Source organism: Mesorhizobium sp. NZP2077, assembly GCF_013170805.1.
Lineage (GTDB): Bacteria > Pseudomonadota > Alphaproteobacteria > Rhizobiales > Rhizobiaceae > Mesorhizobium.
Genome location: NZ_CP051293.1, coordinates 3937282 through 3991416, shown reverse-complemented (window position 1 = coordinate 3991416; position 54135 = coordinate 3937282). Strand labels below are relative to the sequence as shown.

64 protein-coding genes and 4 pseudogenes (2 of these 68 cut by a window edge) are annotated in these 54135 nt (G+C 60.0%); 30 read left to right on the top strand and 38 right to left on the bottom strand.

What is annotated here, in order from left to right; all coding sequences use genetic code 11:
* Window positions 1-550 carry the 3' end of a site-specific integrase gene (locus HGP13_RS19825; protein ID WP_172234785.1) on the top strand. It extends 692 nt beyond the left edge of the window, so only the last 550 of its 1242 coding nucleotides appear in the window; the start codon falls outside the window, past its left edge; its stop codon occupies window positions 548-550.
* Between the two features lie 224 nt (window positions 551-774).
* Here HGP13_RS19825 and HGP13_RS19820 read toward each other — a convergent pair whose 3' ends face one another.
* From HGP13_RS19820 to HGP13_RS19765, 12 genes are read right to left on the bottom strand one after another with little or no spacing between them, the layout of a single operon-like run.
* Window positions 775-1029, bottom strand: a complete 255-nt coding sequence (locus HGP13_RS19820) for a cytochrome C oxidase subunit IV family protein (protein WP_172228373.1) — start codon at window positions 1027-1029, stop codon at window positions 775-777.
* Window positions 1026-1664 (bottom strand): cytochrome c oxidase subunit 3, encoded by a 639-nt coding sequence (locus tag HGP13_RS19815; protein ID WP_172228371.1) that lies wholly within the window; start codon window positions 1662-1664, stop codon window positions 1026-1028. The genes HGP13_RS19820 and HGP13_RS19815 overlap by 4 nt, the downstream gene beginning before the upstream one ends.
* Window positions 1664-3304: a cytochrome c oxidase subunit I gene (gene ctaD / locus HGP13_RS19810; RefSeq protein WP_172228369.1), complete on the bottom strand. Its 1641-nt coding sequence runs from the start codon at window positions 3302-3304 to the stop codon at window positions 1664-1666. The genes HGP13_RS19815 and ctaD overlap by 1 nt, the downstream gene beginning before the upstream one ends.
* Complete coding sequence (coxB, locus tag HGP13_RS19805) at window positions 3301-4260, bottom strand: cytochrome c oxidase subunit II (RefSeq protein WP_172228367.1); 960 nt, start codon at window positions 4258-4260, stop codon at window positions 3301-3303. Before coxB ends, ctaD begins: the two co-directional genes overlap by 4 nt.
* Complete coding sequence (locus HGP13_RS19800) at window positions 4257-5012, bottom strand: SCO family protein (protein WP_172228365.1); 756 nt, start codon at window positions 5010-5012, stop codon at window positions 4257-4259. The genes coxB and HGP13_RS19800 overlap by 4 nt, the downstream gene beginning before the upstream one ends.
* Window positions 5009-5497 carry a hypothetical protein gene (locus tag HGP13_RS19795; protein ID WP_172228363.1) on the bottom strand — a complete coding sequence of 163 codons (489 nt, stop codon included), beginning with the start codon at window positions 5495-5497 and terminating at the stop codon, window positions 5009-5011. Before HGP13_RS19795 ends, HGP13_RS19800 begins: the two co-directional genes overlap by 4 nt.
* Window positions 5490-6623 (bottom strand): hypothetical protein, encoded by a 1134-nt coding sequence (locus HGP13_RS19790; RefSeq protein ID WP_172228361.1) that lies wholly within the window; start codon window positions 6621-6623, stop codon window positions 5490-5492. The genes HGP13_RS19795 and HGP13_RS19790 overlap by 8 nt, the downstream gene beginning before the upstream one ends.
* Window positions 6620-7159, bottom strand: a complete 540-nt coding sequence (locus tag HGP13_RS19785; RefSeq protein ID WP_172228359.1) for a cytochrome c — start codon at window positions 7157-7159, stop codon at window positions 6620-6622. The genes HGP13_RS19790 and HGP13_RS19785 overlap by 4 nt, the downstream gene beginning before the upstream one ends.
* Entirely contained in the window at window positions 7156-7683 is a 528-nt protein-coding gene (locus HGP13_RS19780; protein WP_172228357.1) for a DUF3341 domain-containing protein, read from the bottom strand. Before HGP13_RS19780 ends, HGP13_RS19785 begins: the two co-directional genes overlap by 4 nt.
* Entirely contained in the window at window positions 7680-9059 is a 1380-nt protein-coding gene (gene nrfD / locus HGP13_RS19775; RefSeq protein WP_172228355.1) for an NrfD/PsrC family molybdoenzyme membrane anchor subunit, read from the bottom strand. Before nrfD ends, HGP13_RS19780 begins: the two co-directional genes overlap by 4 nt.
* Window positions 9052-12036, bottom strand: coding sequence for a TAT-variant-translocated molybdopterin oxidoreductase (locus HGP13_RS19770; RefSeq protein WP_172228353.1), 2985 nt, complete (start codon window positions 12034-12036; stop codon window positions 9052-9054). The genes nrfD and HGP13_RS19770 overlap by 8 nt, the downstream gene beginning before the upstream one ends.
* A complete protein-coding gene (locus HGP13_RS19765) occupies window positions 12020-12676 on the bottom strand; it encodes a cytochrome c3 family protein (RefSeq protein WP_172234784.1) in 657 nt (218 codons plus the stop codon). The genes HGP13_RS19770 and HGP13_RS19765 overlap by 17 nt, the downstream gene beginning before the upstream one ends.
* A 196-nt stretch (window positions 12677-12872) precedes the next feature.
* On the opposite strand from HGP13_RS19765, the gene HGP13_RS19760 reads away from it, so the two are divergent.
* Window positions 12873-15323: a membrane-bound PQQ-dependent dehydrogenase, glucose/quinate/shikimate family gene (locus HGP13_RS19760; RefSeq protein ID WP_172228351.1), complete on the top strand. Its 2451-nt coding sequence runs from the start codon at window positions 12873-12875 to the stop codon at window positions 15321-15323.
* Window positions 15324-15886: 563 nt separating this feature from the next.
* Here the strand turns inward: HGP13_RS19760 and HGP13_RS19755 are convergent.
* Window positions 15887-16849: an NAD(P)-dependent oxidoreductase gene (locus HGP13_RS19755; RefSeq protein ID WP_172228349.1), complete on the bottom strand. Its 963-nt coding sequence runs from the start codon at window positions 16847-16849 to the stop codon at window positions 15887-15889.
* Window positions 16850-16903: 54 nt separating this feature from the next.
* On the opposite strand from HGP13_RS19755, the gene HGP13_RS19750 reads away from it, so the two are divergent.
* The 7 genes and pseudogenes from HGP13_RS19750 (at window position 16904) to HGP13_RS19720 (ending at window position 21183) form a co-directional block, all read left to right on the top strand.
* Window positions 16904-17500 (top strand): TetR/AcrR family transcriptional regulator, encoded by a 597-nt coding sequence (locus HGP13_RS19750; protein ID WP_281411002.1) that lies wholly within the window; start codon window positions 16904-16906, stop codon window positions 17498-17500.
* A 76-nt stretch (window positions 17501-17576) separates the two neighbouring features.
* Window positions 17577-17915 carry a hypothetical protein gene (locus tag HGP13_RS19745; RefSeq protein WP_172228345.1) on the top strand — a complete coding sequence of 113 codons (339 nt, stop codon included), beginning with the start codon at window positions 17577-17579 and terminating at the stop codon, window positions 17913-17915.
* Entirely contained in the window at window positions 17902-18486 is a 585-nt protein-coding gene (locus HGP13_RS19740) for a hypothetical protein (protein WP_210266315.1), read from the top strand. The genes HGP13_RS19745 and HGP13_RS19740 overlap by 14 nt, the downstream gene beginning before the upstream one ends.
* Before the next feature lie 24 nt (window positions 18487-18510).
* Complete coding sequence (locus tag HGP13_RS19735; RefSeq protein ID WP_172228343.1) at window positions 18511-18861, top strand: hypothetical protein; 351 nt, start codon at window positions 18511-18513, stop codon at window positions 18859-18861.
* Between the two features lie 15 nt (window positions 18862-18876).
* Window positions 18877-19554, top strand: coding sequence for an isoprenylcysteine carboxylmethyltransferase family protein (locus HGP13_RS19730; RefSeq protein ID WP_246707067.1), 678 nt, complete (start codon window positions 18877-18879; stop codon window positions 19552-19554).
* Between the two features lie 275 nt (window positions 19555-19829).
* A pseudogene (locus HGP13_RS38000) lies at window positions 19830-19880 on the top strand (hypothetical protein); the annotation flags it as partial.
* A gap of 331 nt (window positions 19881-20211) precedes the next feature.
* Window positions 20212-21183: an SDR family oxidoreductase gene (locus tag HGP13_RS19720; protein ID WP_172228341.1), complete on the top strand. Its 972-nt coding sequence runs from the start codon at window positions 20212-20214 to the stop codon at window positions 21181-21183.
* A 227-nt stretch (window positions 21184-21410) separates the two neighbouring features.
* On the opposite strand, the gene HGP13_RS19715 is transcribed toward HGP13_RS19720, so the two are convergent.
* A complete protein-coding gene (locus tag HGP13_RS19715; RefSeq protein WP_172228339.1) occupies window positions 21411-21917 on the bottom strand; it encodes a ferritin-like domain-containing protein in 507 nt (168 codons plus the stop codon).
* A gap of 237 nt (window positions 21918-22154) precedes the next feature.
* Between HGP13_RS19715 and HGP13_RS19710 the strand changes: the two genes are divergently transcribed.
* Entirely contained in the window at window positions 22155-23864 is a 1710-nt protein-coding gene (locus HGP13_RS19710; protein ID WP_172228337.1) for an HAD-IIB family hydrolase, read from the top strand.
* Between the two features lie 53 nt (window positions 23865-23917).
* Here HGP13_RS19710 and HGP13_RS37995 read toward each other — a convergent pair whose 3' ends face one another.
* The 5 genes from HGP13_RS37995 to HGP13_RS19690 form a co-directional block, all read right to left on the bottom strand.
* Window positions 23918-24061 carry a hypothetical protein gene (locus tag HGP13_RS37995; protein WP_246707066.1) on the bottom strand — a complete coding sequence of 48 codons (144 nt, stop codon included), beginning with the start codon at window positions 24059-24061 and terminating at the stop codon, window positions 23918-23920.
* 141 nt (window positions 24062-24202) lie between these two features.
* Window positions 24203-24379, bottom strand: a complete 177-nt coding sequence (locus HGP13_RS37990; RefSeq protein ID WP_246707065.1) for a hypothetical protein — start codon at window positions 24377-24379, stop codon at window positions 24203-24205.
* 22 nt (window positions 24380-24401) lie between these two features.
* Complete coding sequence (locus tag HGP13_RS19700; protein ID WP_172228335.1) at window positions 24402-26681, bottom strand: xanthine dehydrogenase family protein molybdopterin-binding subunit; 2280 nt, start codon at window positions 26679-26681, stop codon at window positions 24402-24404.
* Between the two features lie 3 nt (window positions 26682-26684).
* Entirely contained in the window at window positions 26685-27707 is a 1023-nt protein-coding gene (locus tag HGP13_RS19695; RefSeq protein ID WP_172228333.1) for a xanthine dehydrogenase family protein subunit M, read from the bottom strand.
* Window positions 27708-28325 (bottom strand): (2Fe-2S)-binding protein, encoded by a 618-nt coding sequence (locus tag HGP13_RS19690; RefSeq protein ID WP_172228331.1) that lies wholly within the window; start codon window positions 28323-28325, stop codon window positions 27708-27710.
* Window positions 28326-28492: 167 nt separating this feature from the next.
* On the opposite strand from HGP13_RS19690, the gene HGP13_RS19685 reads away from it, so the two are divergent.
* From HGP13_RS19685 to HGP13_RS19665, 5 genes are all read left to right on the top strand, one after another.
* Window positions 28493-28663 (top strand): hypothetical protein, encoded by a 171-nt coding sequence (locus HGP13_RS19685; protein ID WP_172228329.1) that lies wholly within the window; start codon window positions 28493-28495, stop codon window positions 28661-28663.
* Window positions 28664-28774: 111 nt separating this feature from the next.
* The gene (locus HGP13_RS19680) at window positions 28775-29968 is read left to right on the top strand and encodes an HlyD family secretion protein (protein ID WP_172228327.1); all 1194 of its coding nucleotides are present in this window, start codon (window positions 28775-28777) and stop codon (window positions 29966-29968) included.
* Complete coding sequence (locus tag HGP13_RS19675) at window positions 29965-31560, top strand: DHA2 family efflux MFS transporter permease subunit (RefSeq protein ID WP_246707064.1); 1596 nt, start codon at window positions 29965-29967, stop codon at window positions 31558-31560. Before HGP13_RS19680 ends, HGP13_RS19675 begins: the two co-directional genes overlap by 4 nt.
* A gap of 75 nt (window positions 31561-31635) precedes the next feature.
* The gene (locus HGP13_RS19670) at window positions 31636-31953 is read left to right on the top strand and encodes a plasmid stabilization protein (RefSeq protein ID WP_127262154.1); all 318 of its coding nucleotides are present in this window, start codon (window positions 31636-31638) and stop codon (window positions 31951-31953) included.
* Window positions 31954-31976: 23 nt separating this feature from the next.
* Window positions 31977-32414 (top strand): PPC domain-containing DNA-binding protein, encoded by a 438-nt coding sequence (locus HGP13_RS19665; RefSeq protein WP_172228325.1) that lies wholly within the window; start codon window positions 31977-31979, stop codon window positions 32412-32414.
* A gap of 27 nt (window positions 32415-32441) precedes the next feature.
* Here HGP13_RS19665 and HGP13_RS19660 read toward each other — a convergent pair whose 3' ends face one another.
* Window positions 32442-33050 carry an isochorismatase family cysteine hydrolase gene (locus HGP13_RS19660; RefSeq protein ID WP_172228323.1) on the bottom strand — a complete coding sequence of 203 codons (609 nt, stop codon included), beginning with the start codon at window positions 33048-33050 and terminating at the stop codon, window positions 32442-32444.
* A 189-nt stretch (window positions 33051-33239) separates the two neighbouring features.
* Here HGP13_RS19660 and HGP13_RS19655 point away from each other — a divergent pair, with 189 nt between their 5' ends.
* Together HGP13_RS19655 and HGP13_RS19650 are read left to right on the top strand one after the other, a co-directional pair.
* Entirely contained in the window at window positions 33240-33635 is a 396-nt protein-coding gene (locus HGP13_RS19655) for a GFA family protein (protein ID WP_172228321.1), read from the top strand.
* A 24-nt stretch (window positions 33636-33659) separates the two neighbouring features.
* Window positions 33660-34079: an HD domain-containing protein gene (locus HGP13_RS19650; protein ID WP_172228319.1), complete on the top strand. Its 420-nt coding sequence runs from the start codon at window positions 33660-33662 to the stop codon at window positions 34077-34079.
* A gap of 42 nt (window positions 34080-34121) precedes the next feature.
* On the opposite strand, the gene HGP13_RS19645 is transcribed toward HGP13_RS19650, so the two are convergent.
* The 3 genes from HGP13_RS19645 to HGP13_RS19635 all read right to left on the bottom strand — a co-directional run bounded on the left by HGP13_RS19645 (window position 34122) and on the right by HGP13_RS19635 (window position 35009).
* Window positions 34122-34532, bottom strand: coding sequence for a DUF427 domain-containing protein (locus HGP13_RS19645; RefSeq protein WP_172228317.1), 411 nt, complete (start codon window positions 34530-34532; stop codon window positions 34122-34124).
* A 38-nt stretch (window positions 34533-34570) separates the two neighbouring features.
* Window positions 34571-34753 (bottom strand): hypothetical protein, encoded by a 183-nt coding sequence (locus HGP13_RS19640; protein ID WP_172228315.1) that lies wholly within the window; start codon window positions 34751-34753, stop codon window positions 34571-34573.
* A gap of 67 nt (window positions 34754-34820) precedes the next feature.
* Entirely contained in the window at window positions 34821-35009 is a 189-nt protein-coding gene (locus HGP13_RS19635; protein ID WP_172228313.1) for a DUF2934 domain-containing protein, read from the bottom strand.
* A 295-nt stretch (window positions 35010-35304) separates the two neighbouring features.
* Here HGP13_RS19635 and HGP13_RS19630 point away from each other — a divergent pair, with 295 nt between their 5' ends.
* Both HGP13_RS19630 and HGP13_RS19625 read left to right on the top strand, forming a co-directional pair.
* Window positions 35305-35565, top strand: a complete 261-nt coding sequence (locus HGP13_RS19630; protein WP_172228311.1) for a hypothetical protein — start codon at window positions 35305-35307, stop codon at window positions 35563-35565.
* A 116-nt stretch (window positions 35566-35681) separates the two neighbouring features.
* Window positions 35682-36382: pseudogene (locus HGP13_RS19625) on the top strand (MgtC/SapB family protein).
* Window positions 36383-36468: 86 nt separating this feature from the next.
* Here the strand turns inward: HGP13_RS19625 and HGP13_RS19620 are convergent.
* Window positions 36469-36921, bottom strand: a complete 453-nt coding sequence (locus HGP13_RS19620) for a hypothetical protein (RefSeq protein WP_172228309.1) — start codon at window positions 36919-36921, stop codon at window positions 36469-36471.
* A 197-nt stretch (window positions 36922-37118) separates the two neighbouring features.
* On the opposite strand from HGP13_RS19620, the pseudogene HGP13_RS19615 reads away from it, so the two are divergent.
* Window positions 37119-37710 (top strand): annotated as a pseudogene (locus HGP13_RS19615) (DUF1236 domain-containing protein).
* 102 nt (window positions 37711-37812) lie between these two features.
* On the opposite strand, the gene HGP13_RS19610 reads toward HGP13_RS19615, so the two are convergent.
* Both HGP13_RS19610 and HGP13_RS19605 read right to left on the bottom strand, forming a co-directional pair.
* Window positions 37813-38430 (bottom strand): NAD(P)H-dependent oxidoreductase, encoded by a 618-nt coding sequence (locus HGP13_RS19610; protein ID WP_172234780.1) that lies wholly within the window; start codon window positions 38428-38430, stop codon window positions 37813-37815.
* Between the two features lie 252 nt (window positions 38431-38682).
* Window positions 38683-38919 carry a hypothetical protein gene (locus HGP13_RS19605; protein WP_172228307.1) on the bottom strand — a complete coding sequence of 79 codons (237 nt, stop codon included), beginning with the start codon at window positions 38917-38919 and terminating at the stop codon, window positions 38683-38685.
* A 191-nt stretch (window positions 38920-39110) separates the two neighbouring features.
* Here HGP13_RS19605 and HGP13_RS19600 point away from each other — a divergent pair, with 191 nt between their 5' ends.
* The gene (locus HGP13_RS19600; RefSeq protein WP_172228305.1) at window positions 39111-39830 is read left to right on the top strand and encodes a Crp/Fnr family transcriptional regulator; all 720 of its coding nucleotides are present in this window, start codon (window positions 39111-39113) and stop codon (window positions 39828-39830) included.
* A 3-nt stretch (window positions 39831-39833) separates the two neighbouring features.
* Here the strand turns inward: HGP13_RS19600 and HGP13_RS19595 are convergent, their stop codons facing one another.
* Entirely contained in the window at window positions 39834-40055 is a 222-nt protein-coding gene (locus HGP13_RS19595; RefSeq protein ID WP_172228303.1) for a hypothetical protein, read from the bottom strand.
* Between the two features lie 81 nt (window positions 40056-40136).
* Between HGP13_RS19595 and HGP13_RS19590 the strand changes: the two genes are divergently transcribed.
* Window positions 40137-40412, top strand: coding sequence for a hypothetical protein (locus HGP13_RS19590; protein WP_172228301.1), 276 nt, complete (start codon window positions 40137-40139; stop codon window positions 40410-40412).
* 59 nt (window positions 40413-40471) lie between these two features.
* On the opposite strand, the gene HGP13_RS19585 is transcribed toward HGP13_RS19590, so the two are convergent.
* Window positions 40472-41821 (bottom strand): sorbosone dehydrogenase family protein, encoded by a 1350-nt coding sequence (locus tag HGP13_RS19585; RefSeq protein ID WP_172228299.1) that lies wholly within the window; start codon window positions 41819-41821, stop codon window positions 40472-40474.
* Window positions 41818-42258, bottom strand: coding sequence for a DUF2231 domain-containing protein (locus HGP13_RS19580; protein WP_172228297.1), 441 nt, complete (start codon window positions 42256-42258; stop codon window positions 41818-41820). Before HGP13_RS19580 ends, HGP13_RS19585 begins: the two co-directional genes overlap by 4 nt.
* Window positions 42259-42480: 222 nt before the next feature.
* Between HGP13_RS19580 and HGP13_RS19575 the strand changes: the two genes are divergently transcribed.
* The 3 genes from HGP13_RS19575 to HGP13_RS19565 all read left to right on the top strand — a co-directional run bounded on the left by HGP13_RS19575 (window position 42481) and on the right by HGP13_RS19565 (window position 43911).
* Window positions 42481-42942, top strand: coding sequence for an SRPBCC domain-containing protein (locus HGP13_RS19575; RefSeq protein ID WP_172228295.1), 462 nt, complete (start codon window positions 42481-42483; stop codon window positions 42940-42942).
* 6 nt (window positions 42943-42948) lie between these two features.
* Window positions 42949-43419, top strand: a complete 471-nt coding sequence (locus HGP13_RS19570; protein WP_172228293.1) for an SRPBCC family protein — start codon at window positions 42949-42951, stop codon at window positions 43417-43419.
* A 324-nt stretch (window positions 43420-43743) separates the two neighbouring features.
* A complete protein-coding gene (locus tag HGP13_RS19565) occupies window positions 43744-43911 on the top strand; it encodes a hypothetical protein (RefSeq protein ID WP_172228291.1) in 168 nt (55 codons plus the stop codon).
* 3 nt (window positions 43912-43914) lie between these two features.
* On the opposite strand, the gene HGP13_RS19560 is transcribed toward HGP13_RS19565, so the two are convergent.
* Window positions 43915-44103: a hypothetical protein gene (locus HGP13_RS19560; protein ID WP_172228289.1), complete on the bottom strand. Its 189-nt coding sequence runs from the start codon at window positions 44101-44103 to the stop codon at window positions 43915-43917.
* Window positions 44104-44416: 313 nt separating this feature from the next.
* Complete coding sequence (locus HGP13_RS19555) at window positions 44417-45166, bottom strand: Crp/Fnr family transcriptional regulator (protein ID WP_172228288.1); 750 nt, start codon at window positions 45164-45166, stop codon at window positions 44417-44419.
* Window positions 45167-45731: 565 nt separating this feature from the next.
* Here HGP13_RS19555 and HGP13_RS19550 point away from each other — a divergent pair.
* Both HGP13_RS19550 and HGP13_RS19545 read left to right on the top strand, forming a co-directional pair.
* Complete coding sequence (locus HGP13_RS19550; protein WP_172228287.1) at window positions 45732-46031, top strand: PRC-barrel domain-containing protein; 300 nt, start codon at window positions 45732-45734, stop codon at window positions 46029-46031.
* 250 nt (window positions 46032-46281) lie between these two features.
* Window positions 46282-46446: a hypothetical protein gene (locus HGP13_RS19545; RefSeq protein WP_172228286.1), complete on the top strand. Its 165-nt coding sequence runs from the start codon at window positions 46282-46284 to the stop codon at window positions 46444-46446.
* 26 nt (window positions 46447-46472) lie between these two features.
* On the opposite strand, the gene HGP13_RS19540 is transcribed toward HGP13_RS19545, so the two are convergent.
* The 6 genes and pseudogenes from HGP13_RS19540 to HGP13_RS19515 all read right to left on the bottom strand — a co-directional run bounded on the left by HGP13_RS19540 (window position 46473) and on the right by HGP13_RS19515 (window position 50911).
* Window positions 46473-46799 (bottom strand): hypothetical protein, encoded by a 327-nt coding sequence (locus HGP13_RS19540; RefSeq protein ID WP_172228285.1) that lies wholly within the window; start codon window positions 46797-46799, stop codon window positions 46473-46475.
* 537 nt (window positions 46800-47336) lie between these two features.
* A pseudogene (locus tag HGP13_RS19535) lies at window positions 47337-47747 on the bottom strand (hypothetical protein); the annotation flags it as partial.
* A 184-nt stretch (window positions 47748-47931) separates the two neighbouring features.
* Entirely contained in the window at window positions 47932-48204 is a 273-nt protein-coding gene (locus HGP13_RS19530) for a hypothetical protein (protein WP_172219740.1), read from the bottom strand.
* Window positions 48205-48233: 29 nt separating this feature from the next.
* Window positions 48234-48461 carry a hypothetical protein gene (locus tag HGP13_RS19525; protein ID WP_172228284.1) on the bottom strand — a complete coding sequence of 76 codons (228 nt, stop codon included), beginning with the start codon at window positions 48459-48461 and terminating at the stop codon, window positions 48234-48236.
* A gap of 300 nt (window positions 48462-48761) precedes the next feature.
* The gene (locus tag HGP13_RS19520; RefSeq protein ID WP_172228283.1) at window positions 48762-49928 is read right to left on the bottom strand and encodes a branched-chain amino acid ABC transporter substrate-binding protein; all 1167 of its coding nucleotides are present in this window, start codon (window positions 49926-49928) and stop codon (window positions 48762-48764) included.
* Window positions 49886-50911 carry an EamA family transporter gene (locus HGP13_RS19515; protein WP_246707063.1) on the bottom strand — a complete coding sequence of 342 codons (1026 nt, stop codon included), beginning with the start codon at window positions 50909-50911 and terminating at the stop codon, window positions 49886-49888. The genes HGP13_RS19520 and HGP13_RS19515 overlap by 43 nt, the downstream gene beginning before the upstream one ends.
* Between HGP13_RS19515 and HGP13_RS19510 the strand changes: the two genes are divergently transcribed.
* Both HGP13_RS19510 and HGP13_RS19505 read left to right on the top strand, forming a co-directional pair.
* Window positions 50910-51566, top strand: a complete 657-nt coding sequence (locus HGP13_RS19510) for an ABATE domain-containing protein (RefSeq protein WP_172228282.1) — start codon at window positions 50910-50912, stop codon at window positions 51564-51566. The two genes, HGP13_RS19515 and HGP13_RS19510, sit on opposite strands and share 2 nt — an antisense overlap.
* A gap of 197 nt (window positions 51567-51763) precedes the next feature.
* Complete coding sequence (locus tag HGP13_RS19505; RefSeq protein WP_172228281.1) at window positions 51764-52624, top strand: alpha/beta hydrolase; 861 nt, start codon at window positions 51764-51766, stop codon at window positions 52622-52624.
* Window positions 52625-53407: 783 nt separating this feature from the next.
* Here HGP13_RS19505 and HGP13_RS37595 read toward each other — a convergent pair.
* Entirely contained in the window at window positions 53408-53647 is a 240-nt protein-coding gene (locus HGP13_RS37595; RefSeq protein WP_210266314.1) for a hypothetical protein, read from the bottom strand.
* A 335-nt stretch (window positions 53648-53982) separates the two neighbouring features.
* Between HGP13_RS37595 and HGP13_RS19495 the strand changes: the two genes are divergently transcribed.
* Window positions 53983-54135: the start of an NADP-dependent oxidoreductase gene (locus tag HGP13_RS19495; RefSeq protein WP_172228279.1), read on the top strand. 765 nt of this gene lie beyond the right edge of the window; the window shows 153 of its 918 coding nt (coding positions 1-153); the start codon lies at window positions 53983-53985; the stop codon falls past the right edge of the window.

Here is a 54135-nt window from a genome sequence, read left to right as displayed (position 1 = left end):
GCTCGAATGCCCCGACACTCCCGTGCATCCGCCGTACCCCCGCGCCATCCGCATCCTCATGCTGACTGGACAACGTGTCGAGGAGATTGCCCGACTGCACGTCGATCAGTGGGATGCCGCCGAAGAAATCATCGACTGGTCGAAGACGAAGAACAGCCGGCCGCACGCGATACCCGTTCCCGCGCTGGCCGCCGAGTTGATCAATTCCCTCAAGCCGAACAAATTTGGGTGGTTCTTTCCATCAGCGAACGACCCGTCCGTACCGGTCAGCCACAACACCCTATACAGCTTCATCTGGAGGCAGCGCGAGCGTGGCGTTATCCCGGTGGTGACCAATCGGGATTTGCGGCGAACTTGGAAGACACTCGCCGGCAAAGCCGGGGTGACGAAGGAAATCCGCGACCGCATCCAGAACCATGCCCTGCATGATGTCAGCTCGAAGAATTACGACAGATGGAACTACATGCCGGAAAAGCGCGCCGGCATGAAGAAGTGGGACAAGTTCATCACCGCGTTGCTTACCAAGGGGCAGAACCGCAAAGCCGCCTGACCTAACGGTGCAACATGAAGTTGCGTGTCGTGAATTTGCCGGGTGCGTCAATCGAAGAAAGTTCACGAATGGCCGCAGTTGGGCCGATGAACGAACCCGCTCGGCGGGAGGATTTCTGCGGTTGCGGTAAGATCAACAACGGTTGTCGCGCCCGCCTTGAGTTAGGTTCGGCAGTTGCGGAGCATCACAGGCTTCTTCAACAAGAAGCCTACTATGTCCCATCCTCATCGTCCGATCAACGTCAGTCCGAACAGAACGGCCAACCACAAGCCTGTCGCCGCAACCGCCAGCCGCGGCAAGATGCCCTCACCGGTCAGTTGCATGAACAGAACGGCGATAATCGCGGCCTTGCCAGCAGCGATCACCAAGTTGAGCGCGGAGTTCAAACCACCAAGGTCGAGGAATGATGAGCCGACCGTCAGACCCAGCAAGGCCAGGAGTCCGGAATAGGCGATGGTGAGCTTGCGAATGTCGCTCATCGGTTGCTCAGGTAGAGAACGGGGAACAGGAACACCCAGACGATGTCGACGAAATGCCAGTAAAGGCCGATCGCCCGCACGCGGCGAAGCCGACTGGACTGCGTCGCGCTCGACCACATCACCAGCATGCCTGCGATGACGACGATGCCGCCAATGAGATGCACTGCATGCAGCGACGTCATCGCGAAATAGAGGCCGAAGAAGAATTCGGCATGCACAGGATCGGGTCCATCATAGGTGAACGGGGCGCCAAGCACCGGAGCGACGCCCTCGCGAAACTCCATCGTGTATTCCGCTGCCTTGATGCCGAGGAACACCAGGCCCAGCAGCGCCGTCGCAGCGAGCGACCAGGTCGATGCACGCCAACGGCCTCTGCTGGCGAAGAGATGCGCTAGCGCCATGCTGAAACTGGACGTGATCAGCACGACGGTGTTCAGCGTGCCGAGTGGAAGCGAAAGGTGGTGTGATGCGGCGGCGAAGGCTGGCCCGTAGCTGATCCTCGCGATCAGGAACACCAGCAGGATCGCGCCGAACAGCATCGCTTCCGAGCCGATGAAGACCCACATGGCAAACGTATCAGCGGCCTGTTCGCGGGCCGGCGTATCGAAGGCGACGCTTTCGGTCGACGCGCCCATCAGGCCTCGTCCTTGTGCGGACTGAACTTCTCGTGTTGCAGCCCCTTCATGTCGTAGTCGTAGGCAGGTCGGTTGACCCTGGGCATGGTGTCGAAATTGTGTGGTGGCGGCGGCGAAGCAGTCTGCCATTCAAGCCCGGTCGCCCCCCAAGGATTTGCGGGTGCGCGGGCGCCGCGAAACATCGACCAGCCGAGGTAGAACAACGGCATCAGGTAACCCACCGCCAGCACGACGGCGCCGGCCGACGACAGGATGTGCCAGAACTGGAATTCTGGTGGATAGGTGTGATAGCGCCTCGGCATGCCGAGGAAGCCGAGCACGAATTGCGGAAAGAAGGTGAGGTTGAACCCGAGGAAGGTGACGGTCGCGGCAATGCGCCCCCAGGTCTCGGAGTACATCCGGCCGGTCAGTTTGGGCCACCAGAAGTGCAGTCCGGCCATATAGGCCGTCACCATGCCGCCGACCATGATGTAATGGAAATGCGCGACGACAAAGTAGGTGTCGTGGACGTGAACGTCGATGGCAAGCGCTGCCAGGAAGAGGCCTGCCAGCCCGCCAAAGGTGAACAACCCCAGGAAGAACAGCGCGTAGAGCATCGGCGTCTCAAAAGAGATCTCGCCCTTGCGCAGAGTCAGGCTCCAGTTGAAGACCTTGATCGCCGAGGGAATGGCGACGCAGAACGACAGGAACGAGAACAGCACGCCGGCATAGGCTGACTGGCCGGAGACGAACATGTGGTGGCCCCATACCAGGAAGCCGAACACGGCGATCGCCATCGAGGACAGGGCGACGGCCTTGTAGCCGAACAGCGGCCGCCGGCTGAAGCAGGGCAGCACCTCCGAGACCACTCCCATGCCGGGCAGGATCATGATGTAGACGGCGGGGTGCGAATAGAACCAGAACAGATGCTGGAACAGCAGCGGGTCGCCACCCAGCGCCGGGTTGAAGATGCCGATGCCGAACACGCGCTCCAGCACGATCAGGATCAGCGAGGCGGCGAGCACCGGCGTCGCCAGCACCATGACCAGCGCGGTCGCATACATGGTCCAGACGAAGATCGGCAGCCGGAACCAGGTCAGGCCTGGCGCCCGCAGCGTGTGAATGGTGACGATGAAATTGATGCCCGTCATGATCGTCGAAAACCCGACGATGAAGACGCCAAGGGCTGCCATCGAGACGAAGCCGTTGGCGTAGAGGGTGGAGAGCGGTGTGTAGAAAGTCCAGCCGGTATCGACGCCACCGAAGACCACCGAAGCCAGGGCAAACAGGCTACCCAGCATGAAGACATACCAGCTCGCCAGATTGAGCCTTGGAAAGGCGAGATCTCGTGCACCGATCATCAGCGGCAAAAGGAAGTTGCCGAGCGTGGCGGGGATGGATGGAACCAGGAAGAACCAGACCATGATAATGCCGTGCAGCGAAAACAGCCGGTTGTAGGTGTCATCCGAGACGAGGTCGCCGGCGGGCGTCGCGAGCTCGATCCGTATCAGGACGGCAAAGGCGCCGCCGAGGAAGAAAAAGGCAGTAAGCGAAATCAGATAGAGCCAGGCGACCCGCTTATGGTCGGTGGTGAGTAGCCACGCGGCTGGACCGGCACCCTCCCCCAGATAGCTCGATGGCCTCAATGCGTCGGTGCTCATTGAACTGGCTCGCTCTTGGCCGCCGCGCGCGGCGAAAGGGATTTGAGATAGGCAAGCAGCATCTGCATCTCCCCCTCATCGACCAGGCCGTCGAAACTTGGCATCACCGGATCGTAGCCGGCAGCGATTTCCTTTTTCGGATTGAGGATGGAATCGCGGAGATAGCGGTCGTCGGCAATCACCGTCTGCTGATTGTCCAACGCCACCGGCCGTCCGAAGATACCGGCCAGATTTGGTGCCCTGACCTTGCTGGCATTGCCGTGGCAGCCCGAGCAGCCCAGCGCGCGAAACAGCTTTTCACCGTCGGCGGCGAGCGTGTCGCCCTGCCCCTGGACGCCAAGCCACGCGGCGTAGGCCTCCGGCTGCATCACCGTCACCCAGCCACCCATTTCGGAATGTTGTGTCCCGCAATACTGCGCGCAGAACAGATGATAACGACCGGGCTCGTCGGCGATGAACCAGACATGCGTCGTGCGCCCCGGCACGGCATCCTGCTTGACCCGGAAGGCCGGGACGAAGAAGGAGTGGATGACGTCCTGCGACGCCAGCGACACGATCACGGCCTTGCCGACCGGCACATGCAGTTCGTTGATTTCACGCTGGCCGCCGGGATGGCGAAACTCCCACATCCATTGCTTGCCAAGGCCAGCGATTTCGAGCGCGTCGATGGGCGGATGCTCGCGACGCAGGAACAGCACGGCGCCCCAACCGAAGATGACGAATGCGATCAGCAAGCTGACGACTGTCCAGGCCACTTCCAAGGGCAGGCTTCGCGTCCGTTCGCCGGTCCGGTCGGCCTTCGAACCGGCACGGTATTTGATGGCGTAGAAGACGACGAGGCTGGCCAAGAAGAGACCTAGTGCGAAGGTGAAGGCCAGCAAGGTGTAGAACAGCGTGTCGACGCTGCTGGCGATCGACGACGCTTCGGGCGGTGTGAAGGGGATGCCCAAACTCAAACCCGCCTCCGTCGCGTAAGTATGAAGAGGCTGACGCCAAGACCCAAGAGTGTCGCTGCACCTGCCATCTTCACAGCCGCCTCTATCGCGGACGTGTATTGCCCTTTCGACGTATCGAAGCCGGCGCAGAGCAGGAAGATATGGTCCGCGATCGAGCCCAGCCGGCCGGCCGATGCTTCGACGAGAGCAAGCTTGAGATCGCGCGGTTCGAAGTTCAGCGCCGGCAGCACCTGTGCGATCCTGCCCTGCGGCGTCAGTGCGATAACGGCGATCGGATGGACATATTGGGCGATCCGATCGCGCCGATCGAAGGTGATGCCGGCTTCGGCTGCAAGCGCGGCACCGGCATCGTCGGGGCTGGTCAGGAACCGCCAAGCCGCCAGTCCTTCTTGCCCGGCGGACGGCGCGACTTCGGCTCTTGCAGCGATCGCATCCTGAAAGGTCTCCGAAGGATCTATCGAAAAGAAAAGCGCCCGGTAGGTCCGTGGATCGAGGCCTGTCTTGTTTAGGTCTGAGGCAACCGCCTGCTGGGTGACACCGCAGAGGTTGGGGCATTTGTCGTAACCGAAGATGACAAGCGCCGGACGGCCGGCGAGAATGTCGGACAGACTAATTGCCTTGCCCGAAGTATCGAGAAAGGCCTTTTCGATGTCGAGTTGTGCGCCGATCTTCGGATCGAAGGATGGGCGCTCTGTCGCACCGGCCACACTTGCCGCGAGCAGCACAGCCAAGACCAGGAGCGAGCGTATCATGGCCGCACCGCAGGGGCCGGCGCGACATGGTCTGGCCGGCGCGCAGCGTCGTCGGCTTGGCCGGCAGCCGTGCTGCATTTGCTGAGTTGGGGCGCACGGGGAACCTGCTGCCCGAGCAAAGCACAATCCTGCCTCTCCGAAACGACTTGCCGTTTCCAATCAGGAAGTCCCTGAACGGTGATCAGTTTCATCGCGTCTTCGATCGGAATGCGTGCGATGCCGGCATTGCGATCGACCCAGCCGAGCTTGCCCAGTTCCTGATCTTCCTGCTTGCGAAAGGCCGTGAGATCGGTTGCAGGCGACACCTGCAATTGTGGAGTTGCGTCTCCAGTCCCGCCACCTGCCAGCGGCCAATATGGCGTCGTGTTGAAAATCAGCTTCAACGCTATCGCAGCCAGCGCCAAGAAGACGAGCAGACCGGCGCCAAACAGCAGAACTGCCCTTGGCTGCACGTCGCGCGTTTCGGGATGTGCAGCCCTAACCACGGACCTGCCTCCCGTGCCAGAAAGCGATCCGTTTCGGCTCGGACAGGGTCCAAAGGAACAAGGCGCACCACGCGCCGCTGGCACCGGCGACCGCCGCCAGGTCGGTCCAGGATACCGGCGCTCCGGCGGCCGACAGCGCCGGGCGGATGCGCCAGACGACATCGGTGAAATGTCCGGCCAGGACAAACGCACCAAGGCCGAGCAGACCGCGATGGCTACGCTTGGCCGAGCGGTTGAGGAAGCCGGCGAAGGGCACCGCGAATTGCAGCGCGATCAGCAGCCACAGCAGGTACTGCCAACCATCCTGGCTGCGCAGGATGTACCAGTGGATTTCCTCCGGCAGGTCGCCGGCCCAGATGATCAGCCACTGCATGAAGGACAGATAGGCCCAGATCAGCATGAAACCGAACAGCATGTTGGCGACGTCCTCGCCCAAGGCCGTGTCGTCCTCGCCGCCGGGCATGGTTTCTATGGCGCGTCCGGCGGCCAGCACCGTCAAAGCCAGTGCAAAGGCACCGACGGCCTCGGCCGCGGCTTCGAGCATGGCATAGATGCTGGAGATGAAGTCGGGCTCGATCGACAGCATCCAGTCGATGGCAAATACGGTCACGGCAAGGCCATGAACGATGAGCCCGATCGCATAGGGGCGGCTCGCCGTGCCTCTGTCTTTGTCGGGCGCTGTCCACCCAAGGATCAACCACCCAAGCACCATCCAGATCATGGCGCAGACGATGAAGCGAATGACGAAAAACGGCACGTTGAGATAGGCAAATTTTTGCCGCACCGTCTCCGGCGACATAGCTGGATCAGTTCCTGCCCACGGGAAGACGAAATGAAGCGGCACGAGAACAGGCAGAAGCAACAGCAAGGCGAGCGGCAAGGTAGCGACGATGGCGCGCAGGGGCGGACGCAACGCTTCTCCCCAGCGCCCGCGGGTCAGCCCATGGACCATCAGGATCGTCATAGCCCCAAGTGGCAATCCAAGCAGGAAGAGCGCGACCGTCAGCCAGCCAGCCAGCGCCCTCCGAGGATCGAAGAAGAGCCCGATGGCCGCCAGCAGAAGCCCTGCGGCGGCCAGCAAAACCAGTGAAGCAAGATATCCATCAGGCCATGCGGGACGCCTCATCGCGTGGCCTCCACATCGAGTTTCGCACGCAGATCGCTCGGCAGTGCGCTGGCGGATGCATAACGCGAATATTGCAGAGCCCTGATGTAGGCAACGATCGCCCAGCGGTCTGTCGGCGGCACACGCGCGGCATATGGATACATGGCGCCATAGCCGTTGGTGATGACGTCGTAGAAATGACGGTCCGGCGCATTGCGCAGCACATCCTGATGATAGCTCGGCGGCGCCGGGAACCCGCGCTGGACCACCATGCCGTGGCCATCTCCGGTGCGGCCATGACAGGGCGAGCAAAAGATGTCGAAGCGTTGCTGTCCACGCTGGAGCAGCTCCATGGTGATCGGATAGGGAAATTTATTCGGCGTTGCCGTCAGATCGGCATCGCGCGTCACCGTGCCGTCGACCGGCGTCCTCGCCGACATGCCGTCGGCGAACTGCGTGCTGCGCGCAAGCGGATTGTAGCGCGGTTGGTCCGCCATGTCTTGCTTGCAGCCCGCGATCAGCAGCAAGAGCGGCAAAAGAAGCGTCGGCGCTCTCATGCCTCCACCTCTTCGACCGTTTCGGCGCCAAGCCGCGTCAATTGACCCTTGGTGACGCCCTTGCGGTACTTCGGGTCGGCCGCCTCGACCAGCAGATAGAACCTGCCGCCTTGCGCATAGGTGAAACTCTTGGCGTTGAAGACAGGGTGGTAATATTGCGGCAGACCGTTCGCCCACAGCATGCCGGCAAAGCCGGCCAGTGCCGCGCCCAGAATGGCCGCCTCGAACGCGATCACCGTGAAAGGCGGCCAGGAGTGTAGCGGCCGGCCGCCGACGTTGATGGGAAAATCCACCTCGACCGAATAAAGGATCAACGCGTAGACCAGCACCGCGCCGGCAACAGCGCCCGCCAGCACCGCCCATGGCAGCCGCGTCTTTCGCATGCCGAGAATGTCGGCAAGGCCGTGCACCTCGAAGGGCGAGAAAGCATCCATGCGCCGGTAGCCCTTGTCGCGCATCGTCCGGGCCGCCAGCGTCAGCGCATCCGGATCGGCGAAAGCCGCGATGACGCCGTAGAGGCTCATGCCGCGCCGCCCTTTTCTTCGGCCAGTTCCTCGACCTCGAAGATGGTGATCGCCGGCAAGATGCGGATGAACAGGAAGAGCAGCGCGAAGAAGGTGCCGATCGAGCCGAACAAGATGCCGAAATCCAGCCAGGTCAGCGATTGTTCGCCCCACGAGGACGGCAGGTAGTCGCGGCTCGGGCCAGTGACGACGATGACATAGCGCTCCAGCCACATGCCGATATTGATGACCAGCGCGATGGAAAACAGCAGCGGCATGTTGAGCCGAACACCGCGAAACCACAGCAGCTGCAGGACGACGCAATTGCAAAACAGCATCGTCCAGAACAATGGAGCGTAAGGACCGACGGCGCGTTCGGCCATCATGGCGCGCTCATAGGGCTGACCCGAATACCAGGCAAAAAACGCTTCCGAGGCATAGCCGTAAATGACGATCATGCCGGCGGCGATCATCAGCTTGGCGGCATTCTCCATATGGCGCAGCGTGATCAGATCCTCGACCGCGAACGCCCAGCGCAACGGGATCGCGATCGTCAGCACCATGGCGAAGCCGGAAAGCAGCGCGCCGGCGACGAAATAGGGTGGGAAAATCGTCGAGTGATATCCCGGTGTGATGGCAAAGGTGAAATCGAGCGCGACGATCGAATGCACCGACACGACCAGCGGCGTCGCAAGGGCTGCCATCAGGAAATACACGGTCTGGTAGCGCGCCCAATGGAAGGCCGAACCTCGCCAGCCGAGTGCAAGGATACCGTAAAACACTTGTCCGGCACGCGACTTTGCCCGATCGCGCAGTACGCCGAGATCGGGCACCAGGCCCATGTACCAGAACAGCAAGGAGACGGTGGCGTAGGTGGAGATCGCGGCGAAATCCCAGACCAGCGGACTGCGCCATTGCGGCCAGTGCATGTGCGTGTTGGGCAGCGGCAGCAGCCAATAGAAGAACCACGGCCGGCCAAGATGCAGGATTGGGTAGAGCCCAGCCATTGCCACGGCAAACAGCGTCATCGCCTCGGCGAAACGGTTGATCGAGGCGCGCCAGGGTTGGCGCAAAAGCAGCAGCACGGCCGAGATCAGCGTGCCGGCGTGACCAATACCGATCCACCAGACGAAACTCGAGATCAGCGTGCCCCACACAACAGGGATGTTGATGCCGTAGGCGCCGACACCGACCGAAATCAGGTAGGTGATGGAAAAGAGGAACAGCAGCACAAAGGCGAAGCAGACGAAAAAGGCGGCCCAGAACAGCCGCGGCAGCTTTCCGTCCAGGACAACGGCGCTGATGCGACCGCTGATTTCCGGAAAATCGTGACGACCGCGCAGCACCGGCTGCGGGCGTGGCGATTTTCTACCTCTGGCGGCAACGGCTTCAGCCATGGCCGGTCTCCGTGCCCGGCTTGGCTTCAATCCGGTCGTTGGGATTGGTGATCTTGCCGAGATAAGTGGTGCGCGGCCGCGTGTTCAGCTCCTCGAGCAGCGCATAATTATGCGGCTCGTTCCTTTCGCGCACGACTTTTGATCCCTTCTTGCTAAGGTCACCAAAGCTGATCGCCTGTGTCGGACAGGCTTGCTGGCAAGCGGTGACCACTTCGTCAGCGGCGATCTCCCGGTTCTCGATCTGGGCGCGGATGCGTTTTTCGGAAATGCGCTGGACGCAATAGGTGCATTTTTCCATGACGCCGCGTGAGCGCACGGTGACATCGGGATTGTGCACGGCCTGTTGCGGCCCGGCAGAGTCCTTGTCGAAGTCCTGATAGCCGAAGAAATTGAAGCGCCGCACCTTGTAGGGACAGTTCTGCGAGCAGTAGCGCGTGCCTATGCAGCGGTTATAGACCTGCGCGTTCAGCCCGTCATGCGTATGAGTGGTGGCGTTGACGGGACAGACCACCTCGCATGGCGCCTTCTCGCAATGCATGCATGGCACCGGTTGGAAGAAGATGTCGGGATCGTCAACGGTGCCCTCGTAATAGCGGTCGATGCGCAGCCAATGCATTTCATGGCCGCGCGCCGCTTCGTCCGGACCCACAGTCGGGATGTTGTTTTCTGCCTGGCATGCCGACACACAGGCCATGCAGCCAATGCAGGCCGACTGGTCGATCGCCATCCCCCAAGCTTCCTGATCGTAGGTCCAGTCGGGATAGAGCGACTCGGTGGCCGGCGCCGGCGCATTTTCGCGCACGAAATGCGGGTTGCGGTTGAAGGCGTCGAGTGTGGCATGGCGCACGATCGCCCTGCCCTCCATCGCCTGATGGTGTTGGGTCGTAATCACGCGCGCGGAACCATCGCGCGCGGTCAACGCGAGGTCATCGGCAAACCAGAGAGCGCCGGCGGTCCGCAACGCAAAAGCATCATAGCCACCGGCCAGCGCGGCAATCGATCCGATCTTGCGCCCAAAGCCAAGCGACAGCGTTACCGTCTCTTCCGGCTGGCCCGGTGTGATCCAGACCGGCGCATCCATATCCTTGCCACCGCGCGCCAGATTGACGATCTGCCCGTTCTCAAGTTGAAGGCGCTCCGCGGTGCCGGGCGAGACCAGAGCCGCGTTGCCCCAGACAAGCTTGCTTAGCGGCCGTGGCAGTTCCTGCAGCCAGGACGAATTGGCGTGGCGGCCGTCACGCAGCCAGGAATCGGCGACGAAGCTGACCTCAAGCCGATCTCCAACAGACGGTCTTGGCGCAACGGCGCCAATATCTGCCGGCATGGTGACGGCGATCGGGACAGCGGCACTGTTCGGGACAACGCCATCGCGCAGAGCCTTGCGCCAGGCCGGCTCATCCATGGCCTCCCATGTCGAGCGCACCAGTGCCGGTGCATCAGCGTTATAATCGCCGCTAAACGCGGCTATCAGCTGATGCAGACTCTTGCCGCCAAACAAGGGCTGGATAAGCGGCTGCACGATCGAAGCCGTGCCGTCATAGGCGCGGATATCGCTCCAACCTTCCAGTTCGTGCGCGGCGGGAATATGCCAGTGCGCTGGGAACGCCGTTTCGTCGCGATAGAGCCCCCAGTGGACAAGAAGCTTTAGCCTGGAGAAGCCCTTGCGGACATCGATGTCCGATGGCGCGGTCTGCAGGGGATTGGAACCGAGCACGACGACCGTGTCGATGGAACCACCCGCGATGGCTTGGCAGAGCATCACAAGGTCGCCATCGCTTGGCATGACATTAGGAGGTTCGATGAATTCCAGCGTGTTGCCGATGGCGCCAAGCCTGGCATTCATGGCAAATGCTGCCGCGTGGACGAACGGTGCCTGGTGCGCACCGGGCACCAAGAGTGCGTTGCGCCCCGCGCTGCGAAGATCATCGACAAGCGCAGTTGTCCACATTGGTTCGAGCGGCGACGAACCGGCTGTCCCCTTGTCTCCTTCGAGAGCCGCTTTGAGCGCCTGCGCAATACCTTCGACCGCACTTGGCCTGACGGCACGACGATGATCGGCCGCCGCACCCGTGATCGTCGGCGTCGACTCGATGACGTAAAGGCGGCTCATCGTGTCGGTCGATTTACGCACGCGACGCCGGTTGGCGAAGTCTCGGGCATAGGCGAGACGACCTGCGCCTTCTCCAAGAAAGTCGGCATCCAGACTGACGATCACATCGGCGCGATCGAAATGGTAGATTGGCGTCAACGGCTTGCCGAACAGTTTCGCCGCTGCCTGCTCGCCGGAATTGGCCGCGAGCGCATTGTGTTGGAAGACGCGGAGCTTGGGATATCGGTTCTTAAGCGCTTCAATCTGAGCTTTTGCTGTCGGTGATGTCGTCGCTTCGATCAGCAGAGCCAAGCCTTGTCCGCCTGAGGCGGTCCATCCACCGGCAAGCCCGGCGATATCTTTCAGAAAGTCATCGTAACTGGCCGGCTCGCCTTGCTTGAGCGGCGTACGCGACCGTTCTGGATCGAACAGCGACAACACCGCAGCCTGCATGACGGCATCGGTTGCACCGTGTGATGCCGGGTGATCCGGATTGCCCTCGACCTTGGTCGGCCGGCCTTCGTGGCTCTCCACCACCGCGCCAATGCCGTAGCCATCGCTGGCGAGCGTTGTCGCATAATAGAGCGGCCTGCCGGGAATAACATTCTCTGGCTGGCGCACGTAAGGCACGATGCGCTGGGCCTCACTGCAGGCCGTCAGACCGGCCAGCGACAGCGACGCGCCCATCAACTTCAGCATCGTTCGGCGATCGACAGTGAGGGGCATGCGTTCGGCAATCGCCGGAAACTCGGCTTGGACAAAGCGCTGAAATTCCGCGCTATCAGCCAGTTCATCCAAGCTTCGCCATGGTCCACGCCCCGCAGCGGCGAGCCGAAGTGCGGCAAGGTCGGAAGCCGGGACCGGCTTGATGTCAGCGGTGACAGACATAGCAATCCGTCATGGTCTGGGTGTGAATGTCGAGGATGCTGATCAAGGAGCGCCTGACCTCTTCGATGTCCTGCGGTGGCTTCCAATGCAGGAGGAAAACATCCTGCGGCGGGCGAAGATTGGGAGCGGGATCGCGGTGGCAGCCGAGGCACCATTCCATCGACAGCGAATGCGCCTTTTTCATCAGCGGCATATCGTCGACCTCGCCATGGCAAGTCTCGCAGGCGACACCCTTGGCGATGTGGATCGAATGGTTGAAGTAGACGAAATCCGGCACCGGATTGACGCGTTGCCATTGCAAAGGCTGGCCTGAGGCAAGGCTTGCGCGCACCGGGGCCAGCATGTCGGCATTGGTGAAGAGCTGCGAGTGACAGGTCATGCACACCTCGGTCGCGGGCAGGCCCGCAGAGGCCGACGTCTCGACGCCACTGTGACAGTAACGGCAGTCCAAGCCGATTTCGCCGACATGGTGCTTGTGGCTGAACGGGATGGGTTGAGCAATGGGTTGTCCGACGCCGGTCACAAAGCCTGATCGCAAAAAAGCCGTCCCGCCAATGGCGACAAAAATCGCGAAAAAACACACGCCCCACAACACAAAGCGGGCAATCCCATTGGCATTGCTGGAAAAAACCTGCGGCATCCCCTCGCCGATTTGCATGGAGCCAGATTCTGGATCGACCGCCTAACGGCGGCGATGTGGCAAAGGTTCCGCCAGTGAGAACTGCTCACAAAATGGTGACCCCTGCCCGCGGCTGAAACGCCGCCCGTGCCCGCAACCATGAGCAATGGCTGGCGTTCAAGATGATCACGAACGCTCCATACCTGGAAATCTAGCCATGACACACAGCGTCGCCAATTCGCCCACCACATATCCTCGCCGCTCCGGCTTTGCCTTCTGGTGGACCATATTCGTAGGCGTGTTGCTGTTGATACTTGGCTTGCTGATCGGCGCCGGCGGCGGCTGGCTGATCGCACTGGGCGGTTCCTGGTATTATTTACCAACCGGAATAGCACTCTTGATTTCAGGCGCTCTGCTGTTGCGCAGCAAAATTGCCGGGGTCTGGCTCTATGTCCTGACCTGGATCGCCACGCTCGCCTGGGCCTATTGGGAAGTCGGCATGGATGCTTGGGGGTTGATGCCCCGCGTGCTGGCACCCACCGTCATCCTGGTCTTTGTCCTGTTGACGCTACCCGCCTTCAGCCGTGGACGCATGAAACGGCTTGGCGCCTACGCGACCACATCCGCAGCTCTGGTTCTAACCTGCACATTCGGCTTCTACCATTTCACCATGACGGCACGGTCGCAGGAAGCACCCGCTATCGCCCCTGCCACCACGGCGGCTCCAGCGAACGACGGCACCGGACAGCCCGACACGGCGGTACATCCGGCCGGACGCGATTGGCCAGTCTATGGCGGTTCCGAGCTTGCGACCCGCTATTCCCCGGTCAAGCAGATCAATGCCGATACTGTTTCGCAACTGACCAAGGTCTGGGAATTCCACACCGGTGACATGCCCGACAAGGCGGCCAAGGATAAATATTCGCCGGAAAACACACCGCTTGAGGTGGGCGGTCACCTTTATGCCTGCTCGGCCAAAGGCATCGTCATCTCCGCCGACGCTGCCACCGGCAAGGAGGACTGGCGCTACGATCCGAAGGTCTCGGATGACGCCATCCCCTACGGCGCCAGTTGTCGCGGTGTCGCCTACTACGCCAAGCCGGGGGCCAGTGCAGAGCAGCCCTGCGGTACGCGCATCGTCTGGGGTACGCTCGACGCCAGGCTGATTGCGATTGACGCCAGGAATGGCAAGCTCTGCACCGATTTCGGCCAGCAAGGCATAGTCGACCTCACGCAAGGGCTGGGGAAAACGGTACCAGGCTGGTACTCCGTGACCGCACCGCCGACCATCGTGCGCGGCATCGCCGTGCTGGGTGCACAGGTTCAGGATGGCCAAGCCGAGGATGCGCCATCGGGCGTTGTGCGTGGTTATGACGTGGTTTCGGGCAAACTCGTCTGGGCCTGGGATATGGGCCATCCCGACCGCAGCGGCGCACCGCCAGAAGGCGATACATACACCCGCGGCACGCCGAATATGTGGACCGTCGCGGCAGCCGATCCGCAACTCGGCTACGTCTATCTGCCGCTTGGCAACGCCGCCGTTGATTACTACGGCGTCGATCGCAAGGATTTCGAAAACCAGTATAATTCCTCGATCGTCGCCATCGACGTCACGACAGGAAAGCCGGTCTGGCATTTCCAGACCGTTCACCACGATCTTTGGGACTACGACCTCGGTTCGCAGCCGACGCTCGTCGATGTCCCGACAGACAACGGCAAAGTTCCGGCGATCATCGTGCCAAGCAAACAGGGCCAAATTTACGTGCTCGACCGAAAGACTGGAAAGTCGCTCTTCCCGGTCGAGGAGCGGCCGGTGCCGTCCGGCGGCGTCGAACCGGACAAGCTGTCGAAGACGCAGCCCTATTCGGGCTATGCGCATCTCGACCAACCGGTGCTGACCGAAAAGAAGATGTGGGGCATGAGCCCGCTTGATCAACTTTATTGCCGCATCCAGTTTCGGCAAGCGTTCTACCAGGGAGAGTTCACCCCACCGACGGTCGACAAGCCCTTCATAGAATATCCCGGCTACAATGGCGGTTCCGATTGGGGCAGCGTTGCGGTCGACGCCGACGACGGCATCCTGATTGCCAACTACAACGACATGCCGAACTACAACCAGTTGCTGCCGCGCGAGAAAGCCGACCAGATTGGTTTCAAGTCGATCGAACAGGGCGGCGGTTCCCAGAAATCGAAGGATATGGGCAACCCGCAGATGGGATCTCCCTACGCCATAGCAGTCAACGCCGGCTGGCGGCTATCGACCGGATTGCTTTGCTCCGAACCGCCATACGGCCACATACGCGCCATTGATCTGAAGACGGGCAGGACGCTTTGGGACGAGCCGCTGGGCAGTGCAGTCAACAACGGGCCGTGGGGCATACCGTCGATGCTGCCACTCAACATCGGCACGCCCAACAATGGCGGGCCTCTGGTGACGGCGGGCGGATTGATCTTCATCGCTGCCGCCACGGACAACAAGCTGCGTGCCATCGACATCAAAACCGGCAAAGTCGTTTGGCAGACCGACCTTCCGGCTGGCGGGCAGACCACGCCGATGACCTATGAGGTCGACGGCAGGCAGTACGTCGTCATTGCTCCCGGTGGCCATCATTTTATGGAGACGAAGATTGGCGATGATGTCATCGCTTATGCACTGCCAAAAGGCTGACCCGAATCCTTTCGATAAGTCGAGATCTTTTGCGCAAACCTTTTCGTCTGAAATGCGCTGTTTCCTCTCCAAGCCAAGGAGACGATGATGCAGATGAAATCGGAAATAGCCGGCGAAGCGGCCAAGCACGCCATATCCAACGTGGTGTCGATGCCAAGGACAAATCGAAAGCGAATGGCAAGCAGCAAGGCGCCATGCAGGCGGGCGCGCGTCAGTATCCCGAACTCCCCTTCCCCAAGATTTCGCGGATGAGACCTTCTGCTACTACCTTGCGCTGCTACTCCGCCTGCGAGACCGTATCCTGGCCGCTTTCTTCCGCTCTTAGAGGAATGCACGACAATCGGTGTCCCAACGCGCGGTGGAGAATCCCATCGATCGAAGCTCACTATCGATCTTGGCGAGTTCTTCTTGCTCTGCGAGAGTCAGATGCGGCTTTTTCACTCGGCGCCTGACGCGAGCGCATCAGATCTTCGGTGGGCTGGCCCGATGTGGTCTGCAGGCCGAACATGTCGCTGGTATGCCCGCATAGATAACGTTGGCGAGGAACTGAATGATCTTGATCGTCATGCTGTCTGATCCTTCCGCCCTTCATTTTGGGTAATTTCGGCAAATCCCTGTCGCCACGACGGATAGCGCGGCGACCACCCAAGCTCCCGCTTGGCCTTGGCATTCGATCCCGCGCGCGACTCCGTCATCATGACAACGATGTGCTCTCCCGCCGCCAGTCGGCCAAGCCAAGCCGGCACACGGAACGGTGGTTTTGCGCCGAGCATTGTGGCGAGATCAGGCAGCCAGTCATGCACCGGCGCGGGATCGTCATCGACGATATTGTAGATGCCGTCGCCACGCTCGACCGCGAGCGCCGTCGCTTCCGCAGCATCGGCGATATGCAGAAACGACCACCACGCCGTGCCGCCGCCGATCAGCGGCATGCGGCGCTTGCGGATCTGTTCTATCGTAGAGGGATCGAAAACGCCGGTGTCAGGGCCATAGAACCCGCCATAGCGCAAGACGACGCCAGTTATCTTCGGCGTTGTCGTAACGGCGTGCTCGAGATAGCGGATCGCATCGAACGTGCCGCGATGCTCTTGCGGCGGATTGTCGTCGAGCGGATCGTCCTCGGTTTTCACATATCCGCCGACACGCGCATAAGGCCAGCCGCAGAAGCTTTGCGCGATCATCCGTTTCACGCCGCAGTCACGCGCGGCCGCAAGCAAATGGTCGGTTCCAAGGGTGCGCAGCCGGTTGCTGCCGGCGAAGGCGCGATCGAAGTGGCGCAGGTCCGAGGCGCCTTTCAAATCCGTCAGTTCGTGCACGATCACATCCGGACGTGCGGCAATGACCGCGGCATAAACGGCTTTCTGATCGAGCGCGTCGGCAACGACAGGCTTGGCGCCGAGCTCCCGCAGGAGGCCGGTCTTAGCTGGTGTTCGCGTCAATCCGACGACGCTGTGACCTTTGCCGATCAGGAGTGGAACCAGACTGCGTCCAACGGCGCCGGTCGCGCCTGCAACGAAAATGCGCATGGCATCACCTCTTGGCTTGATAACCTACCTCAAAGTAGGTTAGTATTGTTGCCGATGGATTCAAGGGTAAGAAAGCGTCTGAGCGCCGAGGCGCGTCGGGCCAGGATCGTCGAAGCGGCTGCCTCCGCCTTTGCCCGCGACGGCTACGACGCCACGAAAATGGACAGCATCGCGACAGGCGCAGGGATCACCAAGCCGGTGCTCTACGACCATTTTCCGTCGAAGCAGGCGCTGTTCGTGGCGGTATTGGAGTCGATCCGCGACGGCCTGATCGCCAGAGGCAAGGCGATCGTGCGAGACGACGGCGACCCGGAGCAAAAATTCCGCCGCTCGGTCGACGCCTTTCTGGAATTCGTAGAGCAGGCACCGGATGCCGCACGGGTGCTGCTGACGGTTCCCGCCGGAAATCCGGTCGCGGCGAAGGTTTCGCGCGAGGTCCAGGCGGGCGCGTCCGCCGGTATCGCCGCCCTGCTGGCGGAGTTCATGCCCGGCCGTATGCCGTGGCATCGACAGGCGACGGCGGCATTTCTGAAAGAGGGTCTCCACGCGGTGGCCGTGTGGTGGCTCGATCATCCGGGTCCAAGCCGCGAGGAAATCACGGACATCATCCTGGATGCCGCATGGCTGGGATTGCGAGGACAAGCGCGCTGACGGTGCGCAAGAAAGATCGAGCGATCCCGAGACGTGAACGGAGCCTCAGGGGGTTCCAAGGACACAGGAGCGCTTTATGATGACGTCCAGTCGACCCGATCATTATGCACTTGCCGAAACGTTGAGGCTCAGGGTTCTTGAAGGGTCAGGCGAGACCGACCCGGCGGTGCGGCAGAGGACAGCAGCACGCGCAGCAGGTGGACCGCCAATAGAAGCGCCATACGACGATCTCGCCCGCCAGATCGGCGAATCGGCATCCGGCACGACGGACGCACAGGTCGCGGATGTTCTGGTTGCCGCCCGAAGCGAGAAGGCCGCCTTCGAGCTGATCGCGGCCGCGGCGACCGGAGCGGCCCTGCTGCGCTGGGAGCGTGCGATCAAAGCTCTTGAGGAGGCTCGTCATGCGTCTGCCTGAAATCGATCGCGGTGACACGGTCACGCATCGCCTGCTCATCGGCTTCATTTCCATGGTTTCGCGAATGCGGCTGCCGGATGCCGCTCGCGTGGCGTTCTACCACAAGGAATTCTTCAGCACGCCAATGGGCGCATGGACGCACGCGGCCATGCGCGGTCCGAGCCCATGGAGCGTCGCGGAGCGTGAGCTGATGGCCGCCATCGTCGCGAAATGGAATGCGAGCGCCTTTTGCATCGGTGCCCACGGCGCCGTCGCGGCGAAGACGATGAAACGGCCATCGGTCGATGCCGTGCTCGCCGATTTCCGCTCTGCGCCGATTTCCCCGGCGCTCAAGGCAGCGCTGGTCTTCCTTGAGACCATGACGCTGCGCCCAATGGAGTTGTCGGCGGAACACGCAGCGGCGGCCCTTCGTTCGGGGGTGACGGATGACGCTCTACTTGACGCGATCGCCGTGGCGACGGTCTTCAACATCATCGCGCGCTACGCCGATGCCCTCGATTTCGCTATGCCTTCGGCGGAGGAATTCGATCGTGCCGCCACCATGCTGCTCAAGCGTGGTTATGCCGCATAGGGCTGCAAACGAAAGAGGTGATCCATGAGGGATCTTGCACTTCAGATCGCAGGCGCGTTGGCGATCTTCGTCGCCGTGGTGCATGGCGCCATGGCCGAATTGCAGGTGTTTCCGAAGGTCCACATCGAGTCGCGCCGAAGCCAGCGCCTGCTCCGCATGGTTTGGCAGGCCAGTACGATCGATTGGATCTGCATCGGCGCACTGCTGATCGTGGCGCCTACTCTGGGATCCGAAAGCGCCCGGCGCTGGATCATCGCGGCGGCTGTCGTCGCTTACGGTTACGCAGCGATCGGCAACGCTGTCGCCAGCCGCGGCAGGCATGTCGGCTGTTACCTGATGGGCCTGGTCGTCGGGCTGTCGCTGATGGGCCTGTAGAAACCAGCGGAGGTCATGATGCGATTACTGATGCGCACCCTCAAGGCGATGATCCTCGGCCTCATCGTCTTGGGCCTTCTCATTTTCGTACCGGCCGGCACTCTGGCCTATTGGCAAGGATGGGCGTTCATCGTCGTCTTCACTCTTTCGACCAATGCGATAGGCCTCTATCTCGCCTTGACCGACCCGGCCCTGCTTGAACGCCGCATGAAGGCGGGACCTGTCGCGGAAGCCAGGCCCGCCCAGAAGATCATCATCACGATGGCTTTCATCCTCTTGTGCCTGGTGCTGGTGGCCTCGGTGCTCGACCATCGTTTCGGCTGGTCGCAGGTTCCTGCCTGGCTCTCGGTCCTCGGGAACGCACTCGTGGCGTTTGGACTGATGATCGATTTGCGTGTCTTTCGCGAAAACAGCTATGGGGCCTCGACCATCGAGAAGATGGAAGGGCAGACGGTGATCACGACCGGCCCCTACGCCATTGTCCGACACCCGATGTACTTTGGTGTCCTGATCATGGTGCTCGGAACGCCTTTGGCGCTCGGCTCCTGGTGGGGCATGATTTTCGTGATTCCCATCCTCCTGATCCTGGTGTTGCGCATCCTCGACGAGGAAACGATGCTGCGTGACGAATTGGACGGTTACGACGCGTACGCGCGCGATGTGCGCTATCGGCTATTGCCCGGCATGTGGTGAGAAAATCGCTCGTGAACCGCCCCGAGCTTTTCGTGGAAAACGTCAGCACACCATGGTTCTGGCAGCAGCGACATTTGCCATTTGACTTAGCCGCGAACAGCATCGCCGATGCCGACATCGACGAAAGGCCGTACGTCGGCTTTGTCATTCCGATTGGCCAAAACCGCTACCGCGCGGTATCCAATACTGATGGTGCGCTTGCCCGCATCCCTGGCGTTTACAGGCTCGTCCGTCTTTTGCGGACTCACCGGTTCCACATTCCCGTGCGGCAAGCGATGCGCTACCAGACTGCGTTCCTGGGTGGCGATGCCACGCATGCACATTTTCCGCTGGGCGCCGGTGGCATGAGTCTCGGTATTGAAGATGCGGCATGTTTTGCCAGGCGTTTCGTCGAAGGCACGCTTGCCGGCTGCTCTGGTGAGCGATGGCTGGTAGGGCGGCACTGGATCAAACTCAGCGAGCGTGTCTTGTCGGTGGCGCAATCGGACAGTCCTGTCCTGCAGACATTCAGGAATGCGGCTTTTCAGGTGATCGGCCGCTTGCCCACACTGCAACGGCCATTTCTCAAGCGTGTCGCCGATTTGAAGGAATGGAGCGTCGGCCATAAACCTTTTCGTCTGAAGTGCGTTGTTCCCTCTCCAAGCCAAGGAGACGATGATGCAGATGAAATCGGAAATAGCCGGCGAAGCGGCCAAACAGCGCCATATCCAACGTGGTGTCGATGCCAAGGACAAATCAAAAGCCAATGGCAAGCAGCAAGGCGCCATGCAGGCCGGCGCCCGCGAGTATCCCGAGCCCCCCTTCCCCGAGCAACATCAGCCGAAACCGGGACATGAATGGGCGATTGAGCCGGCCCCTCTATACGATGCGCCGTACTATCTCGGGTCGAAAAAACTCGAAGACAAAGTAGCGCTCATCACGGGCGGCGATTCCGGCATCGGCCGTTCGGTGGCGGTTCTGTTCGCCCGTGAGGGCGCCGACATCGCGATCATCTATCTCGCGGAAGACAAGGATGCCGGAGAGACCAAATCCGCAGTGGAGAAAGAGGGACGACGCTGCATTCTGGTCAAGGGCGACGTTAGCGATCGCGATCACTGCCACAACGCGGTGGCCGAGACCGTGAAGGAATTTGGCCGCATCGACGTGCTGGTCAACAATGCAGCCTTCCAGATCCATTCCAGCGATTTCAGCGACCTGACCGAGGAACATTTCGATACGACGCTGAAGACAAATCTCTACGGCTATTTCCATATGGCACAGGAAGCAGTGCCGCACATGAAAGCCGGTTCTGCCATCATCAACACCGGTTCGGTAACCGGCATCGACGGTTCGAAGCAACTGGTCGACTATTCCATGACCAAGGGGGGCATTCACGCCTTCACGCGCGCGCTCTCGGGCAATCTGATCGGCAAGGGAATAAGGGTAAACGCGGTTGCGCCAGGTCCGGTGTGGACACCGCTCAATCCGTCGGACAAAGAAGCAGACGACGTGTCAAAATTCGGCGCGGACACGCCAATGAAACGACCTGCGCAACCAGAAGAACTCGCGCCGGCCTATGTCTTCCTCGCTTCCCCGCATTGCTCCAGCTACATCACCGGCGAAATCTTGCCGGTGGTCGGCGGTTACTGAGGATGGCCGAAACCAAGGAGTAGGATGAATGGCCCGCCTGCTTTTCACGATGACGCTTGCTTATGTAGCGTATCGCATCTGCAGGGAAACGGCAGGATCTTCCCGGCATGTGCGGCAGGATGACAGCGTGGAGCGTAAGCAATCAGCGGCTTTGGGTGTCGACCCGTCTCGCTGAGATTGCTCAGCGCGGGCGGGCGGGCGTATGCCGGCCAGCCAATGGAGTTGCCTTATTCGGCCGCCTGCAGGTTGATCTTGCTTTCCGCCATTTCGGTGAGCTTGCGATCGGTCGCCTGTTCTTCTCTGAGGTTCTTGGCCAGCACGTTGGCGCAGTCAGTGCGGCCAAGCTCCTTGGCCCAGGCAATCAGCGTGCCATAGCGGGTCATTTCATAGTGCTCGACGGCCTGTGCTGATGCAATCAGCGCCGCGTCCAGAACTTCTTTATCGTCGACGTCGCCGCTCACATCATCGGCTTCCTCGAGAATGCCGTCGATTGCCGGGCAGTTGACCTCCTTGGCCTTGACGCCGTGCAACTCGAACACTTCTTCGACGCGTTCGATATGGCCCCTGGTCTGGCCGAGATGTTTTTCAAATCCGGCTTTCAATTGGCGGTCGGTTGCCTTGTCGATCATCTTCGGCAGCGCTTTCTCGATCTGCTTTTCGGCGTAGTAGATGTCGCGCAACGTGTGCACGAAGAGATCATCGAGTGTCTTGATGTCCTTCGAAAAGAAACCCATGGCCTTGCCTTTCATTACGCTCAGTGTGGATTTCGGCGGCGGGTTTGCATGCCGCCCGCAAAGGCCGGGACTATGGTCCCGGCTTGTCGGTCAACGTGCCGATACCGCATGGGTTCCTGATTTCCGGGCGGAGCCGTCACCCCCTTTTCGAAAGCCGCAATTCCTCTGATGGGGAGCCTTTGTCTCGATGACACGTTCTACCCGGAGCACGAACCGGGACTGTGAAGGGTTGGCAGAATGTATTTTATCGCGTTGGCGACGGACTATGATGGCACTTTGGCTCATGACGGCATCGTCGCCAGGAAAACGCTGTCTGCTCTCGAGCGGTTCAAGAAAAGCGGCCGCAAGCTCGTTCTGGTCACCGGGCGTGAACTGCCCGATCTCAAGCGCGTCTTTTCCGAGGTTAGTCTCTTCGACAAGGTCGTCGCCGAGAATGGCGCACTGATCTACACGCCGGCCAGCGAGGAAGAACGAGTGATTTCACCTTCGCCCGAGCCTAAATTCGTCGCCAGGCTGAAGAAGCAGGGCGTCAAGCCGCTTTCAGTCGGGCGATCGATCGTCGCTACCTGGGAACCCCATCAGGCCACGGTGCTCGAGGTCATCAAGAAGATGGGCCTCGAACTGGAAATCATCTTCAACAAGGGCGCGGTGATGGTCCTGCCTAGCGGCGTCAACAAAGCTACCGGACTGGCTGCCGCCCTTCAGGACCTTCGGCTCTCGCCACACAATGTCGTTGGTGTCGGCGATGCCGAAAACGACCACGCCTTCCTGCAGGCCTGTGGCTGTAGCGTCGCCGTCGATAATGCAATTCCTGCGGTCAAAAATACAGCCAATCTGGTCATGCGTGGCGCACGGGGCAAAGGCGTGGAGCAGCTGATCGACAAGATGATCAAGCATGATCACGCGATCGTACCGAGGCGCCACGACGGTATCGTTCTAGGATCAGCCGGCGGCGATGACATGTATCTGTCACCGACCGATACGATCCTCATTGCCGGCAGTTCCGGCATCGGTAAATCCACCTTGGCCACCGCGCTGACGGAGCGCTTCGTCGAGAGCAAGTTTCAGTTCTGCGTCTTCGATCCCGAGGGAGACTATGACGGCCTTGAGGGCGCCGTGCGGCTTGGTGACGGATCAAGCGCGCCGACAAAGGCGCAGGTGCTCGATCTGATCGCCAAGGCCGACAGCAATATCGTTGTCAATGGACTGGCGCTGCGCGTCAGTGAGAGGCCGGATTTCTTTGCGGACCTGCTGCCCGGCCTCGGCAGTTTTCGCCGCCGCACCGCAAGGCCGCATTGGCTCGTCATCGACGAAGCGCATCATCTCCTGCCCAAGCGGCGCGACGATACGCGGGCTGTCCTGTCACTGGAATTGCCGGGCACAATCCTGATCACTGTTCACCCCGAGGCGATCTCGACCGACGCGTTGCGCCTGGTGACGGCTATCATTGCGCTTGGCCCCAAGGCGAAGGACGTGGTGAAGGTCTTCTGCCATGAGACAGGCATTGAGGCACCGAAGGCCATCCCAACTCCCAAGGGCGCACGCGTGCTGTTCTGGCGGCCGCAGGCAGGCAAGAAAGTCAAAACGGTCAAGGTGATCGAGCCGCGCCAGTCACTCAAGCGCCACAGCCGCAAATACGCCGAAGGCCAGCTAGATGAAGCAGGCAGCTTCTATTTCCACGGCCCTGACAATGCGATGAATCTCAGAGCCCACAATCTGATGATCTTTGCCCAGATCGCTGAGGGCATCGACGACAAGACCTGGGCGTTTCATTTGCATGCCGGCGACTATTCCAAATGGTTCCGACATCAGATCAGGGACAAGGACCTCGCACGCGAAACGGCCGAGGCGGAAGAGGACAAAACATTATCGGCCGAGGAGAGCCGCAAGCGCGTGCTCGATGCCGTTCGCCGCCGTTACACGGCTCCAGCCACAGCGCCGGAATGATACGCGAGAGCCAGGGGTAACTAAGCCAGCGCTGTTGCACGCGGAAAATCGATTCAATCAGGCAGCGCCGCCATCGCGACAATTTCAACACCGATATCGGCTTGCGCAAGCGCTGCAACCCCGATCACCTCCGAGGGCGGCGGGTTGTTGTAGCTGCAGTGCTTCGGGCAATACCCGGCAAAGAACTCGTCCAGCACGTCCAGGCGAAAATTGGGAGAACTCAGGACGCCGCCATCGGGAAATGGCCCCTTGATGAAGAAGGTCAGCCGGATGAGATAGTCGAGTGCGCTACCGAGTTCTTCCAGATCTGATTTGATGTTCGTCAGAATGGGCCGCCACTATGCCGCTGCATCGCCAGCGAAGCCGCCTCCCTTTTTTCCAGCTGGATCATAATCGTCGGCGGTTGCCGTGTTTCCGCAAAGGTAGACAAATCCCTTTGCTCCGCTAACGACCGTGCCTTTTCCCCACGGCATCAACCTGCCGTTTTTGAATTTCTTGTGCGTTACGAGTTCCATGCTCCGTCCAGAGCCCAAATCGTCAGTCTATCAAATCGTCGATCCGGATCGGCAGATCGCGGATGCGCTTCCCGGTGGCGTGATAGACCGCACTTGCCACGGCAGCAGCTGTTCCAACGTTGCCAAGTTCGCCCAGCCCCTTGACGCCGGCAGGATTGACCTCGTGATCGACTTCCGGGACGAGGATCACGTCGACCTGTTTGATGTCGGCGTTGACCGGCACGAGATAATCCTGGAGGTCGCGGTTGACGTAGCGCGCGTGCCGCCGATCGATTTCCGTTGCCTCGTGCAAAGCCTGGCCGATGCCCCAGATCATACCGCCCATCAACTGGCTGCGCGCGGTGCGCGTGTTCATGATGCGCCCGGCAGCAAAGGCACCGACGATGCGCGGCACCCTGACTTCACGGGTGTAGCGGTTGACGCGCACTTCGACGAACTCGGCGCCAAAGGCATATTTGACCGAATCCTTGTCGTCTTCCCCGCCATGAAATTCCGGCTGTCCGGCATAGAGCTTGCTTAGTGCCTCCGGCGAAGAACCCTTGGGTGCAAACTCGGCATATTCCTCGATGGCGCCGACCTGCATGGCCTTGAAGACATCGGCCAGCTTCACCGATTTGCCAGTCTCCGTAACGACTTTCCCATCCGCCATATCCAGTTTCGCGTTGCCCGAACCGGCAAGGGGACCGTCGTTGCCCGCCGCAGCCGCGAACAGCTTCTCGCGTACGGCATCGCAGGCCTTCATCACCGCGGAGCAGACGCTCGCCGTCGAGATCGAGCCGCCCGACACCGGTGCCGGCGGCAAGGCGCTGTCGCCCATCTCGACGCTGATCTTTTCCATGCCAACACCCAGCCTTTCGGCTGCCATTTGTGCTGCGATGGTGCGAACACCGGTGCCGATTTCATGCGAACCACATTGGACCCGAACCGCGCCGTCGGCGGTGAGACGAACCCTGGCCGCGCAAGGTGCGACGGCGGTCGGGTAGATTGCTGTCGCGCAGCCCATGCCGACCAGCCAGTCGCCGTCACGCATCGAGCCGGCCTTGGGCCCGCGTTTCGCCCAGCCAAAGGCCTCCGCGGCCTGAGCATAGCACTTGACGAGCGAGCGGCTGGAAAATGGCTTGCCGCCGATCGGTTCCTTGTCCGGCTCATTGATGAGCCGAAACTCGACAGGGTCCATGTCAAGCGCAACCGCCATTTCATCCATGGCATTCTCAAGCGCATAGACGTAAGGCGTTTCTGGTGGTGAGCGCATGTATCCAGGCGTGTTGCGGTCGGCATGGACCAGCGAAACATGAGTCAGGACAGAGCCGTAATTGTACATGCGGGCGGTGGCGGACGTGCCGCCGACGACATAAGGGTCAGGGCGTGACGTCACCTCCCAGCCCTCATGTCCGAACGCCGTGATGCGGCCGTCCTTGCCGGCGCCTATGCGGATCCGATGCCGCGTCTCGGCGCGATATGTCTGCGTACCGAAGGCCTGCATGCGGCTAACGACGCAGCGGACTGGACGACCAATTCGCCGCGCGGCGATGGCGACGATCGCCGTGCGGGCCGTCATCGGTCCCTTCGAGCCGAAGGCGCCGCCAATATAGGGACTGATGATCCGCACGTTGGCCGGGTCAAGCTTCAGCTGGCGTGCCAGTTCCATCTTCCAGCCGGTCACGTTCTGCGAGGGCTCGTGTATCGTCAGTTGATCGCCCTGCCATATCGCCGTGGTCGAAAACAGTTCGATCGGGTTGTGATGCTGGGTCGGCGTCGAGTATTTTTCGTCGATCTTCACCGCCGCATCCGCCCAGGCGGCGTCGAAGTCACCAGCCTTCGCATCTTCCTTCAGCATCGGGCTTTTACCGGCCGCCGGCTCAACCTTCACGCCTTTTGAATCGAAAGTGGCGCTGGGTGGTTCGTTCTCATAATCGGCGCGGATCAACGCCGCCGCTTCTTCCGCCGCCTCAAAAGTCTCGGCAACCACCAGAGCGACGATCTGGCCATCGTGGAAAATCGTCTTGTCATGCAACGGCCCCATCGAACTTGCGCCGGTGTTGCCGAATTTCGGCTTGTCGGTGTTGTCCATGTCGCCATAGGTGACGATGTCCAGCACACCGGGCACCGCCTTGGCATCTTCCGTTTGGAGTTTCGACACCTTGCCCCGTGCGATGCTGCTGGTGGCAAGGACGCCATAGGCAACGTTGGCCGTGGCGATGTCGGCAGGATAACTGGCCTGTCCAGTAACCTTCAGCCGGGCGTCGATCCGAACAACGGGATCGCCCTGATTGTCTTGGGGAGCTGGCGCGGCTTGATTCATGGCTCAGACCTTCATGTCACGGGTTTCGAGCAGCGCCCGCACCAGCGTGCGTTTGCCGAGCGGTATCTTGAACGCGTTGTGTTCGCGTGGCTTGGCATCGGCAAAGGCGATATCGGCGGCTGCTTGGGCCGCGGACTCATCAAGCACCTTGCCCTTGAGCGTGTCTTCCGCCCCGCTCGCCCGCCACGGCACGGTCGCTACGCCGCCGAGAGCGATCCGCGCACTCCTGACCGTCTCGCTGTCCATGTCGAGCGCGACAGCCGCGGACGCCAGCGCAAACGCGTAGGATTCGCGATCGCGTATCCTCAAATAGCGCGACCGGCTGCTCCACGGCGCGAGCGGCACTTCGATGGCAGTGATGATCTCGTCGGCCGCGAGATCCGTTTCGATGTTCGGCGTCTCGCCCGGCCGCCGATGCAGCTTGGCGAAGGCAAGCGTGCGTCTTCCTTGCTGGCCTTCGATGTCGACGGTTGCGCCGAGCGCAATCAGGGCTTGCGCGAAATCGCCATGATAGGTGGCGATGCAGGCATCGCTGGTACCGAGAATGGCGTGCTGGCGGTTGAACCCTTCCATCGCAGCACAGCCGGAGCCTGGCTCGCGTTTGTTGCATGGCCAGGAGGTTTCACGGAAGTACTCGCAGCGCGTCCGCTGCAGCACATTGCCGCCGAGGCTCGCCATGTTGCGAAGCTGGCCGCTGGCGGCGAATTTCAGACTGTCGGCCAAGAGCGGACAACGGCGCCTGACATCCCGGTTGTCGGCTGCTTCACCCATGCGAACCAACGCCCCGAAGCGAATGGCATCATCCTCAATCCTGATCTGCCGCAAGGCGGGTTCGGCGAGCGTGTTGAGATCGATCAATCGTTCCGGTTGCGCGACACCGAGCTTCATGTAGTCGGCCAGATTGGTGCCACCGGCGATAAACTGCGTGTTGGCCGCAGTCGGCGGGCTCTGCCCATCACCGGCATGCGACGCCATGGCGACCGCTGCGGAGACGCTGGTTGGGCTTTCATAAACGAAGGGGCGCATCTAGGCCCTCCTGATCTCGTCGCGGGCCTGGACGATCGCCGCAACGATGTTGGGATAGGCCGCACAGCGGCACAGATTGCCACTCATATATTCGCGAATATCATCTTCCGAGCCAGCGTGGCCTTCGTTGATGCACCCGATGGCGGACATGATCTGGCCCGGTGTGCAATAGCCGCATTGAAAGGCATCGTGATCGACAAACGCCTGCTGGACGGGATGCAGTTCGCCGTTGGTCGAAACCAGGCCTTCCACCGTGGTGATCTCGCGGCCCTGGTTCATGACGGCGAAACCCAGGCACGAGAGCACCCGTTTTCCGTCGACAAGAACGGTGCACGCACCGCACTGCCCGTGATCGCAACCTTTCTTTGTGCCGGTCAGGCCAACATGGTCGCGCAGAGCGTCTAGCAGGCTGGTGCGGTTGTCGAGCGCCAGGTTGTAGGGCTGTTTGTTGATACGCATTGAAACCGCCGACAAGTCACGCGGTTGGGCCGGCTTGGCGGACGTTGGCTGGTCAGCGCTCTTCGCGGATTGGACAAGCGGCATTGCCGCTACCGCCGAAACAGAGGCCGTCATGAACATGCGTCTGCTCAGGCCACTGGCAATTTTGGCTTCGGACATGGCTGGCTCCGGGCTGGCTGGGTCTTAAGCGGACCCAACCAACCGCAAAGAGCAAAGTTCCGTCCTCACGTGCCTGTGATCGCTTTTTTTGTTTGGCTGCATCGACGCATCTGGAACTTCAACTGCCGGCCGATAGTTGTCTTTCGTGAGCACCAAGGCAAACGATCATGAGCGATGATCGGCATGACAAGAACAGTGACGATGGGCCTGTATTCTCGGCGGAGCAGGCACGACAAGGTGAGATCATCCTGCGAACGCGCACACGTCGGATCACCTTCATAGCCGGGTTGGTCGGCAGCGTGATCCTGGCGATCGTGGTCAGGGTCTCAATCGCCTGAACCGACTTCACCAGGCGCGAAACAATTATCGGTCGTCAGGAACCTTTTGCGAGCGGCTGTCGTTGATTCGCCACTGTCGAAAACGGTTGGCATCTTCTTGAGAGTTCTCCCGTGGACGCGAAAACCGAAACCAAAGAACCCGACGAAACCAGCGACGCGCGCGGCTCATCGCGTAAAGTCAAATCCGACGCCTCGCCAAAACGCAGGGACGATGCGGCTGAGGCCGCCACTTCAGAGCGCAAAAGGCCCGACGGGCAGCCGGAAAAACCAAGGCCCAGCCTGCTGAGTTTCCCACGACGGCACCCCTTCATCTCCATCGCGATCCTGATCGTGTTGCTGCTCGCTGCCATCGGGCTGGTCCTGTGGTGGCTGAACGCGCGTCAGTATGAATCGACCGACGATGCATTCATCGATGCCCGCACCGTGACGATCGGTGCCGAGATATCGGGCCGCATCACCGATGTCGCTGTCACCGACAACCAGCCGGTGAAGGCCGGCGATGTGCTCCTGCGCATCGATGACAGCGACTATCAGGCGAGCCTGGCGGAGGCCAATGCCGGCGTGGCCTCCGCGCAGGCCGACATTGTCGATGTCGAAGCACAGATCGAAGCACAAAACGCCAAGATCGATGCGGCGCAGAAGCAGGTGGCGCAAGCCCAGGCCGCGCTCGATTTCGCCAAGGCGGAGGACCAGCGCAACCGCGAACTGCTGGCCAAGGGAACCTCCACTCAACAGCAGGCGGAACAGGCCGCTTCGACGCTGCGCCAAGACCAGGCCGCCCTCGACAGTGCTGGAGCAAACGTGACTGCCGCGAAGAGCCAGGTCACTGTTCTGCAGGCGCAGGAAAAGAGCGCTCAAGCCAAACTCAATCAGGCCAAGGCGAGCCAGGAGCAGGCGCGCACCACGCTGTCACGCACCACCATAAGCGCGCCTGTTGCCGGCCGCGCTACCAGTGTTACGGTCGCCAAGGGCACCTACGCCCAGCCCGGCCAGGTGCTGATGATGTTCGTTCCAGACGAGGTCTGGGTGAAGGCCAATTTCAAGGAAACCCAACTCGACCTGATGCGGCCGGGACAGCCGGTAGAGATCGATATCGACGCCTATCCCGAAAAAACCTTCCACGGCCGCGTCGACAGCATCCAAGCGGGCAGCGGCACTGCTTTCAGCCTGCTGCCGGCCGAAAACGCCACCGGCAACTTCGTCAAGGTGGTGCAGCGCGTGCCGGTGAAGATCGTCTTCGACCAACCGCCGGGCGTGCTGCTCGGTCCGGGGCTGTCGGTGGTGCCGACAGTCAAGGTGAGATGAGCGCCGTCGAAATGGCCGGTGGCGCGAGCGAAAGCCGGTCCGCCGCTGGTGGTCGCAATCCCTGGCTCATCGCGGTCGTCGTCTCGATCGCCACCTTCATGCTGGTGCTCGACACCTCGATCGCCAACGTCGCCCTGCGCAACATCGCCGGCAGCTTGGCGGCGGGAATGGACGAAAGCACCTGGGTGATCACCACCTATCTGGTCGCCAATTCGGTGATCATTCCGGTCAGCGGCTGGCTGGCCAGCGTGATCGGCCGCAAGCGCTATTACATGCTTTGTGTAGCGACCTTCACCATCGCATCGCTGCTTTGCGGCCTAGCGCCCAACCTGGAAATGCTCATCGTCTTCAGGATCCTGCAAGGCCTCGGCGGCGGCGGCATGGCTCCAAGCGAACAGTCTATCCTTGCCGATACCTTTCCCCCCGAAAAACGCTCTCAGGCGTTCGCGCTTTATGGCATCGCCGTCATCGTCGCGCCGACCGTCGGGCCGACCATCGGTGGCTGGCTGACCGACAATTTCTCTTGGCACTGGATCTTCTTCATCAACGTGCCGTTCGGCATCATGTCGCTTGCCCTGGTGCAGTGGCTGCTGGTCGAGCCCGATGTGCTAGAGCGCGAACGGCAGGAACGGTTGAAGGGCGGCCTCAGAATAGACTGGGTCGGGTTCATCCTGGTCGCCACGGCGCTTGGCTGCCTGGAAATCTTCCTTGATGAGGGTCAGCGAAACGACTGGTTCGCATCGAGTTTCATCACGGCTTTCGCTGTGGTCTCGGCGATCTCGTTCCTGCTGCTGATCCCATGGGAATTCCGCCACCGCGATCCGATCGTCGACATCCGCCTGCTGTTCAGTCGTCAGTTCGGCACGTCATTCCTGGTGATGATGGCGGTCGGCGCCGTGCTGTTCAGCACCACGCAGTTGATGCCGCAGCTGCAACAAACCGCCTTCGACTATACGGCGACCCTGTCGGGTCTCTCTATGATGCCCGGCGGCATCGCCATGCTGATGCTGATGCCGATTTCGGGATTTGCCGCCGGCATCGTTCAGCCCAAATATCTGATCATGATGGGCATGTCCGTTGTGGTGGTCGCCCTGTGGCATATGACGTCGCTTGCCCCGGACGCCAGCTTCCGTTTCTTTGCCTTTGCGCGCGTCTTCCTGATGATCGGCCTGCCGTTCCTGTTCATCCCCATTTCGACGGCGGCTTACGTCGGTCTCGCTCCGCAGAAGACCAACCAGGCGTCGGCGCTGATCAATGTAGCCCGCAACATTGGCGGCAGCATCGGCGTGTCGCTGTCCAACACGGTGATCGCCCAAAATGCGCAGCTCCACCAGGCGAACCTTGTCAGCCACACGGCACAATCGTCTCCCGCCTACCAAAAGGTGCTGCATCAAGTGACCGAGCATTTTGTTGCGCAGGGATCGACCATGCTCCAGGCCAAGCAACAGGCCGTGGGCTGGATTGGGCAGTTGATCGCGCGCCAGGCTTCGCTGCTCGCTTATGTCGACGTCTTTCGCTACTGCGCAATCGTGACGGCGTTGTTTGTTCCCCTCGCCTTGCTTCTGCGGTCTCCAAAGCATGACAAGCGCTAGTTGAAATATCGTCGGCGCTGGAACTCCGTCGCTGGCTTTCCGTTCAGACCCTATCCAACAAAGGGAGAAACAATCATGCCACGCGGTGACAAATCGAAATACACCGACAAACAGGAACGCAAGGCCGACCACATTGCCGAGGGCTACGAGAAGCGTGGGGTTTCCGACAAGGAAGCCGAGCGTCGCGCATGGGCGACCGTCAACAAGGATGATGGCGGCGGCAAGAAGGAAGGCGGCTCCGGACGCGGCGAGCACACAGGCAATCCGGCGGCACACAAGGGCGGTAGAATCGGCGGCAAGGCATCGGCGTCGCGCTCATCCGCAAGCCGATCGGAATCGGCTAAGAAGGCCGCCGCCACCCGCAAACGGAACGCCGAACACCGCGCGCATTGACTGGCGATGCCCGGAGCGCAGACATGAAATCACAACTCGTCAACGAGGACAGCGGACAAAGGACATTCGTCGTGGTGCTGGACCCCGGTGAAGAAGCATTCGCCAAGCTTACCGCCTTCGCGGTCGAGCAGACGGTCGGCAGCGCTTCGTTGACCGCCATCGGTGCGTTCGAACGAGCCACCGTCGGGTGGTTTGACCTGAATGCTAAGACCAAGATCCCGATCGACGAACAATGCGAAGTGCTGAGCGCGATCGGCGATATTGCGCTGGGCGACGATGGCAAGCCCAGCCTGCACGTCCATGCGGTGCTCGGATTGAGCGACGGCAACACCCGGGGTGGGCACCTGCTTGAAGGCATCGTTCGGCCAACGCTGGAAGTCACGCTGGTAGAAGCCCCAGGCCATCTGCGCCGCAGCAAGCGTCCGGAACTCGGTGTTGCGCTTATCGATCTGGACGCTTGAGCTTCAAGGACCGATCGGTAGGGCGGTTTACGTCCAGTTCGAGAGAACTGTCTCCATCTCGACTGTCTCGACCTGCTGTGCAAACCGCTGATGATAGACGGTCAGCAGCGCGTCGTGGGTTGCGTCGGAAGAGCTGCACAGCGCGTCCGTGACCAGAACCACGCGATAGCCGAAATCGATGGCCCCGAGCACCGTGGCCAGAACGCATACATCTGTTTCGCCACCCGTGATGACCAGTGTATCAATATCGCGCGCCATCAGAAGAGCTCGGAGGCTCCCTTCGAACCAGGGCGAGTAAATGTGCTTGTCGATGATTGCCGCTGGCGGGCAATAAGCGGCCAATGACGGCAACAGTTCGGCCATTTCGGGTCCGATCGTCTCGATCGTCATCGAAGCCCAACGCTCGTAGTAGCGCTTCCACGTGCCGACGCCCTGCCCCGCCTTTGGGGCGGGCAGGAACCGCGTAAAGACCGTCTGCGGCGCGCGTCTTTCGACCAGTCTTTCGACTTGTGGCAGAACACGGGTGATCCAGGGTGTTGCCCATTGAGACGGCTCGGCAAACAACCTCTGCATATCCACGCAGACATGCATGCATCGATCGCCAAGGGGACCATAGGCCAAGCCTGGCATCGACATCAGCGCGTCTCCGATCGGCGGTATGTGTCCACAACAGCTTCCTAGCAAAGACAGGCAACGCCACGTGCCGGGACTGGTTCCTGAGATAGCACAGGAACCGACGCGAATGAGTGGCGTTTCCGCCGAGGCGAATGGAGCTACTCGCATGAAACCACGCGACGGGGGCCGTAGATCAGCCGGGACACCACCATGGAACTGAGCGGAGGATGTCTCTGCGGCACCGTCCGCTTTCGCGTTGGAGGCAAGCCGAGAGTGCACTACTGCCATTGCGACATGTGCCGGCGAGCCACCGGCAGCGCATTCGCGGTCCTGGCCTGGGTGCCTTCTCAAAGCGTGGCCTGGATCTATGCGACGCCAACCTATCGCAGGTCTTCGCCGATCGCCCAGAGGGGGTTCTGCTTCAGCTGCGGATCGCCGCTCAGCCTTTCCTATGACGCATCGCCCGACGAGATCGCGCTGCATGTTGGGACGTTCGACGATCCGGCCCACCTCGGGCCGCGCTACAACTATGGGTCGGGGCAGCGACTTGCCTGGGTTTGCTGTGGAATAGAGCTGCCGCAACACGATACCGAGGAGCGATGGTGAAACCATGCCTGAAGGGGAAGCCAGATGAGCATCTTTTACCGGGCCGCCAAGATCGCTGAAGAGGTCCATGCATCGCAACGCGACAAGACCGGCCAGCCTTACATCGAGCATTGTCGGCGTGTCGTTGATGTTGTCGAAACGATGGATCAGAAGGTCGTCGCCTATCTCCATGACGTGCTGGAAAAGGGCGAAGGCTGGAACCGGACCAAGATCGAAGATGCGGGTTTCGGACCGGCGATTGCTTCGGCTGTTGACGCCATTTCACGCAGGGACGGCGAGGATTATTTCGCGTTTGTGCGACGCGCTGCATCTAACCCGCTGGCGCTGCCGGTAAAGCGCGCGGATCTGGAAGACAATATCTGGCAGGCGCGACAAGTTGGGGCATCTACTGTCAAATACGAAGAGGCACTACGCATTCTTGATGAGGAGTTTCCGCGCCGCTAACATACCCGAGGCTCAGCCCGGCTCGGTGTGCGCACGAGCGAGCTACTCCAAGACGTGGGGCGTATGCCGCTTGTCCTCCAACGGATCGACATCGATGCGCGCCTTGTCGGGGTCGAACGCGCCGTGACGCGCTATTGCCCTCGCCCCGGCCTGAGGAGTCTCATAGGCCCACATGAAATCGTCAGCCGCGCTTCCCACGGCATGGACACGCCAATAGCTGGCGGTGCCTTTCGATGGACTTTTGGTGGTGGTGTTGGTCTTTTCAAAAAGGTCGAAATAAATATCGTCGAAAGGGATGTAGAAAACAGGCTCATAGCCCTCTTCCCTAAGCACCTTAGCTCGGTCCGTCGCAGCAACAATGGCGTCAGAAAATCGTACCGTCACTGTGCCGGCAAACGGCTCTATGGTCAGTTGGTGCGGGTTGTGTGTTGCAGTTGCGATTGAAGCTTGCATATCAGTTCTCCTTGCAACAGGCGTTATGAGATCGAAGGTCATTTGCTCGGCGGCACGGTAGCTGGCTGGTCACCGCCAGTCGTAGACTTGGGCCTGGTATCCTGATCGACCGTCGGGTTCTTGTTGACAGTGTCGGTGTTGGCTTTTGTCGGCTCGGTGCTATTGTCGCAGGCAGCAAGCGCCAGACCAGCGACCAAGATTAGCAATGGCAAGGTTTTCATTGTCGAGGCCTCCTCTGGTTGATATCGACCAACGAAGCTCAGGCGTCTTGGTTGCTTGGGTGGGTCTTCAACCGCTGCTGCTTTTCGTGCCAACTCCAACCATTGGAGCGGCCGATACGCGTTCGGCCTCCGGGCCTTCCGCCTCTATTTCCTGTACGGCCTGGTCCCAGTGTTCCTGCTCTCGTCCGGCAGGACGACCCTCCCGCTCCCAAATTTCGTAGGCTCGCCGTTTGATGCGCGCTTCCCTGCTGTCCATGACTCGATCCTCCGATCATCAGTCTCAATTCCAGATGATATTTTTTGTTCCCTTCGGCAGTGGCTGCCGCCGGAGCCGCGATCCCGGGCAAGGCGCCGGTGGCTTGCGTGAAGGAGCAGCTTGGTAATTTCCGTACCAACATTTTTTGATGACACACCGAGGCGGGCAGATTTATCAATCCGACTATCGATGCGTGCCTGCATACCCTCTTCCGTTCCACGCCCGGCGCGCGGTGCCTCAACCCCGTCGGATTGAAAGATGTGACGGCCGTTGCTTCGAGAGCAAGGTGACGCCCATGCGGGAATTGCCGAAGGACATTGACGCCGATGTCGTCATTGAAATCAGCAAGCTGTTGGATGACAGCCCGCTTTTCGTCCCGGTGCGAGTTCATGAGCTTGCGACCAGGGTGAGGCAGCGGGTGAAGACTGGTTTGCCAAATCGTTCGATCGAAGAATTGATCGTGGAGATGGCCTCTGTGCGCCAATTGGCCATGGCCTTTGACCTGCTTGGACCGGAGAATGTCGTGCGCATCCCACTGCGTCGCCCGCGCCGCTAGTACTGCGGATTTCAATTTGCTACCGCTGTTGCGTGCCCGCCCGACTCGGCGCGGAACCTAAAGCGCGCCCGAGAATTGGATTGCAGGACAATCGACCTTCCAATTCGGGTCCCGCCATGCCTCTAAGTCCAGACTGGCAGATATCGCGGCGCGATTGGTTTGACTGTGCTTGCCGGTGCGTTGACCGGATTGAATCGCGAAGCGCGCGGTCATTCGGCGGGCTTCAGAACGACTATCCTCGTCGGACTGGCCGCCGCCTTCAATGGTCCAGGCAAACATATTGCTGGAAGTAGGCGGCAAGAATCCCGATTCATTTGCCTCGATGGATGTGTTGCGCTTTCCGCTTGGCGTGTTGACAGGCGTCGGCTTCATCGGTGGCGGCGCCATCCTTCGCCGAGGCGATCTTGTCAGTGGGATCACCACGGCCGCGACCTCGTGGGTGATGACGGCGATCGGTTTGGCATTCGGCGGTGGTCAATATGGCTTGGGAGCGGCCGGGACATTGCTAACCTTGATGACGCTTCTCGTGCTGAAATGGATCGACCTCCGCATTCTACGCGACCACCGTGCTGAGCTGGAAGTCACGTGGAAGGATGGAAAGGCGGACGATCTGCCCGAAATCGTCAAGGCGCTCGGTTACCGGGTGCGGTTGGTCGGCCTTAAGCGTCGTACGGATCGCGACGATCCGTTATTTTCCTTCGAAGCTGGCTGGACCCGGCCGGATCGTAGCAGCCCGCCAACGGAGTTGCTTGCATTGATCGAACAGCACGCGAAATCACAAAGTTCCAGTTGGTCCGCGAGCCTATGCACTGATTGACTTCGTCACACGCTCCATCCGGAGATCTGGATAAGCGACGCCTCCAACAGCCCGCTCGATCGCCGCGTCGGTGAAGACGTGGTCGTTCAACGCACCGCAGCGCGAAGCGCTGATATGAAAAGCACCAGCAACGCCAAGGCATTGAGGCCGGCGGCGACGGCGTGCGAATATTCCCACTGGCGCCGCAGCAACTCCCAGTTTTCAGGCAAAACGGTCCAGTTCCGGGTTGCCTGGTTGATCGGATAGGTCAGCGTCCAGAAGGCAAGTTGGGTGGCACCGATGCTGATGAAGGCAAGGACAACAAGGCCGAATGACCCACCTGACCTGTAGAGCAGGACTGCCAAGGCGGCTGTGGAGAGCAATGCCCCTAGCACCACGATGCCGAACAGGCTCCAGCCGTCGTACGCGCGTTGCGCGGCCAAGTAGCCCGTTCCATCCAGCTTCATCTTGTTGAACATCGAGAAGAAGTGCGCACCGGCCGGGACAAAGGCCAATGCGACGAAGATGAAGCTGATAACCCTCAGACCGTAAATTGCCATCCAGGTCTCCTCTCAACATAGAGCTAGGGCAATCGACGAGGTTGGAAAGGTTACTTTGAAGTGCGTATCGGTGTCGATCGGCAGGCCATCATGCGATCCGTTTGCGTTCTTTGACGCTCACGAATCCCCATCTCGGAACAAACTTTTTGGTGAAGTTTTATCCGTTGAAGGAACGTCTTTTCTCAGGGAGATTTCCTATGAAACAAGTTCTCATCACCAGCATGCTGGCGATCGGGCTCGGCTGTGGAACGGCGATGGCGCAGACACAACAGCCGGCCGAAAATCAATCAGGCGCGGACACCAATTGCGCCTCTGGAAAGGCGGTTCAAAGATGGGCGAGCAGGAACAGCGCAAGGCCAAAGGCCAGACGGACCAAAAGGCACAGGGCGAGGCTGGCGGCACTACCGACCAGCAGGCGCAGGGGCAAGGCCAAGGTCCAGACCGATCAGCAGGCTCAAGGCAAGGCTGGCGCCACCACGGACCAACAGGCGCAGGGCAAGGTCAAGGTTCAGACCGATCAGGCGCAGGGCAAGACCCCTACGCCGGACACAGAAAACCCAGATCACCCAGGTGATCAAGGAGACGAAGGTGGAGCCGGTAGCCAGTGTGGATTTCGATATCAACGTCGGCGTCGAAATTCCGCGGCACAAGATCAGGCTGCATCGCTTGCCGGCGCGCATCGTCAAGATCGTCCCGGCTTACGAAACCTACGAGTATTTCCTGCTCGCCGACGGGCGGATCGTCATCGTCGATCCGGATACTCTCAAGATCGTCTTGATCCTCACCTAGCATGTCGTGCCGTTGGTCCGCCCTATCAAATGACGGTGCGGACTGACCCTTGCCGTACAGCTATGAGTTCCGAGCTAGTCGCCGGTGTCTTCGTGAACCAGGTCACTCTGAGACGCCCGAGTAGCCCCGGCCTTTCAACAATCCGGCCAGATGGGCAGCGTTTGAGGCGGCCATTTCGATCGCACCTGTGACCTTTTCCGGAGTTGCTTGCAGGTCGACATAGTTGACGTCCCCCATGGCCTCGCCAACCCAGTAGACTCCGCCATTGGCGGGGACGGTGAAGCCAACGTCATTCAGCGCCTGAAAGCATTCAGCGTGACAGTGATGGGCACCATCCTCATTGCCGACGATGGCCACCAACGCCACCTTTCCTGCTGCCGGCATGCGTCCTTTGTCGTCGGTCTCCTCGAGAAAAGCATCCATGCGCTCCAGGATGCGCTTGGCCACGCTTGAGGGTTGGCCAAGCCAGATGGGCAGCCCGAGCACGAAGATGTCTGCCGCCAGGATTTTCTTCCTGAGTTTCGGCCAATCGTCACCCTTGCCCATGTCGGAAAGCACGCCGGGTCTGATATCGAGGGAGAGCGCACGCACAATCTCACCCTTCACTTCGTATTGCATCAGCGCCGCCAGGACATCTGCAAGTAACCGATCGGTGGACGATCTTTCTTTGTCGTCAGCGGCCTTAAGCGAGCAGTTGAGGGCGAAGGCCGTAAGCGGCATTTGAATCTCCTTTTGTCCTAACAACAAACTTCTGCGACCACTTCGCGGCAGCGCGTTCATGCAACTCCCGCGGGATCGCCATTCAACGCCAGCGTTAAATGCTTGTTCCGCGGATGGAACCAGCGGGGTAGATCGTTAGCTGGGCTGCTGCTCAACCGCGGCAGGCCGGCTGCGGATTCATTGCGGATTTGCCAGCACAAGCCTTGCGAAGTCGCACCAGCCCTGCCCACGAACCGAACATCGACGGCGCGATCACATGCTCCACGCAGCCTTAAGAGTGAGAGATGCCTCGAACACCTCGACCCCAGCATCATCACGCATTTTGATAGTTATTTTGACGCGGTCGCGATCCGGCATCTCGTCGCGAGCAACATCATGCAAGATGCGAAGTGCTTCCGCCCTTGCGTGATCCTTCGATTCGAACAGCTGGCCATTCTCATCCGATACCAGGCCGTCGCTGTTATAAAGATCGAAATAATAGCGTTTCATTCATGCCACGTGACAAAGCTCTAGCGTGCTAAATTCGTTGCCATATGTATGGTTCCCTGTCCGTACTGGTGTTTGCGCAAAAACTGGCGCAGCCTGTCAAATGATAGCGTTTGTCATCTTCCGAAGGCCTAGGTTTCCGCTCCCAACACATAGGCGATCGGCGTCTCACACCCGACTGCTTCGAGGCTGCCATGTTGGAACCCCTTTATCTGCAACTCGGTCAGCATGACGAGCTGTCGAACGAAGAGAAGGCTCTGCTGGCCGATACGATCGCCTTTGGAAGAGATTTTGACAAAGGCCAGGACCTCGTCTCGACAGGGTCGCGGCCAGCCTACAGCACCATGTTGCTCGACGGCTTGGCGGCTCGCTACAAGGTGCTCGAGAATGGCGGCCGCCAGTTCACGTCCTTGCAGGTGCCTGGCGACTTCGTCGACCTTCACGCCTTTCTGCTGAAGACGATGGACCACGGCATCGTTGCACTCTCGCCTTGCCGTGTCATGTTCGCGGACCACAGCAAATTGAGGACCATCACCGAGCGGGCGCCGCACCTGACCCGCCTGTTGTGGCTCGACACACTGGTCGACGGCGCCATTCACCGCGAATGGATCGTGGCAATGGGCCGGCGCTCCAAGACCTCGCATTTGGCTCATCTCATTTGCGAGCTCTTCGTGCGCCTGCAGGTGGTCAAGCGCACCAACGACATGAGTTTCAACCTGCCTCTTTCGCAAGCCGAGATGGCCGACGTACTGGGCCTGTCGGTAGTTCATATGAACCGGGTGATCGGATCCCTGAAAAAAATCAGGGTGATCACCTGGACGAACCACACAGTCACCATTCTGGATTGGGATCAGCTTGCAGAGCTCGCTGAGTTCGATCCAACGTATCTGAGCATGAACAACGAACCCAGGTAGGGCTTAAGTTGCCGCGCTGCTACCCTCATCGAAGAACTGAATGCCCCGCACCGCCGCCTTCTTGGTGATCAAGCCTTTCAGATCAGCGTCCGATCGGCTTGTTCCGGTCTGCTCGCGCAACATGGCTATGGCTGCCTGCATCGACAGAAAGGGATTTTCCAACACCGCGTCGAGTATGGTGTCCACGGACTCAGCAATATCGATCGGTTCGGGATTTATCGCCATCGCTACTGGTCCATCTGACCCGCCCGCCGAACTCGACGGCGTCTAAAGGCGCCTGATTTCCGCGAGCTTCAAGCGAAGCCGTTGACCTTCGGCGTAGGCAAGCGCGAAGGATTCAAGATCGAACTGGCTGGTGGTTTCCCGGCCATCGTTTATCACCCGCACGAACCACTCCCCGCACGCCTCAACCACCTCAATCTGTGCTGCGACATTGCTTCCGTTTTGGGGGTTATCCACCGGTATCCTCCCATGGCTGGCGAAAGCGGAATTATCCCGCCAACCGCGGGACCGTCATTCAAATTTGATGAGTTTTCACTGTACGAATCTTACCAAGCGGTTTTTTTCGCCGAAGTTTCGTGAAGCTTGGAACTCTCGATAAGAGGATACACAGGCCTGAGCGCTCGATTTCGGATGCATGGCTACTGGCTTGCCGATGTCACACGCCAGACGGTGTTGCCGACATCGTCGGCTATCAACAATGCACCCGCTTTGTCGACGTCAACGCCCACCGGCCGTCCATGCGCCTGATTGTCATTGTCGAGGAAACCGGTGACGACATCCTGTGGCTTGCCGTCAGGATGGCCGTCCTTGAAGGCAACGAACACGACCTTGTAACCGTTGAACTTCTTGCGGTTCCAGCTGCCATGCTCACCGACAAACGCGCCGTTGCGATAGGATTCCGGCAGCCTAGTTCCGGTGTAAAACGCCATGCCGAGGGGGGCGACATGGGAACTCAAGGCATAGTCCGGAGCGATGGCCTTGGCGACCAGATCCGGCCGCTGCGGCATCACGCGCGGGTCGACATGCTGGCCATAGTAGCTGTAGGGCCAGCCATAGAACGCCCCGTCCTTGACCGATGTCATATAGTCGGGAACCAGATTGGGACCGAGCTCATCGCGCTCGTTGATGACCGCCCACAGCGCGCCGCTCTGAGGCTCCCAACTCAGCCCGTTGGGATTGCGCAAACCACTTGCGAAAATACGATAGCGCCCGGTTGTCCTGTCGACCTCCCAGATGGCGGCCCGGTCTTTTTCGGCCTGGATGCCGTTCTCGGTGATGTTGCTATTGGAGCCGATGCCGACATAGAGCAACGATCCGTCGGGACTGGCGACTAGGGATTTGGTCCAATGATGGTCGATAGGCCCGCCGGGCAGCGGCGTCAGAACGGTACCCGGCGCCGTGATCTTGGTGTCGCCAGACTTATAGGGATAACGCACAATGGCGTCGGTGTTGGCGACATAGAGATCGTTGCCGACCAGAGCCACACCGAACGGCGAACTGAGATGGTCGAGGAACACGTCCTGCACGTCAGGCACGCCATCGCCGTTCGTATCGCGCAGCAGCGTGATGCGGTTACTCCCTTCGGTGCCGCCGCCCGAGGTCGCCATGGACTCGATCCACCCCATGATCAGGTCTTTCGGCCGCTTGATCGCGGCGCCGGGCGGCGCCACGGACTCGACGACCAGAACGTCGCCGTTGGGCAATGTGTAGAGCGAACGCGGATGCTTCAGGCCTTTGGCGAAGGCCTTGATCTGCAGACCCTTGGCGACCGTCGGCTTCTCATCCTCTTTCCAGCCGATGATTGACGCAACATGCATCGGCGGGACCAGATACTGGGCCGGCTCGGGCAGCGTCGGATTGGCTCCGACCTGATCGCCGGGGTCCGGCTCGTTGTCGCTGCATGCGGGCAGTGCGAAAAGCGATCCGCACAGCAAACCGAGACCTGCTACCCGTCGGATATATCTGCTGGACGACAACACGGAATTCATTCGACCACCTCCACTTGAGCACCGCCGGAACGCCATCCCAGCAGTCCGACGAGGAGTAGGACGATTACGGCTGCGGCCGACAGAGAGAGCCCTGTCGGTACGACCGAGGTCCAGGCATCACGGCTGTGCACAAGGGCATTGAAAAACGATATGACGAGCACGACCAAGCTGCCGAGGAGATATGGCCATACGGGTCCGCTCCCACCCGAAAGTCGGCCGGTTAACAAATCGACAATCGCTGCCAAGACCGCAAGTACGCCTACGACCAGGCCGGCAAAAAGCAGCCAGGCGGAAAAATCGGCCCACATCATCTCAGCGCTTCGCCAATACGTCACATCGGTCAGCAACGTGCCGATAAAACACGCATTGGCGATCGCCATTGGTGTTCGATGGTGCGGACGCCTGGTGAACACCACCATGGATTGCGCGCTGTCCATGGACATCCTCCATCCTGAAAGCTGGGCCTTTGTTCCAAACCAACTTGCGGTTGGGAGGTTCCCGGAGCGGCTTGAGTTCAAGAATTCGTGATGGCGGCCAACAACGCCGGAGAGTTTAAAAACTCACCGGTCTGACCCTTGCCGGCATAACCGCACTGCGCCGGAACAAAGCCATCCGATCCAGAGTTTTATCGGCGAATGCCGGAGACAAGGGATCTTCCGATGGCAACGACAGAGTCGCCTCGCGCCCGGGCGAGCATTATCATTCGGATAGCGCCTAAGGACATCACCAAAGCATTGATCGAGCCTGACCGCCTGACACAGTTCTGGCTGGCTTCGAGCAGCGCCCCCCTCGCCGCTGGAGCCAAGGTCCATTGGAAGTTCATGGTCCCAGGTGCGGAAGTCGATACGACCGCAACGCGGCTGATCCCTGGTCGGAAGATCGACTGGCAATGGTCGGATGGAACCGACGTCGATATCGATCTGGAGGAAGTCGACGGCGGAACCGCGGTGACCATAGTCAGCTCGGGATTTCGCGGCAGCAGGGACGAGGTGGTCGAGCACGCCTTGACCGCGACCGAGGGCTTCGCGTTCGTTCTTGCTGCCCTGAAAGATATGCTGGAATCTGGCAAAGCCAGCAACATCGTGCGCGACAAGGCACGATTGATCGAGTTGCGGAGATAGCTCCAGATGGCAGTTTCCGACAATCTTAGATCACAAGCTAGCAATTCTTTTTTGGTGCGGACACGTCGTTCTTTCGATCATTCACGGGAGGCAGTGTATGCTGCCTGGGTCACCCCGGAAATCGTCCGTCGCTGGCTTTTCGTCAGCCCGAGCAACAAGATAATTTCGGTTCAGATCGAACCGCATTTGGGCGGATTGTTCTCCGTCGAAGAATCGAACAATGAAGAGATGATCAAACATTGGGGACATTTCACGCGGGTCGACCCACCGCACCGACTGGCACTCACCCTGAATGTACCGAAGCATTTCCAAGGGGAGAGCCGGATTGCGGTCGATATCGAGCGGGCTGCGAACGGATGCCGCCTTACGCTGACGCAGACCGAGGCTGCTCCAGAAAACGCCGAGCGGATATGGCAAGGCATGTTCGACGTCCTCACCAATGTTTTGAAAGGTCGGCAGGCGTTCGAGCGACTATAAGGTGCTAGCCATTCCCCAACGGCCGGTAGCGACCGCCGTAAGTGACAATTTGGACGGTCGGTATGGTTCCTAGGGCTTGGTAGCGCCTGCAGGCGGCTTTACGGCCAAAGCCTCCACCAGACACTCAACTGGCGCGTCAGCCCTTGCATGTGCAAGGCCGCTGTAGCGGCTGCTAGGTGATCTTCCGGATTGCCATTGTCATTGGCGAGGTCTGGCGCGCGAGGCTTCATAGGCGAATTATGCGCCTTGCGTGGTCGTCGGTCCACTACTGCCGGGCGCGGAACAATTCCCTGTCGAGGCCGTTCGGACGAGTGGGAACAATCGATGGTTGATGAGCAGGGCAAGCCGCAGACCGATGGTAGAGGCACCATGGCACGCCGTCTGGTCGATGAAACTGGCATCACGGAAGCGCAAGCCGGCGAGCTTATCAGCTTCCTTGGACTGAATTGGGCGTCCTTGGTTCGCGAGGCGCGGCTCTTGAAGAAGCCTTAGCCGCTACTTCCGCACGATCCATTCCAGCAAATCGGCATCAACGTCCTCGCTACCGGTGAGGTCGCGGATAAAGTCCGAAGCCAATTCGCGCCATCTATGTTCGGGCACATGGTCTTCGATGACGGATTTGATGAAGGCGTTGCGTAAAATATCGCTGTCAAAAGCCGATATTGGAATACTGGGTTGGGGCATGGCCAACCTCCCATGATAAGGGCGGGAGCTTAGCGTTACTCTCAACCACCGGTGCGCCGTTAACCCCTAGCCGGTGACGCCCGATCATACGACTGCGGACACCGGTGCTGAATATCAAATGTTTGTACGTTTTTTACCAAGCAATTGCCGGCCAATTGACGCGCTCTACCTCCGGCAGGCGGCAATCCCCTCAAAGTTGCCGCAGTGGCCGGCGCGGGCTTAGGCAATGATGTCTCACCGGCATCATCGCGTCGGCCACTTGCACCTAAACGGACTCCCGGCCGCGGACGCGCCCATCCCGTTCCTCCAACGCTCAGGTGATGGGCCGTTCCTGCCTTGCAGGGGTCTTTGAACCGAGGTCTCCGACTAGCCGACGGTACTGCGCTTCGGGTGATCCGTAGGCGTCTCGCGCCAATTTCAGCAGGCCATTGCGATCGCGGATTGTGATCTCTCCGCGACGGGCACGGATATAGCCATAGCTCTCGATCAACTGCAGCCCCACGGTCACACCGGGGCGCCTGACGCCGAGCATGATGGAGAGAAACTCGTGGGTTATCAGAAGCCTGTCACCGACAGTTCGGTCGCTGCACATGAGAAGCCACCTCGCCAGCCGGACTTCGAGGCTTTGCCGCGCATTGATCGATGCGGTGTAGCTGGTCTGAACGTGAAAATAATGGACGTAGCGCAGTAGGAACGACCGCAAGGTAGAGCTGCCTTCCAACGCCTCGACGAAGGGGGCGGCGGCTATCCTCAGCGCTTCGCACGTCGACTGCACGTAGCAATCGAAGTTCGCCTGGTTGTCGCCCATCACCAGGGCCGACCCGGTCATGCCTTCGAACCCGATGATTCCGACTTCCGATTCGGTCGCTGCCGAGGTCTTGGCCACCACCGATGCAAGCCCGCTTTCAAGAAAATAGACAGCTTCGATCTTTTGCCCCGCAGTCTCCAGCGGCGCGCGCAGCTCCAGGAAGACGCTCTCCAGATGCGGCTTCAGCCGCTCGAAATCATCCGCGCTCATGCGGCGCAACAATTCGCTCCTGGCTTGCAGGATCTGATGATCCACGAGACGCTCTCCCCTTGGGCAAGAGCACTGGGATCTCTTAGCCGGCCGCGCCCGTCGAACGAGCGGACGGTGCCGAACCATAAACTTTGGCCGGCGCAGCACTAGGCGGGCCAGCGTGTTGGTATAAAACCGACATTGACTGCTGTGGAAAAATCGTGCGCTTCGGTGACTATCCATCCTTCGCCAGAAGACGAGCTTCCCGCAGGATGGACGCACGATCAAACCCGACCAGCGATATTATTTCGCGAATCTGCTGTTCCGTAGCGCCGGATTCCCGCGCAATTGTACGCACTGTCTCCGGTGCCAAACCGGGTCGCTCGGGTTCCTTCGCCATGACATCCCTATGCCTCGTGATGGGCAGGAGTGCGATGGTCGCTCCCAAGCGCCGGCGCCCAAACTGCGCTGCCGGCGATTTTCTAACGTACGCTTTCGTACAGACTCTTGCGAGTCAATTCGGGCCGAGGTCGAATTTCAGCAGGGCATGCGGTGATCAGTCGGACGCCCCGCTCGGAACGATTGCGTCGCTGGGAGGTTCAAATATCCCCACCCAACAGGAGTTTCGAAAATGGACCATACCAATCATGTACGTCTCACGAGCACCCAACTGACGCCGGATATTCTGGAAGGCGCAGCGATATACGACGCCGACGACAACAAGGTCGGCAGTGTTTCGCATGTACACGGTTCCGGGGCCGCCAGTCAGGTTGTCATTGATGTCGGCGGCTTTCTCGGCATCGGCGCCAAGCCGGTGGCCGTTCCGGCGAGTCAGTTGGACTTCATGCGTGACGAGGATGGCGATGTGCACGCGGTGACCAATTGGACGAAGGACGAACTCAAGAAAATGCCCGAGCACCACGACGCGTGACTTCACCCTTGACGGAGAGCGGCCCTCCTGGCCGCTCCCCGAGGATCCTTAGAGTGACGGGACCGTCTCTAGCGGGGCTATCGGGAAGGCCGATCGCATGACCGGCTAAAGCCGTTCCACAAGTCACGATCATCGACAAGCGGAACTTGCCCTGCATCGCCTCGTTGAACGCATGTCGATGCAAACGAGGCTCGGGTAGTCGCGTCGGCAAAGATTGATCGGAACAGGCTTCAAGGGAGTTTCAAAAGCCATGACGGCCAAGAAGCAGCAAACCGACAGCAAGGACAAGAAGGCAGTGCGCTTGGCAGAGACTACCGACGTCTCACCCAAGCAGGCCAAGGAACTCATGAAAAAACATGGCAAGGACAGCCCCAAGGTCGAGAAAGAAGCCAGGAACTTCAAGGCCGAAGGGTAGCATTGAAAGCTCGTGCCCGTTCGAAATTAAGGAGCGGTCCCGGTCCGTTCTGCCGCGAAGGCAAATGGGAAGCGCAGCACCAGCTTGTGGTTTTCGTCAAAAATCTCGAAGGCCAATCCGGTACGCACCGGCTTGCCTCGCAGAAGCTCTTCGGCGAGAATTTCTTTCGCCGAGGCCATCGCGTTCGCCTCGGCGCCAGCGAGGTCAGAAAATTCCTGGCCCTCGGGATCCTCCCGAAGGCTTCCATTCTCATCTCGAAGATAGAAAAAGTACCTAGACATTTGACTCGACTCCTGCTGGTCATCGTACAGCCGGCGCAGTGCCGGCGTCCGCACCATGCCAAAGCGTAGCAATCAAGCCCGACTCGCAGCCTCAGGCTTCGGTGGCTGCCGTGCCCGATTGTCAAAGAGCACACCAAGGCCGTGCTCGATGGCGCAGGCCACGATCAGATCATCGAAAGCTTTCCCCCGGCCGCGGGCAACTTGGCATCCACCTCTCGAATTGCAGCCCCGGCCTTGGCCATTGGAAACCACATCGTGGCGTTTCTTGCGTGTTTCGACATATTGCTCGACCAGGGTTTTTCAGGCGCCTCACCCGCACGTCGTCTGTAAACATGGGCTCCTCAGCCAATGCCTGAAGTAAGGCTGTCGGCCGTCCGTGCCGACGATGCCGGGGGTTAGCCGGATTGCTCGCACAATATTTCGATGGCAATTTGGTTCCCCGGCCCGCCCGCTTGGTAAGTTTCGTACAAAGGATTCCACGTGCTACGACCCGGCCAGACCCTGACTGTCCGCGGTGAAGATGTGAGTTGCCGCTTGGGCATCCGCGCTTCGAAGGGTCGCCGGAGTAGGGAGTAGACTGCGACCCCTTTGCTGTGAGCGCACCATCCTTTGCCTCAACCACGCAAAGAGTCTATTCCAACCAATCGTTGCGCGAACCGAGCAGCGGCCAAACGCGCTTTCATTGTAGCGCCGATATGACAGTCACAGACGATGTCGTGCAGTTGCCAGTCGCTCAACTCGAAGAAGCGCTTTGCTTCGCCGTAGGTGTCGTCTTTCAGGCCCGATGCGCGAAGCACGGGGTCTTCGAAGGCAACCGCAATCGCCGATCCTTCGCCACGCACCCTGCCACGTTCCTCCGAGTGCAAATATTCCGTACCTGTAAACGCTGCGAGGTGTCGCTCTGGATGTTGATCGAGAAGTTCGGCCCAACGCTCGATACGCTGGGTCCGCGTCGCTCCCGTATATGCCGCCGTGGATTCTGGCGACGGCATGCAGTTGGTCGAGTGTCTGATGTTTCATGGCAGGCTCCTGTCGAGAGTGAGAAGCGCCCACGCCTTCAGGAGAATTATCGCACGGTGATGCCTCGACAAGGGCCGGAGAGCGAAGCGGCCGGGATCGTGAATGTCCACAGCGCATTCATGGAGAGGGGCGGCGACACCGGCTATCGATCCAGGACCGAGGCTGTTGCATCCTGCGGCCGCAGCTACTTCTTGATGATGTTTCCGTTGCGCAGGTCGAAGGCTTCGGTATCGCGAGCCTGGCGGTAGAAATCATCCTGCAGCTCGCCCCATTCGCCCAGAAAGGCACCGCACTTGCTGCAATGAATTGGCGTCGACTCCGTGGCATCGTCGGGAATGTCCATCTGGATCGTCCCGCAAGCCTTGCAATCGAGTTTGTCGTCCAACCGGCGTTCCATTTTCCAAGGATCGCGCATTTCCTGCCATGAACCAATTGTCGGTTTCATACCAAGCGGCATCGATCGGCGTCACGTCGTTCGGCCATCGATCAACCGCGAGAGTCAAAAAGGACGGCGAGCCGCCGTTCCCTTGCCAGATCGACGATCTTCTCCGTCAACTCATCGTCCGTATCCTGCAAAAAAGGCGCTTCCCTGCGCACGGCCTCGATAGCCGCCTTGACCGAGACGATATCGCCATATCGGGCATTTCGAAGCTCTGATGCCAGAAAATCCCTAGCGGTACCGACAGGTCTTATTGCCCATCTGGCGATGCTCATGCGGCTCCTCCCCATGGTCATCTCGGCGTCATTTTGATCCTGTCCACGACGCAGATCAATCGATTGTACGGTTCCGTACTGAACCGCCAACCCGATACGACATAACAGAAGGATGACGTCACTGGGGCCTCGGTTTCCAGCGTGACTGATCGTCATCACAATCACGCATCGGGATAGCCTTCTCACCATCCTCTGCCTCTGCCACTGCAACGAAGGTAATGCCGGCGCGGCGACCTCACCTCTCTTACGCTTAAGCGGTTCCGGGGTCGGGCAGTGGCAACCATCGCTCAAACGACCAAACTAAGGTGCAAAGGGGCCGTTCGCGTTGTGAATATCTTCTAGCCCGGGCAAACGCGTTGGCCGTGCCGCCATTGCAACTTGCCTAAATTGCCCTGCGTCGGCCACATGCAAAGCAGTCAAAGCCGCAACATTGTCTTGCTTTCCGTCCCATTTTACGGGCGCTGGGTAGGCAATCCCTTGATGCTGCGTTTTCTGGAGCGCTGACAGCACACTTCGACGGGTGGGCGCATTCTCGGAAGCCACAGCCGCGACTATTGCTTCGATCAGAACGGTCGCCGCGTCGTAGCAGTTGACGGCGTAGTTCCCAACAGGCCCGAAGCGGTCAGCATAGCGTGAAGCAAACTCGCTCGAGCCTGCGACCATTCCAATTTCTGGACAAGCCGAGAGAACGAGCACGCCCTCCCCGCGCTCAGCGACCTCTCCGGTCGGCTCAAGAAAATTCCAAACGTCCCAGCAGCCGTCGCCGGTCGCCAAAAGGTGCTGCAGGCCCGCCGCTCGCATCGCTTTCAAAAGTGGTGCGCCTTCAAATGTGCCGCCGTAGAAAACGAGATCAATGTTTTCTGGAAAACTCCCCACAATGGAGCCAAACTCGGTCGTTCCTTCCTCGACGACATATTCTCGAACCGCCGTTCCCCCAATTTTCTCGAAGGCGCGAACAAACTCCTCGCTCATACTCTGGCCATAGACCGTATCGGTTTTTACCACGACAGCTCGCCGCTTTTTCAGTTGGCCGGACAGGTGGTCGGCTATTGCCGAAGCGGTTTCATCGTCACGATTGGTGAACCGAAACACATTTGACCAGCCCTGTTCCGTCAGTCTCGGATTTGAGACGATGGGCGAGACAAGGGGCATCGACGCATCGCAGTAGGTCTGAGCCACCGCCAAGGTGACATTGCTGTTGTAGTGCCCAACAACGCCTAGGACGTCATTGTCTTCTATCAATGCCGTAGCGACTCGATTGCCTTCGGATTCATCACCCTTGTCGTCACAACGAACCAGTTCAAAAACGATGTCCGGGCCGTCCCGACTGGCATTCGCGTCCTCGATAGCCAGTTCGACTGCCTGAGCCATCTCAAGACCGAGTTTTGCGCCCTTGCCGGACAGCGGTGCGACGACACCGATTTTCACCGTTTTGCGACCGCTGGGATTGTTTGCTCCGTCGACCATGAATTCGTCTCCTCTCGTTTCGACCTGTGATTTGCGAGCAGCAAGCCGGCCACCGATGCGATGACCAGCAGACCGCCGACTACCGTGATGACCGTGAGTTCTTCGCCCAGGAACGCCCACCCCAGCAGTACAGCGATGGCCGGATTGACGAAGGTGTATGTCGCGACCAGCGTCGGCGGGACCCTCTTGAGCAGCCAGATGTATGATCCAAACGCTACGACCGTGCCGGCGAGGGTGAGATAGCACCAGCCCGCCAGGGACGTCAGTGATATAGCCGACAGGTCGATGTTGGCAGGTTCGCCCCGCCACGCGCTCAACAGCAACAGCACCATCCCGCCGGCGACCAATTCCCTGCCGGAAAGAACGACCGATGACGCCGAGTCCTTGTGACCTTCGGCAATGATCGTGCCGAGAGCCCACGATACTGATGCGGCAAGCAGCAGCAGAATGTCAGAAAATTGGAGCGCTGCCGGACCTTCGATGCTGCGCCAGGCGACCAGCACAACACCGCCCAGACCCGGCAAAAGCAACAGCATCGTTCTGGCCAAAGGTTGATCAGATCTGCCAAGGACGCTTCTGCCACCAATGATCCAGAATGGAATTGTTGCCAGCAGGAGGGCGGCGAGCCCCGACGGCACTCGCTGCTCCGCGTAAGCCAGTACGCCGTGGCAGCCGACGAAAAACAGGATGCCACAGACGCCGGCCCGCAGCCATGATTTCGCCGAACCTTTCCCCCCGCCGGTGATGCCTGCAAAGGCCAACAAAAGCAGGCCGCCGACAATCGACCTCGTACCCATCAGCGCAAAAGGAGGCATGGTTTGCAGGGCGAGAGCCAATGCGAGATACGTGGAGCCCCAAATGAGATAGATTGCAGCAAACCCGAACAGGATTGGCGTATTTGCTCTTGAATTGGGCGCCATCAATTTATAACCTTCTAAAGGGTTAGGCATTGGAATAAAACCTAATAGCGGCATTGGTTCCATGACAGGCGCAAGTTCTCACGGTCCCAAGTCGACAAACGCGGATCCGCCTGTCGATGATTTGGCGATCCGCTTCGTGAACACGGCGGCATGGAGATTGCGCTCCGAGGTCGAAGAGCGGTTACGCTCAGCCGCTGAGTTGCTGTTGTGGCTGCAATCCAATGGGCTGCTGAGCAAGGACCAGCACACGCGTCTGCAACTTGTTGGGAAACAGGATGAAGACCTAGCAAAAACGCTCTATGAAAGCGCAATTGCCTTGCGTGAACTGATCTACAATCTTCTCAGCTCGCGCATCGACCGCAAGGCCCCTGCTGAGACAGACGTCGCCGCCTTCAACAACTTCCTGTCCCGCCATGTTCAGAGTCCTGGCATCGCCTGGCGTGCGGGCGTGTACAGGTGGGAGGTGCCGAGCGTCCAAGCCGCTGACATAACCCTGTTGATCCCCATTGCTCTTTCGGCAGCCGAACTTCTGACCGGCGTCAGGGCAGATAGGATTCGTCAGTGTCAGGACGACAGGGGGTGTGGCTGGCTTTTTATCGATGAAAGCCGAGCACAGAATCGTCGCTGGTGCTCGATGGGAGATTGCGGCAACCGGGCAAAGGCCCGGCGGCACTACGAACGGACCAAGAAACAGAAGTCGTCGAGCGAAAAGAGTTGACCAGTGTGAGCCATTCTGTTCGGCGGGCGGAGAAACTCAGGCAGGCTATCTTGCGGGCTCGGCGACCACCCGCGTTTTCCGCAATATCCGCTACGACGTCGAGGACTGGCTGATCGGCGCACACGCTCTAAGCTTAAGAGCTAGACCAACAAGCCTTGGACGTATCGAGGGACGAACGCATTGAGGGCCTGATTACCATGACATCTCAACATGCCGTAGTAAGTATCGGGAACGATGTGAAATTGCATTTTGCCGCATATGGAGAAGGTCCGCGCACCGCCGTTCTGCTTCACGGTTTCCCGCAGACCGGTCACGAGTGGCGCAAAGTCTCTCCGCTTCTGGTCGAAATGGGTTTTCGCGTCATCGTCCCGGATTATCGCGGTGCGGGCGGCTCGTCGAAGCCGGCCGGCGGTTACGACAAATGGACGATGGCCGGTGACATAGAGGCTCTCCTTCGCGAACATCTCGCTGTCCAGCAGCCAATTGCGCTCGTCGGTCACGATATCGGCGCAATGGTGGCTCTCGCCTTCGCATTCCGCTTTCGCGAGTTCGTTTCGCACCTCGTCCTTATCGACGCGCCTCTTCAAGGGACGTCGTTCATGACGGCGATGCGAGGTGATCCGCGCGGCTGGCATGTCGCCTTTCACCAGGCACGTGACATCGCCGAGCATCTCGTCCACGGCCGTGAGCGTGGCTATCTGCATCACATCATCGGTGTGCGGATCTTCGACCCTTCTGCTATCAGCGGTGATGACTTTGACCTCTACGTCGATGCGTATTCAACGCCCGGCGCCATGCGCGCAGCGTTCGAATTGTATCGCGCATTTGACGACGACTGCTGCGCGATCGAAAGAGCGCGCAAGCAGGGCAAGCTGGAGATGCCCCTGCTTACGTTGGCCGGCGAAGCCGGTGGTCTGGCCAAATGGATGCCACAGATGGCGCGGGAGATCGCCGCACAGGTCGACCATCGGACCAGCCCGAAGGCAGCGCATTGGGTGCCGGAAGAGGATCCGCAATTCATAGCTGAAGCCATCGCAACCTTCGTCGCCGCGCCGTAGCAACAGTAGCGACAGGATAGGATATTTGCGCCTGCCGGCACTCAAAACCCTTAGCCTGTCGGCCGTTAAATTTCGTTGCGCGATCGCCTCACAGCGGACACTGGAAACTGCGCTGGAGTTCGATGGTGCGCCAAAGCGGTCATCGGCGTGGGTGGCCGCCCGGCACGGAGCGCGTTTCTGCGATTAAAAAGTGCTGTTCCGCTATCCACTTCGATCACGCTATCGACTCCGGTCACAAAGCTGATGGCCTGCGGTCTTTTGAGTTCACGCATTCCGCAATGCGAATGGGCTGGTGACTCCGTTGGGCTGATCCAGCAGAGCGCAAGGCGGAAAACGAGCGTGTCTCATCGCGATTATTCGCTTCCGCTCGGAATCGCTCCACCCAGGTCCATTCACGAAGCCTTCGATGGTCGCTCTGGATATTTCGGAAGGGCCTTGGCCACCCAGGTCCTGGCCTCTCGTCACGGCCAAGTTCAACATAAACGGCAGCGCGAACGATCCAAGAGAAGCTGTTATAGTTTTCGAGCGGCAGGCGCTCCAGAACGTGCAGTGCATCCTCGTATCGTCCCGCCATGAAATAGGCGTAGCGGAATCCCTTACGGAATTCCGCGAAACCTAGTCCCGGTTTGCCAAGATGTGCCCTTGCGCTAACGCCAGCAACAGCCGCTCACTGAACATTTCGACAGTGGCGAACTGGTTGTTTCCGGCCGGCGGATCCGTACAGAAGCACCCATCGATCTGCCCACTGAGGAGCATCTCCATTCCCCGATCGCGTGTGATCGGCTAGAGAACCAGTTCGAGCATCGGCATCTGTCGAAGGGCGTGTGAAACGAAGCCGGTGATCAGCGCCGGCGCGATGGTGTTCACGATGCCCAGCGTCAACGTCTCGCGGCGGCCGCGAACCCGGTTGAGGGATATCGCCCGAATCCGCTGCTCCCTGTCCACGATCGCGGCGAATTCGGATCGGAGGTCGCGGCCAAGGTCAGTCAGCCGACTATCTTTTCCATCGCGATAGACCAGCATTCCGCCCCCCGCTGGATCGCGCGGGTAAGCGTGGGCTGGGACACACCGCTTCGCATGGCGGCTTCGGTGAAGTTGAGGATACCGCCAGGTTCAGGAAATATCTGATCGGGTTGAGATCCATAGGTCTGCCCTCATTCGTCCCGCCCGTTTCCAGATCCAGCAAGTCCTTCCTGGGCAATTACCACCGGCATGGAAACTATACATGCCGGCTATTGGCAATTTTTGCCCAAAGCTGCGACGATTGAGTCAGCGACCGACTGTCCAGGGCGAGACGTCGAACGGTCTGTCCATACAAGCGGCATTTCCACGAACGAACGGCAGAGGAGGCACTACCGATGAAGGCAATCGTTGTAACGGATCAGAACGCGGGAACGGCCGGAATGAAGCTGGTAGATCGGCCTGAGCCGCAGGCGGCGATCAACGACGTTGTCGTTCAGGTTCATGCGGCAGGATTCGTCAACACCGAACTGGAGTGGCCTTCGACCTGG

Coding starts and splice junctions, on each gene's coding strand:
- HGP13_RS19655 (WP_172228321.1), top strand. CDS start 33,240: ATGGAACTGAGCGGAGGATGTCTCTGCGGCACCGTCCGCTTTCGCGTT.
- HGP13_RS19630 (WP_172228311.1), top strand. CDS start 35,305: ATGCGGGAATTGCCGAAGGACATTGACGCCGATGTCGTCATTGAAATC.
- HGP13_RS19585 (WP_172228299.1), bottom strand. CDS start 41,821: ATGAATTCCGTGTTGTCGTCCAGCAGATATATCCGACGGGTAGCAGGT.
- HGP13_RS19755 (WP_172228349.1), bottom strand. CDS start 16,849: ATGCGCATTTTCGTTGCAGGCGCGACCGGCGCCGTTGGACGCAGTCTG.
- nrfD (WP_172228355.1), bottom strand. CDS start 9,059: ATGGCTGAAGCCGTTGCCGCCAGAGGTAGAAAATCGCCACGCCCGCAG.
- HGP13_RS19765 (WP_172234784.1), bottom strand. CDS start 12,676: ATGCCGCAGGTTTTTTCCAGCAATGCCAATGGGATTGCCCGCTTTGTG.
- HGP13_RS19565 (WP_172228291.1), top strand. CDS start 43,744: ATGGTTGATGAGCAGGGCAAGCCGCAGACCGATGGTAGAGGCACCATG.
- HGP13_RS19620 (WP_172228309.1), bottom strand. CDS start 36,921: ATGGCAATTTACGGTCTGAGGGTTATCAGCTTCATCTTCGTCGCATTG.
- HGP13_RS19820 (WP_172228373.1), bottom strand. CDS start 1,029: ATGAGCGACATTCGCAAGCTCACCATCGCCTATTCCGGACTCCTGGCC.
- HGP13_RS19715 (WP_172228339.1), bottom strand. CDS start 21,917: ATGGGTTTCTTTTCGAAGGACATCAAGACACTCGATGATCTCTTCGTG.
- HGP13_RS37990 (WP_246707065.1), bottom strand. CDS start 24,379: ATGGAACTCGTAACGCACAAGAAATTCAAAAACGGCAGGTTGATGCCG.
- HGP13_RS19670 (WP_127262154.1), top strand. CDS start 31,636: ATGCCACGCGGTGACAAATCGAAATACACCGACAAACAGGAACGCAAG.
- HGP13_RS19610 (WP_172234780.1), bottom strand. CDS start 38,430: ATGCCGCTTACGGCCTTCGCCCTCAACTGCTCGCTTAAGGCCGCTGAC.
- HGP13_RS19520 (WP_172228283.1), bottom strand. CDS start 49,928: ATGGTCGACGGAGCAAACAATCCCAGCGGTCGCAAAACGGTGAAAATC.
- HGP13_RS19750 (WP_281411002.1), top strand. CDS start 16,904: ATGGATTCAAGGGTAAGAAAGCGTCTGAGCGCCGAGGCGCGTCGGGCC.
- HGP13_RS19735 (WP_172228343.1), top strand. CDS start 18,511: ATGAGGGATCTTGCACTTCAGATCGCAGGCGCGTTGGCGATCTTCGTC.
- HGP13_RS19790 (WP_172228361.1), bottom strand. CDS start 6,623: ATGAGGCGTCCCGCATGGCCTGATGGATATCTTGCTTCACTGGTTTTG.
- HGP13_RS19510 (WP_172228282.1), top strand. CDS start 50,910: ATGACAGGCGCAAGTTCTCACGGTCCCAAGTCGACAAACGCGGATCCG.
- HGP13_RS19780 (WP_172228357.1), bottom strand. CDS start 7,683: ATGAGCCTCTACGGCGTCATCGCGGCTTTCGCCGATCCGGATGCGCTG.
- HGP13_RS19525 (WP_172228284.1), bottom strand. CDS start 48,461: ATGAGCATCGCCAGATGGGCAATAAGACCTGTCGGTACCGCTAGGGAT.
- HGP13_RS19745 (WP_172228345.1), top strand. CDS start 17,577: ATGATGACGTCCAGTCGACCCGATCATTATGCACTTGCCGAAACGTTG.
- HGP13_RS19635 (WP_172228313.1), bottom strand. CDS start 35,009: ATGGACAGCAGGGAAGCGCGCATCAAACGGCGAGCCTACGAAATTTGG.
- HGP13_RS19760 (WP_172228351.1), top strand. CDS start 12,873: ATGACACACAGCGTCGCCAATTCGCCCACCACATATCCTCGCCGCTCC.
- HGP13_RS19580 (WP_172228297.1), bottom strand. CDS start 42,258: ATGGACAGCGCGCAATCCATGGTGGTGTTCACCAGGCGTCCGCACCAT.
- HGP13_RS19605 (WP_172228307.1), bottom strand. CDS start 38,919: ATGAAACGCTATTATTTCGATCTTTATAACAGCGACGGCCTGGTATCG.
- HGP13_RS19560 (WP_172228289.1), bottom strand. CDS start 44,103: ATGCCCCAACCCAGTATTCCAATATCGGCTTTTGACAGCGATATTTTA.
- HGP13_RS19815 (WP_172228371.1), bottom strand. CDS start 1,664: ATGGGCGCGTCGACCGAAAGCGTCGCCTTCGATACGCCGGCCCGCGAA.
- HGP13_RS19660 (WP_172228323.1), bottom strand. CDS start 33,050: ATGTCGATGCCAGGCTTGGCCTATGGTCCCCTTGGCGATCGATGCATG.
- HGP13_RS19695 (WP_172228333.1), bottom strand. CDS start 27,707: ATGCGCCCCTTCGTTTATGAAAGCCCAACCAGCGTCTCCGCAGCGGTC.
- HGP13_RS19550 (WP_172228287.1), top strand. CDS start 45,732: ATGGACCATACCAATCATGTACGTCTCACGAGCACCCAACTGACGCCG.
- HGP13_RS19740 (WP_210266315.1), top strand. CDS start 17,902: ATGCGTCTGCCTGAAATCGATCGCGGTGACACGGTCACGCATCGCCTG.
- HGP13_RS19770 (WP_172228353.1), bottom strand. CDS start 12,036: ATGTCTGTCACCGCTGACATCAAGCCGGTCCCGGCTTCCGACCTTGCC.
- HGP13_RS19515 (WP_246707063.1), bottom strand. CDS start 50,911: ATGGAACCAATGCCGCTATTAGGTTTTATTCCAATGCCTAACCCTTTA.
- HGP13_RS19800 (WP_172228365.1), bottom strand. CDS start 5,012: ATGATACGCTCGCTCCTGGTCTTGGCTGTGCTGCTCGCGGCAAGTGTG.
- HGP13_RS19785 (WP_172228359.1), bottom strand. CDS start 7,159: ATGAGAGCGCCGACGCTTCTTTTGCCGCTCTTGCTGCTGATCGCGGGC.
- HGP13_RS19675 (WP_246707064.1), top strand. CDS start 29,965: ATGAGCGCCGTCGAAATGGCCGGTGGCGCGAGCGAAAGCCGGTCCGCC.
- HGP13_RS19710 (WP_172228337.1), top strand. CDS start 22,155: ATGTATTTTATCGCGTTGGCGACGGACTATGATGGCACTTTGGCTCAT.
- HGP13_RS37595 (WP_210266314.1), bottom strand. CDS start 53,647: ATGCTGGTCTATCGCGATGGAAAAGATAGTCGGCTGACTGACCTTGGC.
- HGP13_RS19645 (WP_172228317.1), bottom strand. CDS start 34,532: ATGCAAGCTTCAATCGCAACTGCAACACACAACCCGCACCAACTGACC.
- ctaD (WP_172228369.1), bottom strand. CDS start 3,304: ATGAGCACCGACGCATTGAGGCCATCGAGCTATCTGGGGGAGGGTGCC.
- HGP13_RS19505 (WP_172228281.1), top strand. CDS start 51,764: ATGACATCTCAACATGCCGTAGTAAGTATCGGGAACGATGTGAAATTG.
- HGP13_RS19685 (WP_172228329.1), top strand. CDS start 28,493: ATGAGCGATGATCGGCATGACAAGAACAGTGACGATGGGCCTGTATTC.
- HGP13_RS19665 (WP_172228325.1), top strand. CDS start 31,977: ATGAAATCACAACTCGTCAACGAGGACAGCGGACAAAGGACATTCGTC.
- HGP13_RS19690 (WP_172228331.1), bottom strand. CDS start 28,325: ATGTCCGAAGCCAAAATTGCCAGTGGCCTGAGCAGACGCATGTTCATG.
- HGP13_RS19570 (WP_172228293.1), top strand. CDS start 42,949: ATGGCAGTTTCCGACAATCTTAGATCACAAGCTAGCAATTCTTTTTTG.
- HGP13_RS19730 (WP_246707067.1), top strand. CDS start 18,877: ATGATGCGATTACTGATGCGCACCCTCAAGGCGATGATCCTCGGCCTC.
- HGP13_RS19720 (WP_172228341.1), top strand. CDS start 20,212: ATGCAGATGAAATCGGAAATAGCCGGCGAAGCGGCCAAACAGCGCCAT.
- HGP13_RS19530 (WP_172219740.1), bottom strand. CDS start 48,204: ATGCCGCTTGGTATGAAACCGACAATTGGTTCATGGCAGGAAATGCGC.
- HGP13_RS19575 (WP_172228295.1), top strand. CDS start 42,481: ATGGCAACGACAGAGTCGCCTCGCGCCCGGGCGAGCATTATCATTCGG.
- HGP13_RS19595 (WP_172228303.1), bottom strand. CDS start 40,055: ATGGCGATAAATCCCGAACCGATCGATATTGCTGAGTCCGTGGACACC.
- HGP13_RS19545 (WP_172228286.1), top strand. CDS start 46,282: ATGACGGCCAAGAAGCAGCAAACCGACAGCAAGGACAAGAAGGCAGTG.
- HGP13_RS19600 (WP_172228305.1), top strand. CDS start 39,111: ATGTTGGAACCCCTTTATCTGCAACTCGGTCAGCATGACGAGCTGTCG.
- HGP13_RS19650 (WP_172228319.1), top strand. CDS start 33,660: ATGAGCATCTTTTACCGGGCCGCCAAGATCGCTGAAGAGGTCCATGCA.
- HGP13_RS19640 (WP_172228315.1), bottom strand. CDS start 34,753: ATGAAAACCTTGCCATTGCTAATCTTGGTCGCTGGTCTGGCGCTTGCT.
- HGP13_RS19700 (WP_172228335.1), bottom strand. CDS start 26,681: ATGAATCAAGCCGCGCCAGCTCCCCAAGACAATCAGGGCGATCCCGTT.